Here is a 56,366-nt window from a genome sequence, read left to right on the forward strand (position 1 = left end):
AATAGTTAGGAATCTCTTATCCTTTATGCCCATATTCCACATTATTTCAACAAGTTTATTATGGTTAATATGGTCAAAGAAACTTTTGATGTCACCTTCGATGGCTACGTACGTTTTTGACCTAGAAATGGTATTCAAGATTCTGCCTATCGCATAGTGACATGAACGATAGGGACGAAAACCATAACTATGGTTGAAAAACTTCGCCTCCGCTATGGGTTCTAACACCATTCTTGCTGTTTCTTGGATTATCCTATCTATCATGGCTGGGATTCCTAGAGGACGCTTTTTACCATTGCCCTTGTCAATGTAATGCCTTCGAACGGGTTTAGGTTTGTAGTTGTCTATGTGTTCCCAAATGAGTTTGATAAGCTGTTCCGTTTCCATTTGTAGGTAGTAGTTCACGTCTTTCTTGTCAATCCCGACCGTTTTACTCCCACGATTGCTTTTAATGTTGTGAATTGCCGTTTTAATAGCCTGCTTGTTTTTCATTAGTTCTATCATGCCATGAAAAGAAGAGTTATCTTCTTTGGCCTTTTTGTATATTAGGTCTAACTTATCTTGGAGCTGTGCTTCATTATCTATCAAATGTCCTTTAATCCTCATTACATCTCCCCATTATTCAAGCGATTGTAACGATGTGCTGTTTAATTCCCACTCTAGAAGAGGTTCATATAGACATTTGAAATATCCATTGTTATTCTGAATCGACTGGTCCCCTTCGCTCCACGGACATTACTCCGCTTCCTCACTACTACGAGACCGCTGCCACTTGCATTGTTTCAAGCAGGATCACACTCCCTATGGCAATGCAAGCTTCCCAAGTTCCATTTGTTCTATCCCTTATTTTACATTCCTTTAGGTGCCCACTTTACGCCGACGGTACTCACCAGTCTTGAGTAGCTCTAACATACTGGTTCAGCATAAACGGTAATTACGAAACCGATTATGTGCAAGGATTAGAATTTCGAACCTCTCCTTGTTCCCGTTATTCCTTCCGATTGCTCACGTTAAGAAGGGATTCCCTCACGACGCTTCAAGACATGGATTCCTTTCGTCACCATTGGGATGTTTTTAAAGACCACCGCACCATATAGGCATTAGTGAGTTGTGCCATCAGGTTACGACCTTACCTAACTTCAGACCCTAACTCGTGTGTAAGTTAGCGCATGTAGGGGTATCATGGCTAGGATTAATGAGCTATTATCCTAGAATGGGAGTTTCACCCATAAAATTCGAACAAATAGTTAGGCTGTGTAAGAGTCAGCCCCTCCATTTCACGCCGCTACGTTTATAGGAGAACTTGGCGTACCAAAATGGGGGAACTCTTCGTCTCGATGTTCACCCTACTTCAAAGCCAAATTCTTGGGCAGACGATCACGTTAATGTATCTGGTTTATATGGTATTTCTTTTGATGAAAATGAATCTAGTATTTTAGAGAGCCGCTATTTAATTCGAGAATGGGAAATGCCTGAGAATATCGTACTTTTATCTGGTGATGGACATACATGGATTGCATTAGACTATCGAAATGTAGCTGAAAATCCTCCAGTTATATTTATCGATAATGAGTTTGAGGAAATTATTGAATTAGCACCTAACTTTGAAAGTTTCTTACAAAACTTAACTACTTATGAATATGACGAAGAATAAGCCTGGCTCTAAAAAGGAGCAAGATTTTATTACAAATTTACACGCCACTTTAAAACCACTCGGCTTTAAGAAAAAAAGACATACATTTTTCAAAGCTGAAAACGGATTTTATAAGCTCATTAACATACAAAAAAGCCAGTTTGGAGATGATTTTTATATAAATATAGGAGTTCACCCTATCGGTCTCCCGCAGCTTATTACGAACCAATTACAAATAAAAGAAAACATTTCAATATTCGCTTGCATTCTACAAACAAGAATAGAGCCTATACATATCAAACAGAACCAGCTATTGCACAATGTTTCACATGAAACTATCAACATTCCGAATTACCTTTCTACTATTTTCGACTGGTTTCAAACGTGGGCATCTTATGAAAATTCAGTGGAAATAAATATACATTCCATTACTCCGGTACTAGCTGTCGTTCCAATATTAGAAGAAAAAGCGTTTCTACTTCTTACCTGTTTTTCTTTCTACAAATTAAAACAGTACGAACAAGCTAATCGCTACTTACAGCAATATTTACATTGCACCGTGCATCTGAATACCGAGGAAAAAGAGCCCATATTCTTTCACGAAGTTGATATGTATATGAAAAAACTAGTAGAAAGTACAATGTAATTTCACATTGTACTTTCTACTAGTGCTTTATATTCCTCTTGTAACTTTTTAAATCGTTCTTCATACTTTTGCATCTTCACAATATCCGTTTTTGAATTAAGGACTGGCCTTCTTCTCCCAGTCACCATTATATTTTTCCCATCTATTGCATCGTTCATATATACGTAAGGTTTAAAAGACTCGCATACCGTATATGGCAATGCTACAGAGAGTTTTGCATACTCTTCCACTTTAAATTGATTAGATAAGCTTAACTCCTTTAAATTTTTCAATTGCATTAACGGTTCTAATGAATCATCTTTAACCTTTAAATTCATCAAAGTAAGCTTTTGCAACTGCTGTAATTCAGCGAGTGGTTTTAAAGTTTGTACTTTCATCACTGTATTTATTCCACCACCCATATAGAAGGTATTGAGTTGTGTGCACTTACTTAAAGCACTTAAATCTTCTAACTTAGAAAAATCATCAATTAGTAAGGATTTGAGTTTTTTATTATAATCAATATCCCATAACGTCTTCGCTTTTGTATTCCAGCACATATACAACTGTTGTAAATTGGACAATTTCTGAAGGCTACTTAAATCCTCGACCCTCATTTTGTAAACGTATAATATATCGGGACAAACATACGTAAGAATATGATCAAACTGCTTTTGATTTACTGTGAACACCCATAATTTTTTAACTTTCAAAGATGCTAGTCGTTCTATATTTTTTTGTTTTCCCCTCAATCGCTACTTCTTCTAAATCACCAGCTATACTTGCTAAGTCTTTCATAATCTTCGGCTGATCACCAATCGGAAACATGTTATCCCCCCTACAACTCCCAAGTAATATTCATTTCTTCAAATGAGTCCTTACTAACTTCCAATCCTTCGCTATCTTCCGTTCCAATCATTGCTACTTCTTCTTTAGACAACTTAATTTCCTCATTTGGCCTTTGGATTTTTTTCTCATACACGAGTTGTAAAAGCTCTATTTGTTCCTCTGTCAGTTCATACTCTTCTTCTAGTCTTTCCATTGCTGATTCTGTATCAAGTAATGGAATTTCTAATAAGAATCCGCCGTGCTCTTCCATCTCTTCAAATGAATCAATTGAATACGCACCGCTATCCTCAATCCAAAATGCAGTTGTAATCAAAGGAACTGTTTCGCCTTCTACTTCTTCTAATACGTATTGAAGTGCTTCTTCTTTCGCAATATCTATTACTTCCGAAGGTGCCCCTTCAAAAAATTTTTTCGCATCAATCCACTCATCAATTCTCTCGCTATTCACATCTTGAAGACATACAATCGTGTAATTCGGATGAAACGTAATTGTCCCTTGTCCCCCTTGGCTATCTTGCATACTATAGTTAAATCCATCCCATGAACTTTCATGTGAGAAATCTGGACAATGCGCTACATTAATTGCATGGGCAATCGAATTTAAAACGCATCCTTTCCATAATTGTTCTCTATCTATATGTAATTTATATTTACTCATCATCTTCCCCCATGCGCATATTTTTTTCTATTATCTTTCCTCTACACAATACTTGTAAATACTTTTCTATCTACTACAAAATAAAAAAGACAATACCTCAACTGTATTGTCCATTTTCTTCCCTACCATTTCTCTCTACACGTCTCAATTAAATGCAATAAGTACCTCTTCGTCATATCTGCTCTTCTCCACCTTGAGAGCATTCGCTTTTCTTTTGGGTTCTGCCGTATTCTCGCTACTTCTTTTAATAAAAGCTCCCATTCTTCCGCTGAACGTTCTGACAAGTATTGCAATCCTCTATCTTTTGAAACGATTGTTTTATGATCTAGTGTATATAAAATACGTCCCATCGTAACGATAGCTGATTCTACCCACTCTTCTATAAAAAATAAATATGGCTTCTTCGCCTTTTCACTCCAGTACTGTTCTACGTTATATTTCATTGTATTTACTACATCATTCCATTTTATTTGCAGCGGAAGATCTTCTGCTTCTTTTCCGGTAACTGTAATGCCTTGATTTTTCAACGTCCACCATGTGACCGCATTAATGTCCCAATGACCAACATTAGCTTTACCATCTGCACAATACACGTACTCGTTCATTTCATCATTGTATTTCCCTAAGTCAGCAAGCGGAATATACATACCGTCCATTCTTTTACCTAGCGTATTATCACTAAGTTTATTATGTAGTTCCACAAGCTGCTGTTTTTCAGCTTCATTCACGGAATCATTTATCACTGTAACAAAATCAACATCGCTCGTTTCCTTATGAAATGCACCTAGTGCGATGGATCCGTAAATATATACCCCGACTATTTTTTCATCCAAAAAAATTTCTTTTAATTCTACTGTGTACCGCTCCATTAACTGTTGTACTTCCGTTGGTAACGCATGCTTCACTCCATTTTTCATATCTATCCCTCCAATAAAAAAGCCTTTGCAAATTCGCAAAGACTTCTTGTTTTATAAATATTTCTCGATTTCTTCATAAACATCCTTCAAACGAGGATTTCCTTCTCCAACAATTTCTCCATTTACAAGAACGACCGGATAAAATAAATCTTCTTCCACTACTCGCTTTGCGAATGCTTTTTTATCTTCATCTTCTTGTTCTTCTTGGAAATCAATATACTCGAAATTAAATTTATTTTCTTGTCCTTCATATTTACGACCAATTGCCGCTTGTAACCATTCAAACGTTTCTGTTGAAGATGGCATTCCGACGCAGCTCGCACAAATTACTTTCGTCCCATACACTTGCACATTAACCATTTCTTCTCCCCCACTTCTTGTTCCAACAGTATATTCAGATGTCTTATTACATAAGCACATCATTTTACAAACTTATTCCATACCCCTATACTGAAAAAACACGATACAATATTTCGACAATAAAACAAGAAGAGAAAAAATAGATTTTCCCCTCTATCTTGATTATAATAAAACTGATGAAAGGAGTCGATAAAAATGGAAAACCCACATATGCAAGAACAAGTATTAGAAGTATTAGATAAATTACGTCCATTCTTACTTCGCGATGGCGGAGACGTTGAATTAGTAGACATTGAAGAAGGTATCGTAAAATTACGCCTTATGGGTGCTTGCGGAAGCTGCCCAAGTTCTACAATCACACTAAAAGCTGGTATCGAGCGCGCGTTACTTGAAGAAGTACCAGGCGTTATCGAAGTAGAACAAGTATTTTAATTAAAAGCGGAAGCGGCTCGTTCAGAATCGCCTTCTAAAAGGAGACCAAATTTGGTCTCCTTTTTTTATTCAAATCACATTTATTCGTTAACATCATAAAACAAAATTGGAAATCCTTCTCAAAAAATGCGATAATTAATACTATATAGTGAATCGTTCACACATATACAGTAAAAAAACATAGGGGGACGACAGATGCCAAAAATGGGGAACACTTTTGTAACAATTCAAGAACTAGAAAAGAAAAAGGAGTATTTATTAGGCCTTTCATCCGTTATACCAACATGGAATACAAGCTATCAATTTTTATTTAAAGAAATCCAGCAAGAATTATTGGGTAAAGTAAATGAAAAGCTCGAAAGGCATCAATTCGTTTTAAATATATGTACAGATCAACAGGTAGGGGCATAATGTATTACATAAAATTGTGGTATATAAAAAAGAGACCTCACTCGGTCTCTTTTTTATATTTTTAAGATAACCAATCTAATTTTCTAATCCCGAGCTTATCTACCGGTAAACGAAGTGAGCCATAAAAATGCTTCATAAATTGCTCTGAGCGGTTCACATCGTGTAAAATGGCTTCTAAGCGATCTCTATATATGCTTTTTTGTTCTTCGTTTCCAGTTTGGTAATATCGTTCGACCGTTTCAAAATAGTGAAGCGGGAACAGGAGCCTTGCAAATAATAAGCGCCAACCAAATGAGGACAGCGAGTAATTTCGTTCATAATCTGTAACAAATTGAACGATTGTTTGATCCCAGTCTTTCTTTTTTTCAATCATCATATAGCGAATCCATTCTGCTATATCTCGAGTTGGGTGATCATACACCCAATCAAAAGGAAGTTTGAGACGCTTCGTTTGATGCCATAATAAAGGTGTGAATCGTTCTTGGCAAATTGTCGCTGCATCCGTTAGTTGCGGCGTATCATCCATTTCTGTATCAACAACATATTGAATGGCATTTTCTGCAACTCCTAAGTAATACGGGAAGGATTCAATAAACAATTGATCGAATACGTCTGTAGGGTGGTTCATCACTTGTGATTGCCAAAACTTTTCTAACTGATCGAGTCTCTTTTCCCATAACGCTTTCCATTCACCAATGCGGCTTAATTGCTCGATTTCTTCTGGAAAGAATGCACCTCGTTTATGGAATATAGAAAGTTCACTTCCTAATGACGTAGCATGTCGTTCTAACGCTCGCATACCTTTTAATAAGCAGTAATTTTGTTCTTCTATCTCACTTACATAGTAGCCGTGTATAGTTGGAACGAAAGTCGCTACAGTTATATCCCCTTGCTGGTTCATATAGTCACTGAGCTTTTTCATCTCTACAAGTACTTCTTCCTCCATTTCTCCAATTGGAACAAGTACATAAATTTTGTTGCGAATCCAAAAGCTTTTATAGGGGCCAAGGGGGATTAATTCTTTAACATGCATGTGATAATGCTCATAAATATGCTGAATCATCGCAGTCGCCACCTATGGTTTTTCTTTATATATATGAGCTTGTGCTCGCCTTTCATTCCTATGCACAGGATAAAGCAACGAAACGTATACAAATACTAAAAAGAAAAAAAGGTGATAAACATGAAAGAATCAAATCAACTACAAGAAAGAGCATTACAACTATTACAAGAACGTGGTGTAACAATTGACGATATTGCTGAACTTGTTCATTTTCTTCAAAAAAAATATCATCCAAATTTAGAGATGTCAGAATGCCGTTACAATGTAGAACGTGTACTATCAAAACGTGAAGTACAAAACGCACTGATTACTGGTATCGAACTTGATGTCCTTGCTGAAAAGGGAATGCTAAGTGAACCGTTACAAGATATTGTAAAACGTGATGAAGGCTTATACGGAATTGATGAAGTTATCGCACTTTCTATCGTAAACGTGTACGGCTCTATCGGTTTCACGAACTTTGGATATATTGATAAATTAAAACCTGGTATTTTAGAATACTTAAATGATAAATCAACTGGAAAAGTGCACACATTCCTTGACGATATCGTTGGCGGAATTGCTGCCGCAGCTTCAAGCCGTTTAGCGCACCGAGCTGAGCACTCAGAATAATAATGTTTTCTAGGCCGTCAGTTTCATGCTGACGGCCTTTCGTATTCCATAAGCATAAATTCTCTTCCGCGACTCAAAAAAATAGTCCCTTGTTTAAATCCGATATTTTTATATACCGTAATCGCTCTTGTATTAAATGTTGCTACGCTTAATCGAAACATTTTTGCATTAAACTCTTTCGTGGCAAACGCTATTCCAGCTTGGAAGAATTCTTTCCCTATTCCCTTCCCAGTTAACGCCGGCTTCATGCCAAGTCCGATATCAATCACATCTTCTCCACCATATAAATTAGCATCTCTTCCACCTGGCACTTGTGCATTTGCTCCAAAACAAAAATAACCGATGAGGTCTCCTTGATCGTCACAACAGCCATAATACGTTCCATCTAATAGCTCTTCTATTACTTCTTTCTCGCCTGAAAAACTATATAAACTATAAGGTTCCTCGTACGTCCAAGTATTTATCTCATTTGCTTCTTCCTCTGTTAACTTATGTATATCCACTTTCTCTTTCCCCCTATTATATTTCTATTAACAATATTCGATATTCATCTTATAATTCATCTTTCTCAATATATTTTTTAATTTCTCGCTTTATTTTTATGGAAGATTTTTCTTATTATGTTACGATTAAACAGAATCATTACAAATAAGGTGGTGACAATTTGAATTACTTTTCTTATCTCTCCTCGGAAGAACGGCAAAATTTTTTCTATAAAGAACCCCTTAGTTTTTCAAAAAATATAGGGAAAGAACAACTAGCTTACGCACTAGGTGCCACACTATATACTCCCGGCACGAAAGAAACGATTGCGGAAGATATAATTAGAAAGAAACATGTGGATGCTACCTCAATTATTCTTTGTCTAGAGGACGCTATCAGCGATGAGGAAGTAAAACTTGCAGAGCAAAACATCGTCGTTCAAATACAGCAAATCGCTAACTTAGTCAGTGCCAACATACTAAACCAAGCAGACATCCCACTTCTTTTTATTAGAGTTCGACAGCCAAGTCAAATGAAGACAATTGTTACTGAATTAGGTAGTGCTGTTCATTGTTTATGTGGTTTTGTCTTTCCAAAATTCACACCGATTAACGGAAAGACTTATATCGATCAGCTTGCATATATAAACGAGTTATACTCATTATCGCTATATGGCATGCCGATTTTAGAATCACCCGAAATTATGTATAAGGAAACACGGGCAGAATCATTATTACAAATAAAAAATTTACTAGATTCTTATCACGATTACATCTTAAATGTACGTATTGGTGCTACTGATTTTTCAAGTATATTTAGTATTCGGCGCAATAAATACACACCTATCTATCATATTACTGTTGTCCGTGATTGTATTTCAGACATTATTAACGTTTTCTCAAGGGCAACAAATGAATATATTATTTCAGGATGTGTATGGGAATATTTTTCTAATGATCATGAAGAAGGGCTTATTCAAGAGGTCTCACTTGACCATGCAAATGGCTTAATCGGAAAGAAAGTTATTCACCCATCTCATATTAAAGTTGTACAGGCAATGCACATTGTCACAATGGAAGATTATTTAGATGCGAGATCAATTTTACAAAATGCAGATACGTATAATGGAGTGCTAAAAAGCAGTTTTTCTAACAAAATGAATGAAGTAAAACCTCATTATAGCTGGGCTCGCAAAACCATTTTAAAATCTAATATTTACGGGGTGCTACATGAAAACAAACAATTCACCGATCTCCTTATTACAAACGCAAAGCAACACGTATAACGTTTTAAATAATATACAAGTCCATGTAGAAGTACGTGATAATCCATATAATTTAGCGCTAGACAATCTTTTTCAAATGGCTGCGAGAATAAATAAGAAACGTAGTTTTTTATTTGTGAGTACAATCCTTGGAAAGCATCTTCCTATTAAACCTGCAGTCTCTCTATCAAGTGGAGTTGCTCTCGCTGCAAGATATATGGAAATACTACATAATATTTCTCATCCATTTCGAAAAGAAATTTTAAATCTCATTTCATTAGAAATTGATGAAATCCCAGAGGAAGTATTTCGTTATCAATATCCTCTGCAAGAAGAAGTTTTGTTCATCGGATTCGCTGAAACAGCGACAGCACTTGGTCATTCTATGTTTCAATGCTTTCAAAATGCAAAGTATGTGCATACAACTAGGGAATCGATACCCCACCTAGAATCTGTCATTACATTTGAGGAAGAACATTCTCATGCAACATCGCACCGTTGTTATGTAGATGAAAGCTTTTTTCAAAACAACAACCCGATTGTTCTCGTAGATGATGAGATGACAACAGGAAAAACAGCATTAAATATTATTAGATCTATTCAAAATAAATTCCCACGAGAAGAATATATAATTGCTTCTTTATTAGACTGGCGTTCTCATACTAATAGAAAACAATTTAAACAATTAGAAGAAGAACTTCAAATTAAGGTTCATGTTATTTCTTTATTAGAAGGCAGTATTCATACAACTGGCCAACCATTAAATATTGCAAAAACAGATATTCAAATTGAAGAAACAAAACCTGATTTCAAAAAACATACCCTTACCTGCCTAAAATCACCCTATACATCAAATTATATAAAATATACTGGGCGATTTGGCATTTCAGCATATGAACAAAAGCACATTCATTCTTTCGCCCAAGAAGCAGGAAAAACTTTAAAAAGAGAAAGAATGGGAAAACGAACACTCTGTCTCGGAACGGGTGAATTTATGTATATCCCAATGAAAATTGCTGATGAAATGGGTGAAAATATTTTATATCAATCTACAACAAGAAGCCCTATCCATTCTGTTTCAAATGATGTGAACTACGCCATTCATAATCATTTCTCATATCCAAGTCCTGAAGATTCTACTATTACAAATTACTTTTATAATATTTCACCTCATGATTACGATGAAGTATTTGTTTTCATTGAGCGTGATTTAGGGGAAGAAGCCCTATCTCCTCTTCTACAGCAGTTACAAACAGTTATTCCTTTTATTCATATCGTCTCATTTTCAAATAGCATAGAAAAGGAAGGTTGATAATTATGGTAAAATTAAATTCTCATATTAGTAGTTACAATCCAAATGATGCTATTTTTCTATTAAAAGATATTAGTGATTTAATGAAAGAAAGTTCCACGGAAACTAGAGAACAAGCAATTCAAGCTGGCACACATTATTCCGAAATGTTACCAATGGAATATAAACCCTCTAAAGCGTATATGGATTTATTCTTTTCTTCCCTGCAACAATACAAACACAAACTAGCCATCGCTGTTGGAGTTGTCGCCGAACAGATTATACAAACTAAAGGAACTAACCTTGTCCTCGTTTCATTAGCTCGTGCTGGTACACCTATTGGCATTCTTATCAAACGCTACATACGCTATCAATACAACCTTGATGTACCTCACTATTGTATTTCTATTGTTCGCGGACGCGGTATTGATGAAAATGCACTCCATTATATTTTGGAACATCACCCTAAAGAAACAATTCAATTCATTGATGGGTGGACTGGAAAAGGTGCAATAAAAAAAGAATTAGAATATGCCGTACACACATTTAACGAACGAAATAATACACACATTTCTCATTGTATGGCTGTGCTTGCTGATCCCGGTTACTGTACTTCAATTTACGGTACACGTGAAGATTTTCTTATTCCTAGCGCTTGCTTAAATGCAACAGTCTCTGGACTCATTAGCCGCACTGTACTAAATGACACCTATATCGGTCCAAATGATTTTCATGGTGTTAAATATTATAAAGAGCTAGAACAAGAAGACTTATCAAATTTATTCATTGATGAGGTAACAGATTTATTCCCTTCTGTTCATTCTCATATAGATAATCAATTACGTTATATTACTTCAACTTACACTGATCCCTCTTGGCAAGGATTAAAAGATATACAGTCTATCCAAAATCACTTTGAAATTGACGATATTAACTTAATCAAACCAGGAGTGGGCGAAACAACTCGTGTATTACTCCGGAGAATACCATGGAAAATTTTAATACGGAAGCAAAACAATCCCGATTTAAAGCATATTTTACTTCTTGCTAAAGAAAAGAATGTCCCTATTGAAATCTATGAGAATATGGCTTATTCATGTTGCGGGCTCATTAAGCCTCTTAAGAGGGAAACGATATGATTTTCGCCAGTGATCTTGATCAGACGCTTATTTATTCCCGGAAATCGTTTCGTGCCCCTATAGAAGATGAATCAATTCAACTCATTGAAACTTTAGATGGGAAAGAAATTTCTTTCATATCACATAAAACCATTTCACTACTAAAAAAATTGCAACTGCACTCACATTTCATCCCAGTTACAACAAGAACTATTGAGCAGTTTCAGCGTATTTCTTTATTCCAAGACGAAATCATTCCCGAATACGCCATTACAAGTAACGGCGGTAATATCCTTCATAACGGTAAACAAGATGGTACTTGGAACAGGATAGTAAAAGAAAGACTATCGTTTGAATGTATAGAGGGAAACGACATACTAAAGGAATTTGGACAAATAGCTCATAAAGATTGGGTTATATCGCAAAAAACAGCTGATGATCTATTCCATTATTGCATTATTAAACGGGAGAACATTCCTTATGATGAATTATCATCCTTCACTTCCTGGTTAGACAAACAAGGATGGAATCATTCACTTCAAGGTAGAAAGCTATACTTTGTACCAAAACCAATTAATAAATGGGACGCCGTGCAATATATAAAAGAAATTTTGCAAATAGATACGATTATTACAGCTGGGGATTCTTTACTTGATTTATGCATGCTTGAAAAGGCGAACCATGCCTTCGCACCACTTCATGGTGAGTTAGGGGCAATGCATGATAGCTTACAACCCCATATTTTAAAAACAGACGCAATCGGCATATATGCCGCAGAAGAAATCGTAAATAAATCACTTCAAATTATTCACAGTTCATTACCTACCTCATGATCATCATATGCACAATTGCATACGCACCGCGGTTAAACAGATGGTACAATTTATTTGAATCGCTGTTGCTACACTTCTTGATTAGAGAAAAGGCGTTAACACGGAAATTAGCGTCTTATCAACCTCAAGCAATTGGCACATTTTGTCATCTTAAAAGACACTCCAACGAGTGTCTTTTTTTCTATATCCAACAAGGACTTACTCATTTCAAAGTATAAATACATAAAATAATGTAAATCATGACACGCATGAATCACTTTCTAAAAGTTATAAAGTAGATTCAAAATAAAAAAGCACTCTTAACTAGAGTGCTTTTTACTTTCAAACAAGGAGGCTACATATATGGATAGTACTCTCGTATTTAACTTTGGCATTGGTATTGTTATCATTTTATTCGTCTTCTTTGTACTTTGTATGAGCGGGGTATAAAAAGGCGATTTTCGAGCGTCTTTTTATACATACATATGTATTACTTGACTTCTACAAAGGCAGTAACCATAATAGTTACAGAAATACAAATAGCTATTCACATATCCACAAATAGGAGGAAGAAAAATGAAACATGTAATCGTTTATGCACACCCGAATACAAAAAGCTTCAACCATGCGATTTTAGAAACGGTAAAAAGTGAATTAGAAGGAAAAGGTCACGAAGTACGCGTTCGCGATCTATACGAATTAAACTTTAATCCAGTATTAGGCGCTTCCGATTTCATCTCATTTTCTCAAGGAAATACACCAGAAGATATTAAAGAAGAACAAGAGCATATCTCTTGGGCTGATAGCATTACATTCATTTATCCAGTGTGGTGGGCGGGACTTCCTGCTATTTTAAAAGGATACGTTGACCGTGTATTTAGCCACGGATTCGCTTATGCTTACGGTGAAAACGGTATTGAAAAGTTATTAAGCGGTAAAAAAGGATTGTTATTATCTACAATGGGAAATACGAAAGAAGCATACACAGCAGGCGGCATGTTTGATGCAATGAAGAAAACAGCGGATGTTGGTATTTTTGAATTTACAGGCATTGAAACAATTGAGCATACATTCTATACAAGTGTTCCTTCTGTGGATGACAGTGTGCGTAAACAATATCTTGAAGAGGTTAAAGACGTTGTGAATCGTGCGTTCTAATAAAAAAACTCTGGCTTTAACAACCGGAGTTTTTTTATTTCACCATTAATTTCGGAATATATCTTTGAAGAATGCTTTCTAATTCATTCATATCTTCCTTTCTAATAAGTAAATTCACATTGTCATTCATTTTTTCTCTCCCGCGATATAAAAATATATTTTCTTTTGGATTTTCCCATGTTGATGTTTTATAGCCTTTCAATTCTTCATATGAATAAAAGTTTAATCCATCTATTACACCTTTTTCATATATTTGTACACTTTTAATAAGATGTATAGCTATTAAAGTCATAAAACAACTTGCTACAGCATGAATACCTATCTGAATAAAAAACTGTTCAACTGTATCAATATCGCCACTTACGTACTGAGCATATATATACATACATTGTCCAATGAAATATGTTGGTCCAAGTAATGCAATCCAACGTCTTTTCACCCGAGGATACATTGCAATAAGTTTTCCTGCGCTTTTTTTCATTTCATTTATTTTATATATTTTCCATAGAACAAAGAACAAAACGCATAATGTAAAAACAAGCATAATATATGACATCCAGTACATTCTTATTCCTCCCTTATATCAATACATTTAAATTTTACATTCCGTATACCTATAGTACATATGCAATTATGCATAAAAAACAGGTAACCTCTTCCGGCTACCTGCATTTCATTACATCTTCTCAATCCACTCCGTCAAGTTATGCACAACTTGCGTTGGTTGTACTTCGTATTCTGTTAACTTCTCCACAGTTGTGACTCCAGTGTGGACAAGAAGGGTATGCATACCAGCATTTATTCCTGCTAAAATGTCTGTATCGTAGTTATCCCCAACCATTAATGCTTCATTTTTTTCTATGCCAAGCACTTTTAAAGCTTGTTCCATAATGATTGATTCTGGTTTTCCGATAAAGATTGGATCCACACCTGTTGATACTGCTACAACTGATGTTAATGAGCCGTTACCTGGTAATAATCCTCGCTCAGTTGGGATGGCAATATCCCCATTTGTAGAAATAAACGTCGCGCCATTACGCACAGCAAGACACGCTTTTGCTAATTTTTCATATGTGATGTCACGATCTAAACCCACAACAACGAAATCAGGATTTTCATCCACAAGTTCAAATCCTTTTTCCACAAGTGCATCGTGTAAGCCTTCTTCACCAATCATATATACAGTTGCGTCTTGTTTACGTTCATAAATGAAGTTCGCAGTCGCCATACTCGTTGTGAATACTTGCTCCGCTTTCGCTGGAATATCGAAACGAACAAGCTTTTCTGCCACTTGTTCTGGTTTGCGAGTTGAGTTATTCGTAACGAATAAATATGGAATGCCGCGCTCTCCTAATGCTTTTACGAAGTCGCTTGCTTCTTCAATTTGTTCTTCTCCGCGATACATCGTACCGTCTAAGTCAATTAAGTAACCTTTATACATCGATTATGTCTCTCCTTCTATGCTAACGTTCTCACCTTATCATACCACTCTTATATTACCCGCTTTTCCAAAAGAAAAAAACGCTTTACCTTAAAGCGCCCCATAACGTTCATTTTTTCTCTTTTATTTGGTAAGAACAACTACAATCGCCCTCGCACATATTTGCTAGCGTTTTCACTTCTGCGTTCGTAAATAAACGCTTATACATTTCTTTTTCATCTTCACACACTTGCGGGAATCTCTCGGCAATTTCCTTTAACGGACAGTTTTGTTTTTCAATTACGAAAGATTTCTCTCCATCTCTCTTTATTTGAACCATATAACCATTTTTCTCTTGCATAGCTGCTATCTCTTGCACTTTATATGCTAAATTCTTTTGATTACTCACTCTCTTTTGTAACTGTTCTTCCATTCGCTTCGTTCTCTCTTTTAAAACGTAACGAAGTATTTTTTCATCGCCCATTCGAGCTAAATCTTCTAGCATATCAATCGCAAATTGCTTATACTCTTTCGGGAATGTATCTTCTCCCTTTTCGCTTAATCCATACAAATAAGTTGGTCTTCCGACATGTTGCCTTACCATCTTAGAATAAATGAGTCCGTCTTTCTCAAGATTACTTAAATGTCTTCGAATCGCCATTTCTGTAATCTCTAAAACGTCAGCTAGTTCCGCTACCGTGTGCTCTCCCTTTACTTTCAACAATTGTACAATCTCGTCTTTCGTAGTACGTGCTTCCCCCATACTTCACCCTTCTCCCTTTTCTTTCTCACATACAATATAAGATCCCCAAAAGGCATTCTCTGGGGATCTTATAAGCATAATTATTCTGGTACAAATGCAGATACAGGTCCTAATTCCTTTTCTAAATAACTGCGAATATTTGCTGGGTATTTCTCTACCACTGCAATATGTTTTTGAATCGTCTTATATAATTCATCATGATTCATTTGAATATAATCTTGCGTAAGCATTTTTCGAAGAAGGATAATTTCTTTCATCCCTTGTCCATCTTCTTCACTTATCACTCGCTCATCCATTAAAATATCAATAATATCTTCATAGCTTCCTGGATCGCGCATAATAAATCCATCAATCATCGCATTCCCGACATCTAATACAGTATCAATAATAAGATGGGCTATGCGCTCTAATGCGTAAAATTCAAACTCGGTTTCATATATCTTTTTCTCTTGAAATGTACTTGTTGCTCGTTCTAAACATACTAGCATTTGTTCTATTTTCTTTCTGTCTACAAAATACATGAATGTCACCTACCTGGAAATTAAAGCATTTACATTTTAATTGTAACGCTTTCTTCTGAAAAAATCGACAATTTTTCGAATTCACCTTTTCTCCGTTATTTGTTATAGTTATATTTGTATGATTTTTGAAATTGGAGGAATGGAATCTTGGAACGTGAACTCGCACTAGAAATTGTCCGTGTAACAGAAGCAGCAGCCTTAGCATCCGCACAGTGGATGGGCCGCGGAAAGAAAAATGAAGCAGATGATGCAGCAACTACAGCAATGCGTGATATGTTCGATTCAGTAAACATGGCAGGTACAGTTGTAATTGGTGAAGGAGAACTTGATGAAGCACCGATGTTGTATATTGGTGAAGAACTAGGAACAGGTAACGGTCCAGAAGTAGATATCGCCGTTGATCCATTAGAAGGTACAAACATCGTTGCAAAAGGTCTTGCAAATGCAATGGCAGTTATTGCAATCGCAGACAAAGGGAACCTTCTTCATGCTCCTGATATGTACATGGAAAAAATCGCGGTTGGTCCAAAAGCAGCTGGTAAAATTAGCTTAGATGATCCAATTGAAAAAACAATTGAAATTGTAGCAGAAGCTAACAATAAAAAGATTCGCGATCTAACAGTTATCGTTCAAGAACGTGAACGTCATCAAGATATTATTGACCGTGTTCGTGCAAAAGGTGCACGCGTAAAATTATTTGGTGACGGTGATGTTGGTGCGTCAATCGCAACAGCACTACCTGGAACGGGTATCGACTTATTCGTAGGTATTGGCGGAGCTCCAGAAGGTGTTATTTCTGCAGCAGCATTAAAATGCCTTGAAGGTGAAATGCAAGCTCGCTTAGTTCCAATGAACGAAGAAGAAGAAGCTCGTTGTCGTGAAATGGGATTAGAAGACCCTCGTCAACTTCTTATGTTAGATGACTTAGTATCCGGGGATGATGCAATCTTCTCAGCAACTGGTGTATCTGCTGGTGAGTTATTAGACGGTGTTAAATTCCTTGGCGGAGATTTAGCTGAAACATACTCTATCGTAATGCGTTACAAAACAAGAACAGTACGATTCATTAAAACGCATCACCATTTAGATCATAAACCACACTTAAACTTAGATATTTAATAAAGGAGCCATGTGTATGGAAGAACGTTTCTTTCTGTACGACGATACTGTCGCTACAAAAACTCGTTTCGTTAGCTTTATGGGAGAAAATGAGCGTCACGATTTAGCGCTTTTATACTCCGATCGTCATTACGGTAAAACAATTGTCCTTGATATGCAAAGTAATAAATTTGCAATCATCGGTCCTGACGATTTAAACGAACCAGGCTACTTAGAGCACGCATTTTCTATGACTGAAGAAATTGCAGAAGAATTACGCTCATTTTTATTTGAACTTATATAATTTATCGTATGCACCAGCTATTTTAGCTGGTGTTTTTTCATTATAAGAGTTTTGAATTTTCAATCTTCTATGTTATAATTAAGAATAAATCTATTTGGATAGAAAGGACGTTATCTACGTATGCCGACATTTACTTTGTAATGGACCAGCAATTGGATAGCATTACTCTCAAAAAAGCTCCGTGCTTTTTACAAGGGAGTAGTCTGCCCATTCCCATTACAAAGGAGCGTAACGCATCTGTAGTATGATGTTTACGGAGCTTCCTAAGGGAAGCTCCTTTTATTTTTGTCTTTTTATCATGTCTTCATACTACAAGACATCCAAATAGCTGTATTACGTTCCTTTACCACTACTATAAGAGGTGAAGGAAAATGCAGAAAGTACAACTTTCTTGGAGTTTATATGAAAATGAGCAAAACACAATCGAAAAGTATTGTAAAAATTGCAGACGTACTACCCTATTTACCGATACAAATATTCGCAGGCATAACGCTAATGGAAAAAATATATATCGCTTTGCTATTTATAAATGTCCGAGAGATCATACGTGGAATCAAAAACTACGTATTTACAAAGCATTTACTGATCATGTAGAAACAATCGATATGACGCAGGAAGACCAAACAGAAACAAGTACTACTATTTCCATTACACAGCATAAAGAAAGTGGCATAGCCGAAATCACGGTTGTATTAGACATCGTTTTCGGTTCCCACCGAATGGATAAAGCATTATCCACATATATCTCTGATTGGAGCCGTACACGCATTGTGGATAAAATTAAAAATGGGGATATTCAATTGAACGGACGACAAATGAAACCAAATACAATACTTTCTGAAGGCGATTCTATTTCAATTTGTTTATAAGGGGGAGTTTCATGCTAAATGTGAGAAAAGGTACGATGAATTTATTAGACGAATTAGATGCAATGTATACAGAATGTAAAAAAGCACTCTTACAAAAGAAAATTTATCAATGGGATGATTCATATCCGACTCGAGAACATATTTCCTATCACTTAGAACAAGGTGAACTCTATTGCCTATTTGAGCATGATTCGCTTGTTGGTGCTGTTGTATTGAACGAATGGCAATCTCCCGAATACGCGCTTATTGATTGGTCAGAAACAGATGGATGTTTTCTTATCGTCCACTCTTTCGTCATCCATCCTTTCGCCCAAGGAAAAGGATATAGCAAAGTACTTTTATCCTTTTGGGAAAATGAAGCAAAACGAAAAGACTATACGGGCATACGATTAGATGCTTTCACTGGCAATCCCGTTTCATTGCATTTGTATGAAAAGAATCATTATATTTGTCGAGGTGCTGTTTATTTTTCAAGTAAACAGCCTCCTCACAATTGGTATAACTGCTATGAAAAAATCCTCTTACAATTGTAAGAGGATTTTTTTATTTCTTCACTTTTCGTAATACAAAATGTGCGCAACCGAAGTTACAGTACTCGTATAAATACTCCGTTAACGTACTAATTTTCGTATCATATGTCGCACGTTGGTTACTATCATCAAAGAATCCTCGCAATCTAAGTTGCTCATATCCCCAGTCCCCAACGATGTAATCATATTTATTTAAAATTTCTGCATAGCGCTCTTTAAATGCTTCTTCACTAAAACCGTCACGAAAGTTTTTAATTACTTCGTACTGAACATTATTAATGCTCACCGTAGCATGAATCTCTTGCTTTTGCTCCATCATTAACTTCCTCTCTAAGCATTCTTCTTTTTATCGTATCACAAAGCATAACAACCAACAATTTCAAATACAAAAAATTGCAAATTAGTACATGCTATGGAGAAGGAGGTGATACATCGTGAAAAAACAAATTTTACTTTCCCTTCTCACTCTTTCCTTATTTGCAGGCTGCCAATCAGCGAACAAAGCTGAAATGGAACGTGAAGAAGGAAGCCGTGTTCTTGTTTCCAATAAAAACGACATGTATCATACGGAAAATACAAATACAAGACTCACAAGAGTCGGTTATTCTTCTAAACAAAAGCATGAAGTATCTAACAAACAAGTAGGGGCCATTAATCGCGAGAAGGTCGCTGAAATGATTACAAGCATGACAGTCAAACTTCCTGACGTTACAAACGCTGCTACACTCGTTACTGATGATGAAGTGTTCGTTGTATACCGTGCAAACACAACGGATCCAAAACTCGTAGCGGATCAAGTATATAGAGCTGCTTTGTCCATCGTTCCTCGCTATTATAAAGCATATGTATCAACAGACCAAAAGTTGATTTCTCAAATTCAAGGGCTTCAATCTGGCGCATTAAATGATACAGAATATACACAAAGCCTCGATATGTTAAAACGAGAAATGAGTAAAAATCCTCATTTGAACAATACGGGAGATCAGACTTTGAATGATATGATTAAAAAGTAAAACAGGTGGAGAAAATCTCCACCTGTTTTACTTTTTATTTTTTATTACGATCCGCATAAACCTCCATCGCATCACACATAAACTGCGCTAATCCCTCACCAAACTTATCAATATTTTTCGTAAAACGCTCATCAGCGACGTACATTTGACCGAGTCCTTTAAAAGCATCTAACGAATATTCACCGAAGTTTTGCAAGTAATCGTACCATACTTTAATAGCTGCCTGCGCCTCTTTAGAATCTGGTGCATCGTGTCTAAGCGTTGCTAAATTTCTATAAATAGCATTAAACTCCTCTTGGTTCTCTTTTGACATACCTTTTGCATATTCGTTCGCTTTATCTACAGCTGCGTCTCCCCATTTTTCACGTGCTTCTTCTTCATATGGGTTATGGCTGAAATCGAATCCTTCAAATTTCTCTTTATTCGTCATTTCAATCTCTCCTTTTGTATGCTGAATTGTTTTATCAATCGTCGCAATCACCTTATCTAATCTGGCACGCTTTTCAAGAAGCATCTTCTTATGAAGCTGTAGTGCCTCTTCGCGATCAAATGATGGACTCATGATAATCTCTTTAATTTTCTTCAAAGGGAAGCCAAGCTCTTTAAAAAACAAAATTTGCTGCAATGTCTCTAAATTTTCATTGGAATACAGACGATATCCAGACTCTGTCGTCTCGTCTGGGGTTAACAACCCAATTTCATCGTAATGATGCAGTGTGCGCACACTAATTCCAACTAAATCAGCTACTTCTTTTACTCTCATTGTCATTTGTATCTCCCCCTTAGTACATACGATAAAGTATGACGCAACGTTAGAGTCAATAAGTAAATTCATTTTCTTTCTAAAAGTTTCATCTCTCCCCTATTTCATGCATAATAGATATGTACATATATTAGAAAGCGGTGAAAGTATGGTTTCAAATACTGTAATTGCCAGCATCATTTTTCAACTCATTGTCTCGATTCTGGTCCCAATTATCGTACTCGTTTATTTCCGTAAAAAATATAATATGAATTGGAAAGTGGTCGGCGTTGGTGTTCTTATCTTTATCGGATTCACCCAAATTCTTGAAACACCATTCCACCTATTTATGCGCGGTAATCCAACAATCGCTCCATTTTTAGAAAATCCGTTTGTCTTCGCAATTTATGGCGGATTGACTGCTGGTATTTTTGAAGAATTAGGACGCTTCGTTGCCTTCTTCTTCTTACTAAAAAAATATCTAGAATATAAAGATGGCTTCGCTTATGGAATTGGTCACGGCGGAATTGAATCTATTTTAATTGGCGGTTTTTCTGCATTACAAGCATTAATCTTTGCTAATTCTATTAACGATGGTAGCTTCGCTCGACTGATTGAACAAAAACCCGAACTTAGCATTTTACAGGACATGTTAATTCAGCAACCTGCCTACTTATACTTCCTTGGTAGCTTAGAAAGAATTATGGCACTCGTGCTTCAAATCGCCTTTACAATGCTTGTTTTATACGCAGTCAAACAGAAGAAATATATCTTCCTAGTATACGCTATACTATTCCACGCATTTGTAGACTTTTTCGCGGCACTTTACCAAACAAAAACAATCAATATCTTTGTTGCCGAAGGAATTACCCTTCTCTTCACAATTGGGGCTGTCGTTCTTATTCGCAAGATGAAAGCGAAATTAATGAGTGTGCCGGAGTAAAAAATAACCCACCGATTGGTGGGTTATTTTTTATGGATTGTCGCAATGGTGATAGCTTTTTCCTTCTTGCAGCTCCCTCTTTGTTTCTGCATCTATAACGATGTACTTATGGAACTCTTCTACTTCATTTTGAGTAAAAGAAGCGAAAAAATAAACTTGGCGATCATGGTGAACAAAAAAATCTTGAAGCACCACTCTACTTCGACAACCGACAGCTGTTTTTTGCAGGAAAGAAAATTCCTCATCAGCCACTTCTTTAAATGAAATTTTTTTACGAACACTATATGCTGCATTTTTGTACTCTTTATAGATTTTCTTATCTAACTGTTTATAAAAAACATCCTCACTCACAAATGACTTATTTTGATTGCTTGGATAATTTAGTTTTCGGTTGGATTCTGCATATGTTGTGGACAATTGCGCAAGAAAACAAATAATGAATACGATACATATCATTTTTTTCATCATTGCACCTCAAATGTTCATTATCCACATTACTTTTCCACATATTTAAATCAATATGCTGTTTCCAATAAAAAGGAATTATTTCTACATTTGTCGAAGTATATAGCGTCAACTTGAAAGATGGGGATGAATTATGAAGAAAATTATTGTAATACGACATTGTTCAGCAATTGGGCAAAAACGTGATGATGAATTAACGACCGATGGAAAAGACCAAGCAAACACCCTTGCTACATTCCTCTTAGAAAATCATCTACAAATCGATCATATTATTTCAAGCCCATTTGTCCGAGCTATCGATTCCATTCGGCCCTATGCGCTCCAAGCTAACTTATCTATCCAAGAAGATGAACGATTAACTGAACGCATATTGAGCAACATTCCAATGGATGATTGGATGCAAAAACTAGAATCTACTTTTACAAATATAGATATTGCCTTTTCAGGCGGAGAGTCAACAAAACAAGCAACAGACCGGGCCCTATCGCTTATTCAAGACGTTTTACAATTAAACCATACGACAACACTACTTGTTACACATGGCAATTTACTTACACTCATTTTAAAGCATTTTGATCATACGATTGGCTTTAATGAATGGAGAACTTTAACGAATCCTGATATTTACGAAATTACAATCGACGAACAATGTATCATAAAACGCTTATGGGAAGCATCGTCCAAGTAATATCCCTTTCCAAAACATTCAGTTGACGCCACGAGAAGAGACTGTTCTAACAATAGAAAGGGGTATCATTTCATATGTACGAAGACGTACTTGCTTTACTACATAAAACAAATGTTTCTTATGAAAAATTCGAACACGAACCAGTACTCGATTATGAGACCGATCGGATCGTACGTGAGAGACTTGGCTTACAAGGCACTCCAAGTAAAAGCTTATTTTTAAAATCAAAGTCTGGAGATTATTACGTATTTTTTACGTTAGAGGGCACAAGGCTCAACCGGGGCGAGATGAAAGAACTATCAGGAGAACGCTTATCTCTCTGTTCTCCTGATGAACTGCGAGACAAAACTGGTTGTACGCCGGGATGTGTGGCTCCTTTCGGATATTCACACGATGTAACAATTATTGTGGATAACGCTATTTATACGTACGATAAAATTTTAATTACACCTGGTGTTCCTGAATTTACAATTGAATTATCCACAGAAGAATTAAAAAAGATTTTATTAACATGTCCAAATACCGTTTTAGAGTACAAACAAAAAGAGAGCTAATCATTAGCTCTCTTTTTTTCATTATTTAGCTTCTGCTGTTTTTTCTTTTGCAGAACGTACTTGCTCGTCCGCATGGTAAGAAGAACGCACAAGTGGGCCAGCTTCACAGTGGCTAAATCCTTTGCTAAGTGCAATTTCTTTAAGCTCTGCAAATTCTGCTGGTGGGTAATATTTAAGAACTGGTAAATGCTTCTTAGATGGTTGTAGGTATTGCCCAAGAGTTAAAATATCCACATTGTTTGCACGTAAGTCATCCATTGCTTCAATTAAATCTTCTCTCGTTTCACCTAAGCCCACCATAATGCTCGATTTAGTTGGAATATCAGGCTGCATTTCTTTCGCTCGACGTAAAAACTCTAATGAACGTTCATATTTTGCTCTAGCGCGAACTCGGTCAGATAATCGACGTACTGTTTCAATGTTATGGTTTAAAATATCTGGTTTTGCATCCATTAACATTTTTAAGTTTTCTTCTACTCCACCCATATCAGATGGTAATACTTCGATAGACGTGAATGGGTTTTTACGACGTACTGCGCGTACTGTTTCAGCAAAAACAGCTGCTCCCCCGTCCTTTAAATCATCACGTGCAACCGCTGTTATAACAACGTGCTTTAAGCCCATTTGTACTACTGAATCTGCTACGCGTTCTGGTTCTTGTAAATCAAGCTCAGTTGGTAAGCCTGTTTTAACCGCACAAAAACGACAAGCACGTGTACAAACCGCACCTAAAATCATAAATGTTGCTGTTTTTCTTACAGCCCAGCATTCATGAATATTCGGACATTTTGCCTCTTCACAAACGGTATGAAGATTCTTAGAACGCATCATTTTCTTTAAGCCTGTATAGTTTTCATTCGTGTTTAACTTAATTTTCAACCATTCGGGCTTGCGCTTATATTCTGTTTGTTTTGTCATGGTTATCAACTCCGCACAATATGAAATAGTTTACCGTGTTCGCTTCTTTCAATGTAACATATCTATTCTAACGTATGAAAGCGATTTGCTCAAATGAAGATTCTAAGATTTTTTCCAATCGTTCCCTATAATGAAATACTCCGTATATCCCACACTAAAAAGAGTGATGTTGTGAAAGGAGTCTATTTCATGCTTCGAAAAATTTCTCTTTTGCTTTCTATTTGTTTTCTTCTCCACCAAAACATCGCTTACGGTGAAGATAATCAGCAAAGCATATACGAAAAGCGCATGGCACTATATAAAGAAACCGAGCAGTCTTCAGGCATTCCATGGTATTACTTAGCTGCAATGGATCAATATGAAAGAAATATACGGAGCGTAAGAAAAGATATTCCGAAAAAACCAGATGCCATCATTTCCCTTTATTTCAAACCAGAAATATGGGCTGGACCTATTAATAGTAACGATACTCTCCCCCATACAATTTCTCTATTTGGCGGAATAGGTTTAGATGGTGACAAAGATGGATTTGCAAATGCAAATAGCGACCGTGATCTTCTGCATACCGCAGCGACTATTTTAAGGAAACAAGGAACGTCAGAAGACCGTATTAAAATTATGCTCTGGGAATATTATAGGCGTGCAAAAACAGTTGATTTAATTAGCGAATATGCCCAAATTTATAAACATTATGGACGTATTAATTTAGAAGGAAATGCTTTTCCTCTTCCGATCCGTAGTGACCATAGCTACCGTAGTACTTTCGGCGCTGGAAGAAGTTTTGGGGGTAGAAGGATTCATGAAGGAACAGATATTTTCGCCGGATATGGCGTGCCAGTAAGATCGACTTGCTATGGCATTATTGAAACGAAAGGTTGGAACCGCCTTGGTGGATGGCGCATTGGTATTCGCGACCTTCATAACAATTACCATTATTACGCTCATTTAGGCGGGTTCTCAAAAGAAATACAGCTTGGACAAATTGTTGAGCCAGGGAAAGTAATCGGATTTGTTGGTAGCACTGGTTATGGACCTCCTGGTACAGCCGGAAAATTTCCGCCCCACTTACATTTTGGCATGTATAAAGACAATGGCTATACAGAATGGGCCTTCGATCCATACATGCATTTAAGCCTTTGGGAACGCAAAGAACGAGCAAATACAAAACGATAACCGTAGCTGCATTGCTACGGTTATTTTTTATCCATTAAAAGCCTGGCTGAGCCGGGTTTCACTTTATTTACAACTAACTATCTGTTTTCTTTTTATCAGGTACAGCAACACTTCCACTTCCATAATACGTAGGCACTTCCCCTTGAACGATACGCGTCGCAATCGGAACATTTTGTTTCACCGTTATCTCTTTCGTATGAAATGGAATAATTACTTGCAATGTTACTTCCATTTCCATAACAATTTGAATTGCTGTAGTATTAATCCCATGCGGCTCAATTTTTTGTTTAATATTTGTATTCACATGCCCAATTGGCGTGAAATGAATCGGAATATCCGGTCCTATATTACCAAGAAGTGCATTATCAGTTACACGCCCAAAAGGAACTGCCATAGTCGCCCCGTTTTTTTCAGAAATACCTAGCTCCTTCAACTTCCCTTGTTCTACTTGCTGCAAATATTTTTCTATGTACGTGGTCGTTGACGTTACGATTTCATTTACTTGCTTTGTATTTAAATTAATTGTAGATACTTTTCCGTTTTTATCATTCTGTACTTTCATTAATGAATCTACATCGAATCCTTCATTAATTCGATCCTTTACTGCCTTCGTCATAATTGCCGTCGCCATTTTATGCGTCTCTACTTCCCCATATTTAATTAAGGTCGGCTGAATATTATTATTCACAATCCACAACCCTTGCGTAAGTAATATAATAAAAAGAATAAACGACATAAGCAGTATATACCGAAAGGCAATAGGTCCCCTTCGAAACCGCGAGTTTTTCGAGCGAAATATACTCATAAAAAAACCTCCTTCTTATATCATTTCTATGCAAGAAGGAGGGACGATATATGCTTATCTCATTTTTAATAATGCTTCTTTTCCAATCGTTCCTGCTGGAATGCCTAATGCTTCAGCTCCAGTCGTTACCGATTCTAGCGGCGCTTCAAGAAGTTGTTCAATCGTTCTTACACCAACCGCACGGCCAGCAATAATTCCTCGATCACCTAACTTCTCATTTAAAAGACCTACATCTAATGCACCACACATAATATATCCTTTATCGCTCATTACAGCTAGCAAATTTGTCTTTGGAAGTTTCACGCTAACCGCAATAAACGTATAATTATCAATTATAATTGGCTCCACATTAACCATAGTTCACACTCCTCTCTTTCTTATCTGTATGACAAGAGAAAAATGAGTGTTACAAGTTAACTAGCCTATAGTTTAACGGAAGATGTATAAGTTATTAACATATCTGTTAACACATCTCTAAGTAGTTCTGGCATATAATATTGTTTGTCAGAAAGTGTGGATAGCTCTGGGTATAAGTAGCCAAATGTAAACATATCAATTGTTCCTACTGTATATATACGATCTAATTCCAGCGATTCCCCGTTAATTAATACATCTTCGAGTAAAATTTTATTCCCAGGAATCGTATCTGGAATTACTTCTACACCCGCGTAAATCATTTTCCCCATCACTTTCCCACGAAATCCGAATCCTTTCACCTCAAGATTCTCCATATTCGGCTTACGTGCTTTCAAAATAACTTCTCTTAATATCTTTCCTGGAACTTTCAAAGCACACGGATTAATTGGATGTGGACAAATTCTGTGAATATCTCCGCGCGTTACGACACCCTCTTCTAACCCTTCAAGAAGTACACCAGCATTCACCATGCCAATTTCTGCAACGCACCATGTTTTCAGCGCACTTGCTAACATATGAGAAAACGGCGTCTCATGAAACCAATCAACCTGTAATGACTCTTTTAAATGAACGACAGGCTCTGCCATTATATGCTTACTTTCTTCCTGCAGTATTTCAATTGTGGATAACGGCTCGCTATAAGCACCTAACCGTTCCGTCTTAATCGCTCTACCGTCCTTTTTCAACAGCTTCTTCGTCTCTTTATCCACAGTAAGCTGCACGTGCCCAACGTAACGTCCCCACTTTTCACAGCAACAAAGTAAAGTATTATTCATTAGAACACCACGCTCAAATAAATGATGCGTATGTGCCCCTAAAATAACATCTATATCATAATGCTCTGCCATATACTCATCCATACTTTTTCCAAGGTGAGAAAGGACAACTGTTATATGAGCCTCATCTCTCACTTCTTCTAAAATAGACTCTAAATGGATAAGCGGATCTTCAATATGCCAATCGAGCATTTGATAAAACTCTGGATACGCAACAGTTAACCCGATAAAAGCAATCGTAATCCCATCTGTCGTTGTATGTAATTTATAAGGCTTTGCCCATGATGGACGTACACCTTCTTTTTCAAATAAATTTGCAACAAGTACTTCAAATCCAGCATCATCATAGAGCCGATTTAAATGCTCTTTCGCTAACGTAATTCCTTCATTATTTCCGATCGTTACATAATCATATAACGCCTCATTTAAAAGCTTCGTATTCCCAAGCCCATTTGTCGCTTCCGAAATACTATGAAAACGATCCACATGATCGCCGATATCAATCGTCAAAACAGTCTCTCCCGCTTCCTGTCTTCGCTTTTTCTCCCCTAGAACAAACCGAGAAATTTGCGGCCAATTTTCAAAATGACTATGTATATCGTTTGTATGATAAAGGTGGATGATTGTTTCTTTATTTGTATTCAGAGAAAAAACCTCCTCTCAGTTCCTTACTGCCATTTACGCTATGCGCACACAATAATTCTGTAAATACTTTTCGTCTTTTCTTGCTATTTTACATTGTACTCGCATTGTGAGAAAAAGCAAAAGATTGTCCTTTTTATATGAGAAACTTTTGCTAATGCAGGAAAGAATTCCAGATAGTGGAGGGAGGGGTGGATTTGTCAAAAAGTTTAATAGAGAATTCAGTGGGTGGTTGTTCAAGTGGATTTGTCAGTATCTTTGTCTTAAAGCTAGTCGTTCTCTGTTCTTATAAAATGTTTGGGGTATGTGAGGATTTTCTTTTGTCTTATCTTGTCGACAAATCGATATTCCTTGTCGAAACGTTGATATATTCCCGTTTATGATCGATATATTTGAAAAATCGTTGATATATTTAGCTGAACACCCACCCGGGTATCCTCTCCCGAGCCGAGCCAAGCCAAATCCGCAAAACAAAAAAGCGCCCTGCACAGCAGGACGCTTTCTTCATACATATATTATCCAGTTCCAGCGGCTAGAATAAGCCGCTGCCACTTTTAAATATTGTCCAGCTTCGCCTCCTAGACCTTCATGTCTAAGAACCTTCCGCACGAGAAGATAAAAAGCATCTTCTGTGCGAAAGAACCTTAGCCAACGGGTCTGAACAATCGGCTCCGCATTTCTATTTAACCAATAGAACCTTCCATCTCAAACTTGATTAGGCGGTTCATTTCAACTGCGTATTCCATTGGAAGTTCGCGAGTGAATGGCTCGATGAAGCCCATTACGATCATTTCTGTGGCTTCTTGCTCAGAAATACCGCGGCTCATTAGGTAGAATAATTGTTCTTCTGATACTTTCGATACTTTCGCTTCGTGCTCAAGTGAAACGTAATCGTTTTTGATTTCGTTGTAAGGAATTGTATCAGATGTAGATTGGTTATCCATGATTAACGTGTCACACTCGATGTTAGAGCGAGAGTTTTTCGCTTTTGGTCCGAAGTGTACGATACCACGGTAAGTTACTTTACCACCATGCTTCGCAATCGATTTAGAAACGATTGTTGAAGACGTGTTTGGTGCTAAGTGAATCATTTTCGCACCAGCATCTTGGTGTTGGCCTTTACCAGCAATCGCGATAGATAATGTTAAACCACGAGCGCCTTCGCCTTTTAAGATAACTGCTGGGTATTTCATCGTTAATTTAGATCCGATGTTACCGTCAATCCATTCCATCGTTGCGTTTTCTTCACAAACCGCACGTTTTGTAACTAGGTTGTATACGTTGTTCGCCCAGTTTTGGATTGTTGTATAACGGCAATATGCATCTTTCTTAATGATGATTTCTACTACCGCACTGTGAAGTGAGTTAGTCGTGTAAACAGGTGCTGTACAACCTTCTACGTAGTGTACGTGTGCGCCTTCGTCTACGATGATAAGCGTACGCTCGAATTGTCCCATATTTTCAGAGTTAATACGGAAATACGCTTGAAGTGGTGTATCAACTTTAACACCTTTTGGAACGTAGATGAATGATCCACCAGACCAAACTGCAGAGTTTAATGCAGAGAATTTGTTGTCTGTTGGTGGGATTACTTTTCCGAAATGCTCACGGAAAATATCTTCGTTCTCTTTTAATGCGCTATCTGTATCTTTGAAGACGATTCCTAGAGCTTCTAGGTCTTCTTTCATGTTGTGGTATACAACTTCAGATTCGTACTGTGCAGATACACCAGCTAAATATTTTTGCTCAGCTTCTGGAATACCTAATTTATCAAATGTTGCTTTAATTTCATCAGGTACTTCATCCCAAGACTTCTCAGATTTCTCAGATGGTTTTACGTAGTACGTAATTTCATCGAAATCTAAGTCGTTTAAGTCGCCGCCCCATTGTGGCATTAGCATTTCGTAGAACTTATCCAGTGATTTTAAACGGAAGTCTAACATCCACTGTGGTTCTTCTTTCATACGTGAAATTTCTTCAACGATCTCTTTTGTTAAACCGCGTCCAGCACGGAAAATCGAAACGTCTTTGTCTTTGAAACCATATTTATAATCGCCGATATCTGGCAGTTGCTTCGCCATGTTGGTGTGTCCCTCCTTAGATAACCTCGTTTTTAGGAACCTTTAACATTACTTATCTTCGTTTAAGCCCTTTTCTAACGCTTTCCACGCTAATGTTGCACATTTAATACGTGCAGGGAACTTGCATACGCCTTGTAATGCTTCAATATCTCCTAAATCGATGCTGTCATCGTACTCTTTTCCTAGCATCATGTCAGAGAAAATTTTCGAAAGCTGAAGTGCTTCTTCAATTTTCTTACCTTTTACTGCTTGTGTCATCATTGAAGCTGAAGACATTGAGATTGAACATCCTTCACCTTCAAACTTCGCCTCTTGCACAATACCTTCTTCTACTTTCATCGTAAGTTGAATACGATCGCCGCAAGTTGGATTGTTCAAGTTAACGGTAACACTATCTTCTAACACGCCATGGTTACGAGGATTTTTGTAATGATCCATAATAACTTGACGATATAACGTATCTAAATTATTAAATGACATTTGTGAAATACTCCTTTGTCTTGATTAGCGATTCAACAAATGTATCAATTTCTTCTTTTGTATTATATAAATAGAAGCTCGCACGTGCTGTTGAAGAAGCTTTTAGCCACTTCATAAGCGGTTGTGCACAGTGATGTCCTGCGCGAACTGCAATGCCTTCTACATCTAATACAGTCGCTACATCGTGAGGATGTACGTCTTCAATATTAAATGTAACAAGACCAGCGCGATGCTTTGGACCATAAATTGTAACGCCATCTACTTCTGATAGTCTTTCTAAAGCGTATCGCGCTAATTCATGCTCATGCTTTTCAATATTATCAAGACCGATTTCTTCTAGGAAATCAATTGCCGCACCAAGTCCGATTGCATTACCGATAATCGGTGTACCTGCTTCAAACTTCCACGGAAGCTCTTTCCACGTAGATTCTTGTAAATCTACGAAATCAATCATTTCACCGCCAAATTCAATTGGCTCCATATTGTTCAGCAATTCTTTTTTACCATATAATACGCCGATACCTGTAGGTCCGCACATCTTATGAGCAGATAATGCGTAGAAATCACAGTTTAAATCTTGTACATCCACTTTCATGTGAGGTGTACTTTGTGCACCATCAACGACCATAATTGCGCCATTTTCGTGTGCGATTGCTCCGATTTCTTTTACAGGGTTAATCGTTCCAAGTACGTTTGATACTTGCATAATAGAAACGATTTTTGTATTCGGTGTAACTGTTTGACGAACATCTTCTAAAGAAATTGTACCGTCTGGTTGAAGCGGAAGATATTTTAAAGTTGCACCAGTTTTCTTCGCAACTTGTTGCCACGGAATGATATTACTATGGTGCTCCATGTAAGAAATAACGATTTCATCGCCCTCTTTTACATTTTCAAGACCATAGCTAGCTGCTACTGTATTTAATGCAGTTGTCGTTCCGCGTGTGAAAATAATCTCTTCCATTGATTTCGCGTTAATAAACTTGCGAACTTTCTCACGTGCACCTTCATACGCGTCGGTAGCTTTCGTACCGAGCGTATGAACACCGCGATGCACGTTAGAATTATATTCTTTATAGTAACGTTCTAACGTTTCAATGACTTGAATTGGTTTTTGAGAAGTTGCTGCACTATCGAAATAAACAAGTTGTTTGCCGTTCACTTTTTGATCAAGAATTGGAAACTGTTTGCGTATTTCATGAATATTCATTAGCGAACTTTCCTTTCAATTACCTCAACAAGCTGTGCCTTTACTCCTTCAATTGGAAGCTCATTAACTACAGGTGCTAAGAATCCATGGATGACTAAACGTTCTGCTTCGCGTTTTGGAATACCACGACTCATCAAGTAGTATAGTTGGACTGGATCTACGCGACCTACTGAAGCTGCGTGACCTGCCATTACATCATCTTCGTCGATTAAAAGAATTGGGTTTGCATCACCGCGTGCTTTTTCATCTAACATAAGAACGCGAGAAGATTGTTGTGCATTTGATTTAGATGCACCGTGTTCAATCTTACCAATTCCGTTAAAGATAGATGTTGCACTATCTTTTTGTACACCGTGTTTTAAAATCCAACCTTCAGAGTGTTTACCGAAGTGAACAACTTTAGTTGTAAAGTTTTGTGTTTGGTTACCACGGCCAATTGTTACTGTTTTCGTATCAGCATATGAACCGTCGCCCATTAAGTTCGTAACATTCTCTGAAATTGTGTTTCCGTCATTCATAAGGCCTAGAGCCCAATCAATACGGCCGTCGCGTCCTACAACGCCGCGGCGGTTAACGTAAGTTGTTACGTCTTTTGCTAATAGATCAACCGCACCGAATTTCACTTGTGCGCCTTGTTCCACGATTACTTCTGCTACGATATTTGCAATACCTTTAGCATTTTCATTTGCAACGTAGTTTTCTACATAAGTTGCAGTACTGTTCGCATCAGCTACGAATAATACGTGGTTATATACGTTAGCTTCTTCGCCGTCTACTAAGAATACAGCTTGAAGTGGAGTTTCAAGAACAACGTTTTTCGGAACATATACGAATGCACCGCCGTTGATTAATGCAGCATGAAGTGCAGTTAGACGATGCTCGTCTACTTTCACGCCGTCTTTCATTAAGTACTTTTGTACTAGTTCAGCGTGCTCAGTTGCTGCTGTTACGATGTCTGTAAAAATAACACCTTTTTCTTTTGCTTCGTCTGCTAAAGAAACGAATGCAGTTGTACCAGTACGTTGCACTAATACGCTGTTATTTTCATCGATTAAGTTTTTCACTGCTTCTGGAAGTTCAGTTAAAGAACTTACAGGCTCTTGCTTAGCAGCGTCGCCTTTTCCGATAAAGTCCCATTTGTCAATTTTCGTTTTATCAGGCGTTGGCATTGGAAGTTCAGTTGCTTGTGCAAGAGCTTGTAAGCGGAACTCAGTCAACCAAGCTGCTTCGTTTACTTCGCTTGCGCGTTGACGGATTGTTTCTTGATCGAAAGGTAATGTACCGATTGTCATGTTTATGCTCCTCTCTTACGCTTCTTGCTCTGTTGTTTCGTCTTCAATACCTAATTCTTTTTTAATCCAGTCGTAACCTTCAGCTTCTAGACGTTGTGCAAGCTCAGGGCCACCAGATTTAACGATACGACCGTTCATCATAACGTGAACGAAGTCTGGAGTGATGTAGTTTAATAAACGTTGGTAATGCGTAATCATTAGGCAACCGAACTCTTCGCCGCGCATTTCGTTAATACCTTTAGATACAACTTTTAATGCATCGATATCAAGACCTGAGTCAATTTCATCTAAGATTGCGATTTTTGGCTCAATCATCATTAATTGAAGAATTTCGTTACGTTTTTTCTCTCCACCAGAGAAACCTTCGTTTAAGTAACGTTGTGCCATTTCTGGATCCATTTCTAGGAATTCCATGTTTTTATCTAATGTACGGATAAATTTCATAAGAGAAATTTCATCGCCTTCTTCACGACGTGCATTAATTGCAGAACGTAAGAAGTCAGCGTTTGTTACTCCGCTAATTTCACTTGGATATTGCATTGCTAGGAATAGACCCGCTTGTGCGCGCTCGTCTACTTCCATTTCTAATACATCTTCACCGTCGATGATGATGCTACCTTCTGTTACTTCATACTTTGGGTGACCCATAATTGCAGAAGATAAAGTTGATTTACCTGTTCCGTTAGGTCCCATAATTGCGTGGATTTCTCCACCTTTTACTTCAAGGTTTACACCCTTTAAAATTTCTTTGCCATCAATTGATACGTGTAAGTCTTTAACCGTTAATGTAGAACCAGCCATCTCAATACCTCCATTAATCCTATATATACATTTTAAAAATTCCTAAAACGTTCATATTCTCATTTTATTCTCATTCTAATTTTATATCAAATAAAATGATATCGCAAACGACGAAAAAAAGTAACCGTTTTTTCACAAATGTATATAAGTATTTCCTTCACATCTTTCTATGATACACCTTTCTTCTTATTTATATAAAGAAAAAAGGACTGGTAATTTTCCAGCCCTTTCCTTATATTTATTCACTTACCGGAAGTACAGCACCTTTATATTCTTTATTAATAAAATCTTGAATTTCTTTTGAATGTAGCACTTCTACTAGCTCTTTAATTTCTTTTTTCTTCTCATCACCTTTACGAACTGCAATGATGTTTGCATACGGAGAGTCTGATCCTTCAATCGCAATTGCATCCTTTGTTGGATTTAATTTTGCATCAATTGCATAGTTTGAATTAATAAATAAAGCATCTCCCTCATTATTTTCATACAATTTCGGTGAAAGTCCAGGTTCAACATCTGTTTTAAATTTTAAGTTTTTCGGGTTTTCTACAACATCTTTTACTGTTGCTTTAACAACATCTACTCCGTCTTTTAATTTAATAACGCCGCCTTTTTGTAACAGCGCTAGCATGCGGCCACGCTCCGCTACGTTATTACTCATAATCACTGTCCCGCCATCTGGTAAGTCTTTTAAGCTTTTATATTTCTTAGAATAAATACCCATTGGCTCTAAATGGATTTTTCCTGCGTTTACAATTTTATATCCCTTTTCTTGAATTTCTTTATCTAAGTAAGGAATATGCTGGAAGTAGTTCGCATCAATTTCTTTATCCGCTAACGCTTTATTTGGCAGTACATAATCCTGGAACTTTTTAATCTCTAACTTAATGCCTTTTTTCTCTAATATCGGCTGTGCCTTTTCTAAAATAACAGCGTGTGGCACGTTAGAAGCTCCCACAACAAGCTTATTCTCCTCTTTGCTCCCGCAAGCAGCTAATGTAAATACAGACAACGCTGTAACAACTGACAGTAGAACCTTTTTCATATGATTTCCCCTTCTCCCCAATGGTTATGTAGTTATAAAAAGAGCCGGCATACACCAGCCCTTTTCAGCAATTATTCTTTTACAGGAACAACTGCCCCTTTATATTCTTTATTAATGAAGTCTTCAATTTCTTTAGAATGCAATACTTCTACAAGAGCTTTAATCTCTTTCTTATCTTTATCGCCTTTACGAACAGCTACTATGTTTGCGTATGGTGAATCATTTCCTTCAATTGCAATTGCATCTTTTTCCGGATTTAACTTTGCATCAATTGCATAGTTAGAGTTAATTAAAACAGCGTCGCCTTCTTTATTGTTATACACTTGTGGCAATAAACCAGGCTCGATATCCGTTTTGAATTTTAGATTTTTCGGATTATCTGCAATATCTTTTGTAGTTGCTTTAACTGGATCTATTCCGTCTTTAATTTTTAAAATACCTTCTTTTTGTAAAATTGCTAAACCACGTCCGTGGTCAGCAACTGAATTACTCATAATAATTGTCGCACCATCTGGAAGCTCTTTTAAACTCTTATACTTTTGAGAGTACACACCAATTGGTTCTAAATGAATCTTTCCTGCTACTTCAAAGTCATACTTTTTATCTTTAATTTCTTTTTCTAAATACGGAATATGCTGGAAGTAGTTTGCATCTAATTCCTTATCCGCTAACGATTTATTTGGTAATACGTAGTCTTGGAATTTTTTAATTTCTAATTCAATTCCTTTTTTCTCAAGTAACGGTTTTGCCTTTTCTAAAATAACAGCGTGCGGTACGTTAGAAGCACCAACAACAAGTTTCTTTTCATCTTTATCTTTCCCGCCACAAGCAGCTAATCCAAAAATTGAAGTTGAAATAAGTGCCGTAAGTAATAATTTTTTCATTTGAAACATCCTCCCGTTTTTCATTATCGTTTATCTATTCGAGTCGTTAAACTATCACCAATCCACTGAATGAAAAATACAACTAGTAATACACAAATTGTCGCAACGATTGTTACATCGTTATTCCCTCTTTGGAATCCTTCTAAGTAAGCAAGTGTTCCAAGGCCACCAGCACCAACAACTCCTGCCATTGCTGTATAGCCTACTAAAGCAATTGTCGTAACCGTAATACCAGATACTAATGCTGGTAACGATTCTGGAATTAACACTTTCAAAATAATTGTGCTTGTTTTTGCTCCCATTGCTTTTGAAGCTTCAATTACACCTTTATCAATTTCGCGAAGTGCGATTTCAACCATTCTCGCGTAGAATGGTGCCGCTCCAATAATTAAAGCCGGCAAAGCTGCACTTGCTCCAAGAATTGTTCCAAGAAGAATCTTTGTGAATGGGATTAATAAAATAATTAAAATGATGAATGGTATAGAACGGAATATATTTACGAATGCTCCAATCACCGTATTAATTGATTTGTTTTCCCGTAAATTATCTTTTGCTGTCATGAAGAGTAACAATCCTAAAATGAGTCCTAAAACAAATGTCGCAAGAGCTGCGATTGCCGTCATATATAACGTTTCACCAGTTGCTTCTAACATTTGATTCCAATCAACATTTGTGAGTAACTTATCCATGTGCAATCACCTCCAGCTCTACTTGATCTTGATGAATTCCTTCTATTGCTTGCAGGATCGCTGTTTCCTCACCATTTAAATGAACAACTAAACTACCGTAAGAACCGTTATTCGTTTGTGCGATATTTCCTTGCAAAATGCTAACTTCTATGTCACTGCGTTGCATCAATCGTTGAAGCACTGGTCTTTCTACAGCCTCACCGATAAACTGCAAACGAATTACTTTTCCATCTGGATATTTTTCAATTAAACTTTCAATCGTTTCATTTGTATCTTCAGAATCCGTTAACTGCTGTACAAATCGTTTCGTAATATCTTGCTTCGGATTACGGAATACATCAAGTACTGGACCTGTTTCTACAATCTTTCCTTTCTCCATTACCGCAACACGATTACAAATCTTTCGAATTACGTGCATCTCATGTGTAATGAGTACAATTGTTAAACCAAGGCGCTTATTAATGTCTAATAGTAAATCCAAAATTTGATCTGTCGTTTCCGGATCAAGAGCTGACGTTGCTTCGTCACATAAAAGCACTTGTGGATTGTTAGCTAATGCTCTTGCAATCCCAACGCGTTGCTTTTGTCCCCCGCTCAGCTGAGATGGGTACGCGTCTCCTCTTCCTTCTAATCCAACAAGATGAATTAATTCATCAACACGTTTTCTTCTCTTCGCTTTATCAACACCTGCAATTTCAAGTGGAAACTCTTTATTTTCACGTACAGTTCGTGACCAAAGTAAGTTGAAGTGCTGAAAAATCATTCCGATTTCTTGCCTTGCCTTACGAAGTTCGCTTCCTGTAATTGCTGAAATGACACGATTTGCAATTGTAATTTGGCCAGAAGTTGGTTTCTCCAACTGATTGAACAATCTAATTAAAGAACTTTTTCCAGCGCCACTATATCCGATAACACCAAATATTTCACCTTTATCTATTTTTAAATTGGCATTATCTACAGCAGTGACATCACCGCTTTTCGCCTTATATATTTTCTTTACGTTCTCTAATAGAATCATGATGTTCACCCCTTTTTTGTTTAGGTCGACTCCGCAATTTTTTATTTTTAATGCGTGTAGTCCACTGTTATCATTACTTTTATTATTTGAATGTCCTTCACATTCAAACAATAAAAAACCTTTCTGCTTTAGAGAAGCAGAAAGGTTTATATGCGTATATAACAACATTATCCCTCTCTCTCATCTCTCAAAGCATTCGCTTTGCAGGAATTGGCACCATTTCAACATAAGTTGACGGTTGCCGGGCTTCACAGGGCACAGTCCCTCCACCTCTCTTGATAAGAGAAATCAGATTCAATTTTCGTCTGATTTGAAATTTATGAAATTGTCTATATTTTATGACTTGAATTGTATCAATATACACTTACCATGTCAACAAAAATTTTCGTAAAAAATGAAACTTCAGAATTTTAAGCACCTACTGACATCGGTTTACATATATGAAACATCGATTCTACTAATAACATCGTTTGGTACGTTCCCGAATATTGTACACGCCCATCGTTCATTAACATTTGCAATCGTACATTTCCATTCACCAATTGCTCTATATCTTTTTCATCTAAGCAAATGATTTGTTCCGTTCCTCTTTCCTCTTGTAGCAGCTCTATATAATCTCTTGAAATTTGTAACGAACAACTTTCATCTCTAAAGCGGAAATTAACAGTTTTCTCCTCTCGTCTTAAAAGCGGCTCTAAATGATATTGACCATTAGCGTAATTTACAAATGATTGAAGCAAAGAATATAATTTCACCCTAAATCACATCCTTCATATCACTTTCTATTACATACCATTCCCTCTCACTAAAGAGCAATCCTGTTATTTTCGCTCGACAAATACTGTATCCACCCTGCATCTCGACATATTTCCCAAGAAATATGTCGAGGCGGCAAAAATTTTGCCGCCTACTTTAATTCCGTATATAAATATTCAACCGAATGAAATGCGTATATCTTCTTCATCAGTGTCCCATTTTCAAAAACAAGTAAACAAGGTACACTTTCAATCCCATACCCTTTCGCTAAATGCGGAGCATAATTTAAATCTAACATCCCAATTTTGAGGCCTTCAATTGTCATCTCAACGACTGTTAACATCTTTTTTGCTAATTGGCATGTTCCACACATTGGAGTATATACATATAATACTGTTTTTTCTTCGTTCTCTATTAGGGCTGTAGCTTCGGCTCCTGTCCAATCAATCACTTCTATCATTCCTTACCGTAAATATTCTGTATAAACATCAATGTCGGCTCCCCATAATACATTTGCTAAGTGTGTAGATGGCGCAGTTGCCACTTCTCGGTACGAGCGATCAATATAGATATGCTCGGCTTGCGGGAATTCTTTTCGAAATTGTTTCCTTAACTTTTCTCCAGCATCATCAGCATCCACTAGCACATACACTTCCTTATCAAAAAACTGATCAACGAGCTCATCCATTTTCGACAAACCAATTGTACCATTTGTACAAACAATTTCCACCGGTTCACGAATAATAGATTCAATCTTTCTTCTATCTGATGTACCTTCTACAATAATGACTTTTTCTACATAAATCATATGTCATCACCCGATCACCATATACTATATAACCTTGAACTTAGTATATAGTATATTCGTTATTTTCATGTTGTTTCCTGTTTATTTTTGCAAAAGAAAAGCGAAACCGACTGTTTAGCCCTGTTGGCTAAGGTTCTTCCGTACAGAAGACGCTTTTTGTCTTCTCGTGCGGAAGGCTCTTAGACATGAAGGGCTAGGAGGTGGAGCTAGACAATGAAAAGCGCAAGCGGCTCATTCAGATTGTGAAGACTTATGAAACCTTACCACAAAACAGTTTTTCTCATAATAGCTTATTTATTTACATATAACTTGAATTTCATTATTTCACAAAAAATAAAAAAGGACAGCACAAAGGCTGTCCTTTAGTCGACTATAATTAGTCTTGGTTTGTCATTTCTGCATATTTTTCTGCAGTTAATAACTTCTCAACTTGGCTTGCATCAGAAAGTTCAACTTTAACCATCCATGCACCCTCGTATGGAGATTCGTTAACAAGTTCTGGTTGGTCACTTAATTCTTCGTTTACTGCTACAACTTTACCGCTTACAGGTGCGTATAACTCAGAAACTGTTTTAACAGATTCTACGCTTCCGAATGGCTCGTTAGCTTCGATTGTTGCACCTACTTCAGGAAGTTCAACGAATACGATATCGCCTAGCTCACCTTGTGCAAAGTGAGTGATACCGATAACAACTTCATTACCTTCAGTTTTTACCCATTCGTGTTCTTCAGAGTAACGTAAATTATTTGGAATGCTCATGACTGTACCTCCAGTGAATGTATTAATTATGTAAAAATACCTTATTGGTACTTTTTCCACACACTTTCAAACTGCTCTTCGTTAAAACCAAGTGTTACATTCGTTCCATCTGTTACAATTGGACGTTTAATCAACATGCCATCAGATGCTAAAAGCTCATACATTTCGTCTTCGCTTGCATCTTTCAACTTATCTTTTAGACCAAGTTCACGGTAACGCATTCCACTTGTATTAAAGAATTTTTTTAATGGTAATTCACTTTTTTCATGTAAATTACGTAAATCTTCTTTTGATGGTGGATTTTCAACAATATGAATCATCTCATATGCTACATCGTTTGCCTCAAACCATTTCTTTGCCTTTTGACATGTGCCACACTTTGGATATGAATAAAATGTTACTGTCATAAATTCACCTACTTTTTTACTAACCTTTACCTTTATCATATAGAAAACGTTTTATTATTTCAAACCATTATTCGCTAAACTTTTACTTATTTCGTGATAATTTTTAATAATCCTGCGAATTTTTCTTATTTTTCCGCCATTTGTTAAGAAAAAAATAAATATATAAATTTTTTAGATTCTGCACCAAACATATATCTTAAACAAGCGTTTGATTAATTCTCCATTTTCTTTCTTAACCTTTGAACTACAGGAGTTTCTTTCTACCGAACATACAGCTTAAACAAACGTTTGATTAATTCTCTATTTTTCTTTGTCAACCCTTGAGTTACATCGGTTTCTTCCTACCGAACATACAGCTTAAACAAACGTTTGATTAAAAAAATAAGAAGCCTCTTTTGCAGGCTCCTTCATTATCTATTTAAATAATCTGCAATTGTTTGAAATACGACGATATACATATTATGAATACTTTCTTCTGTATTTCCACCATTCGATAAACCAATTGCCCATTGTTGTCCTTCACCACTTCCGATATTCGCAAACCCTTGCGTATACATAGCATTTACATCTTTTCGGGCACTGTTATACTCTATCCCTTTTGTAATAAAAATCGAATATGATTTATCTTGTAAACCGATAAAAAACACTGGTTTCTTTAGTGATGAAAATACATTTTTATATTGCTCTGTTGAGGCTTCTTGAAAGTGATCTTTCATTATTAGAAAACCATCTACTTCCTTAGATTTCTTTTCCAGTTCCTCTAACTTCATTTCCTCAAACTTTATATTCCTAAACGTATCTTTCGGTTTTTCTCCAACAACTCCAATTACGAGTGCTCTTCCGTTATATTCTAATTTCTCTCCTTCTTTATCCTTTGCACACCCAGCACCGACTAGGCATATCAATATAAAAAATAAGAAATACGATAAACGCTTCATTTAGCACCCTCCCCTTCTTTTTAGTCAAGTGACAAAAACGTAAGGTTAATTCAAGAAAATGTAAGTAAAATCGATAGCCCAATTCACGTTTCTATATTATAATCAATTGAATTTACTTACATTACTAAACATAGGAGATCAACATGAAGAAATTTAAACTTTCATCTTTTCTTCCGTTAAGTTATATACTTCTACTCGTGCTCGTAAGTCCCCTTTACGACGTATTAAATAAATCGACTGTTCACGCAGTAGACGTTACAACTGTAGTGGATGATTGGATTCCATTTGTAAAAGCATTTATTATTCCTTATTTACTTTGGTTTCCATACTTATACGGCGCACTTATTTATTACTGCTTTGCTGACCGAAAGCAATATTATGTTACTTTAAGTAGTGTTATTTTTGGAAAGCTTGCTTGTTTTTCTATTTATTATTTTTGGCAAACAACTGTACCACGTCCGACTGTCGTTGGAACAGATGTATTTTCTGAACTAGTTCGCTATATTTATAGTATCGACCAGCCAGTAAACTGTTTCCCTAGCATTCACGTTCTTACTACATTTGTAATTATGTTAGCTGCCTTTAAGCGTAGAGAACAGCATGTTTTTGAATATTACATCCTTACTTTCTTCGGTACACTTATTATTTTATCAACGCTATTTACGAAGCAGCATGCCTTTGTAGATGCCGTTTCTGGAATGACGCTTGCAAGCATACTTTACTTCGGCGTTCAGCTCTTATTGGCCAAAGAACCAATAAGAGTTCCAGTAAAACAAAATCATAGAATGTAGCATGACAAAAAAGCAGACTGTGGCTTCAGTCTGCTTTTATCTATTATTAAGGAGATTTTCAATTTAAGATTGCGGTACAGTCATATCACCAGAATGAATACGACCTGCTTTTTTAAGAGCAATGTAAAGTATATAAGAAACAGCTACTGGAATGACGATATAAGTAATTACCATCGCCGGGAGAACTTCCCATCCTTGGCTGGAAATTAAATTAATTGGTGCGATAAGAGAACTTAATCCAAGACCTGCAATTTCCTTTCCTGCTTCCAGTTGGAAAATTAATGCTGATACTGGACCGACTATAGCACTGGCGACGACAGTTGGGACGAGAATCATTGGATTTTTAGTGATATTTGGCAATTGTACTTTCGGAGTACAAAGTGCTTGAGCTAATATGCCACCTAAATTGTTTTCTTTCGCTGAGATGACAGAGAATCCGATAAACTGAGCAACGCAGCCGGCAAGAGCAGCACCACCTGCAACACCGTCTAAGCTAAGTGCAATTGCTAACGCAGCTGATGAAGCTGGAGAGATAAGTAATAGTCCCCAAACTACTGCAATGACGATAGAAGCGATGAATGGGCTACCAGCTGAGCTATCTTTAATAAACGCTCCAACTGCATTTAAAACAGGAGTAATATTATGAGATAACCAAATGCCTACTAAACCAGAACCTAATATGGCCGCAAATGGAACGAGCATCATATCTAACGCAGTTTTTCCACTTAAACGTTTACCAATATATACAGCTAAAGTTGCTGTTAATAATGCACCGATTGGCTCACCTGTTTTAATAATTAGACCAGCTTCAGTAATTGAAATGGATCCGGCACCAATCGCTCCGGCTACCATCGCCGAGAAGATTACAAGACCGTTTGCACCGAGCATAAAAGCAATGCCGGCACCAATTGCCGGTGCCATTAGTGATTTTGCAACAACTCCGATTGTAATAAGTAATGGTATATCAACAATTCTTCCTATATTTTCGATCAGTAAACCAATTCCGAGGGATACGAAAATACCTTGTGCGATTCCAGCAGATGCTTTAAATACACGAGACATTATATATTCCTTCATTTGTTTCACCTTCTCCTATAAGTTAGTAACCAATTGTTTTCATATAATCACGTAAAATATCGTTTGATTTTGCGAATCGAGATTCTTCATCCTCTGTTAAATTGAGTTCTACAACTTCTCTTATACCGTCTCTAGTAATAATAGCTGGTACTCCTGTACAAATATCATATTCACCATACTCACCATCTAAAATGGCTGATACAGCAATGACACGGTGATCATCATTAAAGATTGAACTCGCAATATATGCTAGAGAATTTCCAATCCCGTAATAAGTAGTTCCTTTACGTTTATAAATTTCCCAGCCAGCTTTTGCAGTCTTCTCAACAATTTCATCTAAATCTATTTCACCAAATCGTTCTTTTTGTTCTTCTAAAATTTGCAGAATTGGCTTTCCACCAACAGTTACATGAGACCAAGCAACCATTTGAGAATCACCATGTTCTCCTAATGAATACCCATGAATACTACGAGGATCTACATGTAGCATTTCAGATAAAATTGTTCTTAAGCGAGAAGAATCTAGTGATGTACCAGTACCGATTACGCGATTTCTAGGTAATCCAGATAATTTCCACACTTGATATGTAATAATATCAACTGGGTTCGATGCAAGTAAGAAAATACCATCAAATCCACTTGCCATTACACCACCAACAACACTTTCCATAATCTTCGCACTCGCTCCTAAAGTATCTAAGCGACTTTGTCCAGGTTTTGGTGCTGGCCCTGCTGTAATAATAACAATGTCCATATCTTTGCAGTCTTCATAGCTTCCTGCATATACTTTTGTTCTTGTATTTGTAAAGTTAATGCAATGTGATAAATCCATTGCTTCCCCAACTGCACGTTCATGATTTATATCAATTAATAATAGCTCTTCGCAAATACCTTGATTCACAATAGAATACGCACAACTTGATCCAACTAATCCAGTACCGATAATTGCAATTTTTCTTGTATGTCTTTTCATAGCAATCTCTCCTAATTGATCATATAATCTATTTCTTTTGTTCTTTACAATCCTAATTATAGAGGTTCTCACGATAGAAACCATGGATACTTTGTGAAATATTGAACAAAGTTTTTGTCCTTTTTGTGAATTGTCATATTCCATTTTCGTCATATTTGTTACAACTGGAAAAATATTTATTATGTATTTATTGACATATACAAAAAGAAAACGAGCGAATAAATTCGCTCGTCTTCTTTTTCCTGTTATTCCGCACTTAATTGACTTTTTAATTGCTGTACAATCATTGGATTAGCAGGTGCTGCCGGTTTGTAATAACTCTTTTGCTTTGCATACTCATACATATTACGTTGGCGCGCCTCGTCTTGATTACGAATTTGAATTAACGTTTGATGTAACTGTTCATTATCAGACTGAGCAATATAATTTGCATAGCTTGTTAAACTTGCATTTAATCCTGCTAAATAATCATTTACCATATCTTTTTCATTCATTTTCCGCTTCCTCCTATCCTAGGAAAGTCATTAATTGCTGTTTCGTATTTCGTGCATCTTGCGCATCTTTTTGTAGCATTTGTTTCAGTTGTGGATCTGTACACGTCTGTGCATACTGCTCCAACTTGTTAATAATTGTTGCGTGTCCACCAATTAAATGACGTAAATTTTCTACTTCAAGCTCTGTTAAGTTTTGCATATAACATACCCGCCTTTCTTTGTTCATTCATCATTAGTATTTGGTTCTTTTTGGATTGTATTCATCAACTTTTCCCACATATAAACAAAATAAAAGATGAATAGCTAGGCCATTCATCTTTTATGCTAAATATTCATTCAATTTTATAAAGAAACAATCATACTTATACTCACAAGTAGGTTCCATACAATATGTAAAATGATGCTAGGTAAAATAGATTGTGTTTTCTTATATAACATAGCAAATACAATCCCCATAATCATTGCCGTAACTGGAAAACCACCATGAAGAATCCCAAAGATAAAGGAAGAAATAATGATACCAACTAGAAAACTATATTTCTTTTCAAAAAATCGATACAAAATACCTCTATATAAAATTTCTTCTTTAATTGGTGTAATTATAGCAACACTTAACACATATATAATACTTTGTAGACTATTTTGAAGTCCTAAGCTCCCTAATTGATCTCGTTGCTGCTCTGCACTTTCAAAGCTAAACAACTCTAACATTACATACTGAGTTAATGCAATGATGATAAAACCTATTAATAAATACAAGTAGGTTTTCCCATTTTTTAAAATAGATACATCCCATATGTTCTTAATAAAATGAAGCACTGGTTTATACGCAAATAAAACAATAGTAACAACAGCTGCATCAAATAGAAGTAAATAATATCCCTCTAAATTAGCACGTAATACCTCTTCTCCAAAAATTCCAAGGGCTAAAGCAAGGAATAATCCCCCTAAGAGTGAGAACCCTAGAATGCTTGCAATCGTTACAACTAGATTTTTATATGTTATGTTATCTACTTCTCTTTCTGCATTATACGCGTCTAATACTGTTTTTCTCATACTATTCCTCCATTTGTTTTCATTACCTTAACAAAAACCCTTTAATACAAATATATAGATAATATAACAAATTTTTCAAAAAGAATAATATGCAATTTTACATATCATGAAAGCTTTGTATTATATAGTTTTTGGAATTAGATTACTATAGAATAATTATTAGATGAAATTCCAAAAATTTCTTATCTATCCACCATAACCCTCGCATCATATAAATTTTATTAGTTAAAGGAGCAATGAACATGAAAACACATGACTTCCTTACAGAAATCCAGAAGGGCTCTGAGCCTAGTCCATATCAAGATCCTACCGTATTCAGTTTCGTTTGCTTTTTCTTAGCCATATACACATTTTTCAAACCTGCTAAATAATATCATGTAATGAGAAAAAGCCTACCGCTCTTTTCGAATTATATGCACTAAAAAACCTTAGAATCACTTCTAAGGTTTTTGTTTGCCTCGCTTCTTATTCACGTAACCCTTTAATAAACGTTTCCAACAATACATGTAAACTTATATCTAAATCTAACGGCAAACCAAATCCGCCCTGTTGTTCAATCGAAGCAAATCCATGACAAATACTTCTAAATCCGCGTGTCGCATGAAGTGCATTCTCTCCTTCTAAGCCATACTGTTGTAAAACTCGAAGACAAAGCTTTACAATTCCGTCACCTGCTTTTCTTACTTCTTCATCTCGTAAAAAAGTTGCTTCATATAGTCCAGGATGTTTTCGGACAAATGCTACATATGCTTCTCCTAATGCATGAATTGCTTCATCCATACGTTTATCCTCGGCTGCTTCTTCCAGTTTGTTATGCAGCTGTTTTATTCCGTAAATACCAAGATGTTTCCGTACATCTTGTAACCCTTTTACATGATTATATAGTGAGGGCGAACGTATCCCTAATCTTTGCGCTAATGAAGCTAACGTTACTTCTTGTATTCCATTTGTATCTGCAATTTCTGCAGCTGTTTCTACAATTTTCTGTAATGTAAGTCCGATTCTCGGTGACATAAATTAACCCTCTTTCTTACTTTCTATATTCCGCTTCGCTTCTTTAATAGCAAGCTCTATGACAGCCCCTGGATCCTTTATCATTTTTCCGTGCCCTGCTGCAAGCAAGGAAGGCTCATATTCGCTTAGCTTCTGTGCACTTTGTAATGATATTTCTTTGCTCCACGTTGCCATCGCCGGAAACGGAAACCAAAGTTTTATTTGTCCCGAAACGGCCATACCTCCTCTTGTTTGGAATGCATCCCCAACAATAAGAGCTTTATTTCTTACATCAAGAAACGACATGGAGCCCGGCGTATGTCCCTGTGTCATAATCGCAAAAAGCGATCCAACTCGGTCGCCATCTTCCAATAAAACATCAGGTACCGTTTTTAATTTTTTAGGTACACCGCCTTTTATCGGTATATTCGGTTCATCCTTTTGTAACGTCGTATCTCCTTCTAACAGCTTTGCGTCCCGCTTAGAAATATAGACTGGAACATGAGGAAGTACTTCCTTTAATGCGTCTAATGCACCAATGTGATCATCATGCGCATGTGTTAATACAATTTTAGTAATTGGTTTTCCTATTTTCTCAGCCGCCTGTAAAATACCTTTTGCGCTATATGGCAAAGCCGCATCAATTAAAGTTAAACCATCTTCTTCCTCTACAAAGTAACAATTTACAGGAAACGCTCTTGGCAAAAATGACAATTGATATAACGTTTTTTCATGTATCATCCTCATAGTCCCATCTCCCTTTTCATGAAAACTAATACCATTAGTTTTATTATACTAATGGTATTAGTTTTATTATACTAATGGTATTAGTTTTATGTCACTAAAAAGTTCTTTTTTTCAAAAAAAAGAACAGTAGCCGTATAAAAGACTACTGTTCTTTAAAGATATTAAACTGTGTAACGCTCATCTTCTAAAATTTTCGCAGCGATTTCACGTTTCTTCGGAATTACGTTAAGTGGTGTGTGGCGAGTTAATTTACGTAATGATGATAACATCATGCGCAGCATGTCGCCGTTTTCAACTGCGATAAGTGTTTCTTTCGCATCTGCTTCGATTTCGTTAAATGCTTCTTGGCAGAATACTTCAGTGTATAACACTTTTTGTTTATTCTTTTCAAGACCAGTTGTTTTGATTGCTTTTTCTGTACGAAGAACAGCTGATTCCATTGCGTATAGATTGCTTACGATGTCAGCGATATTTACCAGAATTTCTTGCTCTTTATCTAATGCTTTACCGTATTTTTGAGCCGCTAATCCAGCTACCATTAAGCCGATTTTCTTCGCATTAGTTACTAAATACTTTTGAAGTGCTAATGGCTCATCGCCTACTTCTTCTGGCATCATCATCATTAACTCTTCTTGTAATTTTTGTGCTTTTTGAAGAAGTGGTAATTCACCTTTCATCGCTTTACGTAAGAACGTACCTGGTACGATTAGGCGGTTAATTTCGTTCGTTCCTTCGAAAATACGGTTAATACGAGAATCACGGTACATTCTTTCAATCTCGTACTCTGCCATAAATCCGTAACCACCGTGAATTTGAACACCTTCATCTACTGTATAGTCTAATACTTCAGAACCGAATACTTTGTTTAAAGAGCACTCGATTGCATATTCAGCGATAGAAGCTGCTACTGCTTTACCATCTTTTACTTCTTCTTCAGATAATGTGCTCATGCGGCTTTCGAATAAACCTACTGTACGATATACAGAGCTTTCAGCTGCATATGTTTTTGCTGCCATATTCGCAAGTTTCTCTTGAATTAATGGGAAGCGAGCGATTGGTTGTTTGAACTGTTGACGTTGGTTTGCATATTGTGCTGAAATTTCTACTGCACGTTTCGCAGATCCAACTGTACCAACACCTAATTTATAACGACCGATATTTAAAATGTTGAATGCGATAATATGACCTTTACCGATTTCACCAAGTAAGTTTTCTTTCGGTACTAACGCATCTTCTAAAATTAACGTACGAGTTGAAGAACATTTAATACCCATTTTCTTTTCTTCTGGGCTTGTAGATACGCCAGCGTAGTCTTTCTCTACGATAAATGCTGAGAAGTGCTCTCCATCGATTTTTGCATATACAATAAATACGTCAGCGAATGCAGAGTTTGTAATCCACTGTTTTTCACCGTTTAATACGTAATGTGTACCTTCTGCATTTAAACGTGCAGTTGTTTTTGCACCTAATGCGTCAGATCCTGAACCTGGCTCTGTTAATGCGTATGCAGCTAATTTTTCACCAGTTGCAAGTAATGGTAAATACTTTTTCTTTTGCTCTTCGTTACCGAATAATACGATTGGTAAAGATCCGATACCTACGTGAGCACCGTGAGTAATTGCAAAGCCACCAGCGCGAGAGAATTTCTCTGCGATTAACGCTGAGCTTACTTTATCAAGACCAATTCCGCCGTACTCTTCTGGAACGTCAGCGCCTAATAAACCAAGTTCCCCAGCTTCTTTTAAAAGACGAACTGAACGATCAAACTCATGTTGCTCTAAATATTCAAGCTCTGGAAGAACTTCATTTACAATAAAGTCCTCTGTCGTTTTTGCAATCATTTTATGCTCAGATGAAAAATCTTCTGGCGTAAACACTTGATCAATCGTAATCTCATCTACTAAAAAGCTACCGCCTTTAACCGCATTTCCTACTGTTTTTTCCATGAAAATTTCCTCCTTCATATTTTCATGAGCCGCTTCTCTCTTTTTGAAAGAAGCTGGCTCTCCCTTTTTTTATAAACCTTTGTTGCTTCCATTCTTTGCTTTAGCGTCGTCTCGTTCTGAGCGAACCGCTTCCACTTTTTTTATAATCCAGTTCCAGTGGCTAAAACAGTCGGTCGTTTCACCCCTTCCTGTGAGGCAAAAAGCGCCTCTTCGTCAGGGCTTCCAACGCCCTCCTGTTCTAAACGAGCCACCTGCACTTTTTATCTAATCCAGTTCCAGCGGCTAGAATGTTCGGTGGCTTCGCTTCTTCCTGCGAGGCAAAGAACGCCTCTACGTCTGAAGCTCCATCCCCCTCTCATTCTGAGCGAGCCGCTTCCACTTTTTTTAAAGTAATTCAAATACTCCCGCTGCTCCCATTCCGCCGCCGATACACATTGTTACGATACCGAATTGTTCGTTGCGGCGTTTCATTTCGTGAATAAGAGATAGTGTTAGTTTTGCTCCTGTACAGCCAAGTGGATGTCCAAGTGCGATTGCACCACCGTTTACGTTTACTTTTTCTTCATCTAAACCAAGTTCACGAATAACTTGAATTGATTGAGAAGCGAATGCTTCATTTAGTTCAAATAAGCCAATATCAGATAGCTCTAAGCCAGCTAGTTTTAGCGCTTTTGGAATTGCAGCGATTGGGCCGATTCCCATTACTTCTGGTGGTACGCCAGCTACTGCAAATGAACGGAATTTCGCAAGTGGCTTCATGCCATCGCTCACTGCTTTTTCGCGATCCATTAATAGTACAGATGCTGCACCGTCACTCATTTGTGAAGAGTTACCAGCTGTTACAGAACCGCGAACGTTAAATGCTGGACGTAATTTCCCTAAAATGTCTAGCGTCGTCTCTGCTCTTACACCTTCGTCTTGTGCGAAAGTGATTGTTTCTTCTTGCAGTTTATTGTTTGATCCAACCGAGCGTAACGTCACATCTACAGGTACTGTTTCATCAGCAAAGTTTCCTGCAGCTAATGCTTTCGCAGCACGTTGATGACTTCTTACTGCAAATGCATCTTGCTCTTCACGAGAAATTCCATATTTCACAGCAACTTGCTCTGCTGTATGTCCCATACCCATATAATATTCTGGAGCCGCTTCTACAAGGCGACTATTCGGACGAACAACGTGTCCCATCATTGGAACTAAACTCATTGATTCTGCTCCGCCTGATAATACAGCTTCAGAGTGACCAAGCATAATACGCTCTGCTCCGTAAGCGATACTTTGTAAACCTGAAGAACAGTAACGGTTAATCGTAATAGCTGGAACATCGTAAGAAAGTCCTGCTAATCCGCCGATATTACGAGCCATATTTAAACCTTGCTCTGCTTCTGGCATCGCACAACCGAAAATTAAATCATCGATTGGTCCTTCATAATTCGCACGCTTTAACGTTTCCTTTACTACTAACGCCCCTAGATCGTCAGGACGAACTGTTTTTAATGAACCCCTCTTTGCCTTTCCAATTGGTGTTCTTGCTCCCGCAACAATGACAGCTTCTCTCATGAACGATATCTCCCCTCGTTATTAGTTACGTAATGGCTTTCCTTTTACAAGCATGTGCTGCATTCTTGCTTGTGATTTCATCTCACTTACTAAGCTAATAAATGCTTCACGTTCTACATCTAATAAATATTGCTCATCAACTTCTGTTCCGTACGGTACTTTTCCGCCCGCAATGACATATGCAAGTTTCTTCGCAATGTGAAGGTCATACTCTGAAATGTAACCAGATAAATGCATTGCTTCTGCACCAAGTGCAAGAGTTGCATATCCTGTTTCCCCAACAACTGGTATCTTTTTGCGGATTGGCGCTTTGTAACCAGCTTCATATAAAGCAAGTGCTTTCTGTTTCGCATCGTATAGTAAGTGATCACCATTCACACTAATACCATCTTTATCACCTAAGAAGTTATGAGAAACTGCTTCTTGTCCTGAAGTTGAAACTTTCGCCATTGCGACTGTTTCGAACACTTTATTTGCAACTTTTTGCAGATCAAACTCTACACCGTTTGCCATTTTGTTTAAGTGTTTAATGTATAGCTCTTTATTACCGCCTCCGCCAGGGATTAAGCCAACACCAACTTCTACTAAGCCCATATACGTTTCACTAGAAGCTTGAATGCTCGCTGCTGGTAAGCAAACTTCTGTACCTCCGCCAAGCGTCATACCATATGGTGCTGCTACAACTGGCTTAGAAGAGTACTTAATTTTCGTCATTGCATCTTGGAAGTTTTTCACAACCCACTCAATTTCAAAGTAGTTGTCGTCTTGTGCTTCCATTAAGATCATTGCTAGGTTCGCACCAACGCAGAAGTTCTTCGATTGGTTACCGATAACAAGACCTTTATAATTCTTTTCTACTTCATCAACAGCGTAGTTAATCATTTGCGTAATATCCATACCGATTGCATTGCTCTTCGAATGGAACTCTAAGCAAAGGATGCCGTCGCCTAAATCAATTAAGCTCGCTCCGCTATTTTTCTTTAATACACCATTTTTCGCTTTTAATTGCTTAAGAGAAATTGCTTTTTTATTACGCTCAATTAGCTTATATTCGCCATTATCGTAATAGTAGCTATCGCCGTTATCATGTTTATAGAAAGTAGTGAAACCTTTCTCTAACATTTCTTTCACCCAAGTAGGAACAACTACGCCGTTTTCTTCCATCTTTTGAACAGATTTTTCAACGCCGATTGCATCCCACACTTCAAATGGTCCTTGCTCCCAGCCGAAGCCCCACTTCATCGCTTGATCAATTGCAACGATATCGTCAGCAATTTCTTTATGAAGTTTTGCAGAGTATAAAAGAGTTGGTGTAATGATGTTCCATAATAACTCTCCTGCACGGTCTTTCGCGTATACAAGCGCTTTCAATTTATTCGCTAATCCTTTTTCTTGTTTACTTAACTCTACGGATGCAGCTTTTAATTTTTTACGCGCTTCGTATTCCATCGTTTCAGGATTTAATTCTAAAATTTCTTTTCCTTGTTTTAAGAAGAAGCCTTGACCCGTTTTACTTCCAAGCCATTTTTTCTCAAGCATGTCATGCATGAAAGCTGGTACTTTAAATACATCACGCTCTTCTTCTTGCACATTTTCATATACGTTATTTGCAACGTGTACGAATGTATCTAAACCGACAACATCTAATGTGCGGAACGTTGCGCTCTTCGGACGACCAATAAGTGGGCCTGTTACAGAATCAACTTCCCCAATGCTATAGCCGCGTTTTACCATCTCTTGAAGAGTAACAAGTAAACCGTACGTACCGATGCGGTTTCCAATAAAGTTTGGTGTATCTTTTGCGATAACAACGCCTTTTCCAAGAACGTCTTCGCCAAATAGTTTCATGAAGCTTAATACTTGTGGATCTGTTTCTTTCGTCGGTATTACCTCTAGAAGTTTTAAATATCGTGGTGGGTTAAAAAAGTGTGTGCCTAAGAAGTGTTTCTGGAAGTCGTCTGAACGACCTTCTGCCATTTTTTCAACTGAAATACCTGACGTATTCGAGCTTACGATAGAACCCGGTTTACGAACCGCATCTACTTTTTCAAATAGTTTCTTTTTAATATCTAAGTTTTCAACTACTACTTCAATAATCCAATCTACATCAGCTAGACGCTCAAGGTCATCTTCTAAGTTACCTGCTTCAATCAGTGCTAAATTTCCTTTCACTGTCAGAGGAGCTGGTTTTTGCTTTAATAGTTTTTGCACAGCCGTATTACTAAAACGATTTCTCACACTTTTATGTTCTAATGTAAGTCCCTTCGCTTCTTCTTCTTTCGTAAGCGCAGGTGGTACAATATCAAGCAATAATGTCGGAATACCAATATTAGCTAAGTGTGCCGCAATTCCCGAACCCATTACGCCTGAACCTAGAACAGCAGCCTTTTTAATTTGGAACATCCAATTCTCCCCCTATTCTTGAATGAATGCTCATTCAATTTTTCGACATAAGTCGCAATCAATGAGTGAGCCTCTACTAATAAATATATGATACTGTTTAAATTTTCGCAATATATTTATTGATAAAATTTTCTGAAATAAATATTTTTCTTTTATTTGCCCATGCTATATATGTATTTTCTTCACTAAAATACACTTTCCCTTTTTATAATCTGACGAAACTGGAGGAATATATATGGCAAAACTTAAGAAGAACCCTTCAAAGGCTGGAATTAGTGCAGCTAGTGTAACTGGAAACGCAGGTCCGCATAACCACGGCGTGGAAAAAGGACGTCAAGGTAATAACCAACAATATAAAAAGCATAATATGGGCGAAAAATAACGCTATATTTTTGGGCAGAGAACGTGGCATAATGATTAATGGCTGCTTTTTCTGCCCAATTTATTTGTAACAAATGAGGGAATTATAATGAAACGAACAATAGTTATGATTGTAATGATTGCCACACTATTTACAGGGATGATTTTCTTCTCTTATGCACAAAGGCAACAAGCTGTAAGAGCTGATCAACCTAATATTACTGGGCAATATGGAGTTACAATCGATGCAGACACAGGTGAAGTTTTGTATGGAAAACGCGAAGACGAACGCTCTTATCCGGCTAGTATAGCCAAAATGATGACAACCCTTCTTTTACTAGAGAATGTAAAAGAGGATGAAGAAATTACAGTTACAGAAAACGCAATTAAAACAGAAAGTCAAAGTAAGAAAATTAAACTTCGTGCTGGAGAAAAATTAAAGCGTGATGAGGCATTAAAACTTATGCTTATCATTAGTGCAGATCCAATAGCTGAATCAATTGCAGAACATATTGCAGGATCAAAAAATGAATTTGTAAAAATGATGAATGCTAGAGCGAAGGAACTCGGTACAAAGCATGCGACTTTCAAGAACGCAAGTGGTGCTGATGCACTTGGAAATAAAGTATCGCCATATGACATTGCTATTATTACGAAAGAAGCATTAAAGTATCCAGTTGTTTTAGAATATATGAATTCAACACGTACAACTCTACATACTTCAGAACGCTCTCCAAACATCGCAAACTACGGACGAGAAGAACTATATGACGATCCATATGCGATTGGAAGTAAAAGCGGTCTATCAGCACTCGGAAAATATACAGTCGTAACAGTGGATGAAAAAGACGGTAAACGCGTCATTAACGTCGTATTATCTTCTACTCGCGCGCAACTATATCCTGATACGAAAAAAATGGCACATTACGCATTTCAGCAATTAAAATAACCAAGGAGTATTTTCTCCTTGGTTATTTTTTAACCATACCTTTTAATACGAACGCAACGTTTGCTGGACGCTCTGCTAGACGACGCATGAAATATCCATACCAGTCGTTTCCATAAGGTACGTAAACACGCATTTTGTAGCCTTCTTTTACTAGCTCAAGTTGACGCTCATTACGAATACCATATAACATTTGGAATTCAAATTGATCCCTTGGAATATTATGTTCTTCAGCAAGTTTTTTTGTATATTCAATAATCGCTTCGTCATGTGAAGCAATTGCAGTATAATTTCCATTTAATAAGTGCATTTTAATAATCTTTTTATAATTGTCATCTACATCTTTCTTGTCCGGGAACGCCACTTCTTCAGGTTCTTTATAAGCTCCTTTTACAAGACGTAAATTAGGTTTATAAGCATTTAAATCCTCAATATCTTTTTCTGTACGATATAGGTAAGCTTGAATAACAGTACCAATATTATCGTACTCAGATTTTAACTGTTTAAAGATATCAATTGTCTTTCCGCAGCGTGTATAATCTTCCATATCAATTGTAACGAACACACCATTTTCTTTTGCAGCTTCTAAAATACGGCGCATATTGTTCATTACGATTTCATCAGAGATATCTAATCCCATAGAAGTCATCTTTAAAGAAAGCTGCGAATCAAGACCTTCTCTTCCAATTGCACGGATCGCTTCAATCGATTGGTTAGCCATTTCATTTGCTTCCGCTTCATTATCAACGAATTCACCTAAATAATCGATTGTTACACAAAGACCTTGCTTATTTAATTGTTGAATGGCAGCTGTCGCTAATTCAATCGTCTCCCCTGCGACGAAGCGACCTGCACCAAAGCGTAAACCGTACTTTTTAGCCAGTTTTGTTAGCGCTTTATTTTTAGATAAGAAAAGAAACGAATTTCGCATTAATTGTTCCATGTAATTCACCCCTATGACTGTAATTTATCTGTTTTTTACCCCTCTTCAAAATTATATCATTGTTTAAAATTATTGGATACAAATAATTATTTAGATAATTTATAAAATACTATAAAAACATTTAAAAACCTATATTTCTGCTTATAAATATACCTGAAATATTTTTCGACATTTAGAAAAATGGAGTTTAATAGGCATAAAATAGGCATGTCGAAAATATTCGACATGCCTATAAAATCCTTTATATTCTATGTAAATTATATAAGGATATTAATACAGAAAACTTGCGATTATATTTACCTCAAGTTTTTTTATTGCTCATTTCGCTTCTCTTCATTCAGCCTTTTAATATCTGTAATTAACTGTACCATCTCTTCTTTCGCATCTGGATAAGTTTCATTCCAATGCTTTACTAAAGCTGGCATCGTCTTAGCTATGTAAGAATACAGTGCCCACTTCTGTACCTGTTCTTTTCTCTCTTCATTGCTCTCTCCAAGTAATAATTCCGTGTATTTCTCTAACAACCCGTCAAATTGTTCATTAAACTTTTCACTCATCTTATTTACCTCCTATATGAAAAAAGC

The 56,366-nt window shown here is 36.8% G+C and carries 65 protein-coding genes, 2 pseudogenes and 1 riboswitch; of the genes and pseudogenes, 22 read left to right on the top strand and 45 right to left on the bottom strand.

Annotated features, from left to right (window positions below; genetic code table 11):
• Positions 1 to 606 (bottom strand): reverse transcriptase domain-containing protein (locus tag MR168_RS07470; protein ID WP_242291222.1); only part of this gene is annotated, 606 nt, incomplete at its 3' end.
• A gap of 697 nt (positions 607 to 1,303) precedes the next feature.
• Here MR168_RS07470 and MR168_RS07475 point away from each other — a divergent pair.
• Both MR168_RS07475 and MR168_RS07480 read left to right on the top strand, forming a co-directional pair.
• Positions 1,304 to 1,654: pseudogene (locus MR168_RS07475) on the top strand (SMI1/KNR4 family protein); the annotation flags it as partial.
• Positions 1,641 to 2,279, top strand: coding sequence for a DUF4304 domain-containing protein (locus tag MR168_RS07480; protein ID WP_069604585.1), 639 nt, complete (start codon positions 1,641 to 1,643; stop codon positions 2,277 to 2,279). The pseudogene MR168_RS07475 and the gene MR168_RS07480, both read left to right, overlap by 14 nt.
• 2 nt (positions 2,280 to 2,281) lie before the next feature.
• On the opposite strand, the pseudogene MR168_RS07485 reads toward MR168_RS07480, so the two are convergent.
• The 4 genes and pseudogenes from MR168_RS07485 to MR168_RS07500 all read right to left on the bottom strand — a co-directional run bounded on the left by MR168_RS07485 (position 2,282) and on the right by MR168_RS07500 (position 5,042).
• Positions 2,282 to 3,086, bottom strand: a pseudogene (locus MR168_RS07485) (leucine-rich repeat domain-containing protein).
• A gap of 10 nt (positions 3,087 to 3,096) precedes the next feature.
• On the bottom strand, positions 3,097 to 3,765 hold the full coding sequence (locus MR168_RS07490; protein WP_076876496.1) for a hypothetical protein: 669 nt from the start codon (positions 3,763 to 3,765) through the stop codon (positions 3,097 to 3,099).
• 122 nt (positions 3,766 to 3,887) lie between these two features.
• The gene (locus MR168_RS07495) at positions 3,888 to 4,682 is read right to left on the bottom strand and encodes a nucleotidyltransferase domain-containing protein (RefSeq protein WP_086411331.1); all 795 of its coding nucleotides are present in this window, start codon (positions 4,680 to 4,682) and stop codon (positions 3,888 to 3,890) included.
• 51 nt (positions 4,683 to 4,733) lie between these two features.
• On the bottom strand, positions 4,734 to 5,042 hold the full coding sequence (locus tag MR168_RS07500) for a YuzD family protein (RefSeq protein ID WP_086411332.1): 309 nt from the start codon (positions 5,040 to 5,042) through the stop codon (positions 4,734 to 4,736).
• Between the two features lie 195 nt (positions 5,043 to 5,237).
• Between MR168_RS07500 and MR168_RS07505 the strand changes: the two genes are divergently transcribed.
• Positions 5,238 to 5,474 (top strand): NifU family protein, encoded by a 237-nt coding sequence (locus tag MR168_RS07505; protein ID WP_000431159.1) that lies wholly within the window; start codon positions 5,238 to 5,240, stop codon positions 5,472 to 5,474.
• Between the two features lie 195 nt (positions 5,475 to 5,669).
• Positions 5,670 to 5,885 carry a hypothetical protein gene (locus tag MR168_RS07510; protein ID WP_001125507.1) on the top strand — a complete coding sequence of 72 codons (216 nt, stop codon included), beginning with the start codon at positions 5,670 to 5,672 and terminating at the stop codon, positions 5,883 to 5,885.
• Positions 5,886 to 5,946: 61 nt separating this feature from the next.
• Here the strand turns inward: MR168_RS07510 and yutH are convergent, their stop codons facing one another.
• Positions 5,947 to 6,948: a spore coat putative kinase YutH gene (gene yutH / locus MR168_RS07515; RefSeq protein ID WP_000614215.1), complete on the bottom strand. Its 1,002-nt coding sequence runs from the start codon at positions 6,946 to 6,948 to the stop codon at positions 5,947 to 5,949.
• A gap of 120 nt (positions 6,949 to 7,068) precedes the next feature.
• On the opposite strand from yutH, the gene MR168_RS07520 reads away from it, so the two are divergent.
• Positions 7,069 to 7,560, top strand: a complete 492-nt coding sequence (locus MR168_RS07520) for a phosphatidylglycerophosphatase A family protein (protein WP_000665103.1) — start codon at positions 7,069 to 7,071, stop codon at positions 7,558 to 7,560.
• A 23-nt stretch (positions 7,561 to 7,583) separates the two neighbouring features.
• Here MR168_RS07520 and MR168_RS07525 read toward each other — a convergent pair whose 3' ends face one another.
• Entirely contained in the window at positions 7,584 to 8,063 is a 480-nt protein-coding gene (locus MR168_RS07525; protein ID WP_006918864.1) for a GNAT family N-acetyltransferase, read from the bottom strand.
• Between the two features lie 161 nt (positions 8,064 to 8,224).
• Between MR168_RS07525 and MR168_RS07530 the strand changes: the two genes are divergently transcribed.
• The 5 genes from MR168_RS07530 to MR168_RS07550 all read left to right on the top strand — a co-directional run bounded on the left by MR168_RS07530 (position 8,225) and on the right by MR168_RS07550 (position 13,686).
• Positions 8,225 to 9,328, top strand: coding sequence for an HpcH/HpaI aldolase/citrate lyase family protein (locus MR168_RS07530; RefSeq protein ID WP_086411334.1), 1,104 nt, complete (start codon positions 8,225 to 8,227; stop codon positions 9,326 to 9,328).
• Positions 9,273 to 10,619 carry a phosphoribosyltransferase family protein gene (locus tag MR168_RS07535; RefSeq protein WP_086411335.1) on the top strand — a complete coding sequence of 449 codons (1,347 nt, stop codon included), beginning with the start codon at positions 9,273 to 9,275 and terminating at the stop codon, positions 10,617 to 10,619. Before MR168_RS07530 ends, MR168_RS07535 begins: the two co-directional genes overlap by 56 nt.
• Before the next feature lie 5 nt (positions 10,620 to 10,624).
• Positions 10,625 to 11,737, top strand: a complete 1,113-nt coding sequence (locus tag MR168_RS07540; protein WP_000239908.1) for a cysteine protease StiP family protein — start codon at positions 10,625 to 10,627, stop codon at positions 11,735 to 11,737.
• A complete protein-coding gene (locus MR168_RS07545) occupies positions 11,734 to 12,549 on the top strand; it encodes an HAD family hydrolase (RefSeq protein ID WP_000575384.1) in 816 nt (271 codons plus the stop codon). Before MR168_RS07540 ends, MR168_RS07545 begins: the two co-directional genes overlap by 4 nt.
• A gap of 555 nt (positions 12,550 to 13,104) precedes the next feature.
• Positions 13,105 to 13,686, top strand: a complete 582-nt coding sequence (locus tag MR168_RS07550; RefSeq protein WP_086411336.1) for an NAD(P)H-dependent oxidoreductase — start codon at positions 13,105 to 13,107, stop codon at positions 13,684 to 13,686.
• A gap of 34 nt (positions 13,687 to 13,720) precedes the next feature.
• Here MR168_RS07550 and MR168_RS07555 read toward each other — a convergent pair whose 3' ends face one another.
• The 4 genes from MR168_RS07555 to MR168_RS07570 all read right to left on the bottom strand — a co-directional run bounded on the left by MR168_RS07555 (position 13,721) and on the right by MR168_RS07570 (position 16,390).
• A complete protein-coding gene (locus MR168_RS07555; RefSeq protein ID WP_086411337.1) occupies positions 13,721 to 14,251 on the bottom strand; it encodes an iron ABC transporter substrate-binding protein in 531 nt (176 codons plus the stop codon).
• Between the two features lie 111 nt (positions 14,252 to 14,362).
• A complete protein-coding gene (locus MR168_RS07560) occupies positions 14,363 to 15,127 on the bottom strand; it encodes a TIGR01457 family HAD-type hydrolase (protein WP_000276467.1) in 765 nt (254 codons plus the stop codon).
• A 109-nt stretch (positions 15,128 to 15,236) separates the two neighbouring features.
• Complete coding sequence (locus MR168_RS07565) at positions 15,237 to 15,869, bottom strand: helix-turn-helix transcriptional regulator (RefSeq protein WP_000503345.1); 633 nt, start codon at positions 15,867 to 15,869, stop codon at positions 15,237 to 15,239.
• A gap of 80 nt (positions 15,870 to 15,949) precedes the next feature.
• Entirely contained in the window at positions 15,950 to 16,390 is a 441-nt protein-coding gene (locus MR168_RS07570) for a DUF86 domain-containing protein (RefSeq protein WP_000274010.1), read from the bottom strand.
• A 147-nt stretch (positions 16,391 to 16,537) separates the two neighbouring features.
• On the opposite strand from MR168_RS07570, the gene glpX reads away from it, so the two are divergent.
• From glpX to MR168_RS07590, 4 genes are all read left to right on the top strand, one after another.
• Complete coding sequence (gene glpX / locus MR168_RS07575; protein WP_000439090.1) at positions 16,538 to 17,509, top strand: class II fructose-bisphosphatase; 972 nt, start codon at positions 16,538 to 16,540, stop codon at positions 17,507 to 17,509.
• Between the two features lie 16 nt (positions 17,510 to 17,525).
• A complete protein-coding gene (locus tag MR168_RS07580) occupies positions 17,526 to 17,792 on the top strand; it encodes a DUF3055 domain-containing protein (RefSeq protein ID WP_000392613.1) in 267 nt (88 codons plus the stop codon).
• 371 nt (positions 17,793 to 18,163) lie between these two features.
• Entirely contained in the window at positions 18,164 to 18,661 is a 498-nt protein-coding gene (locus MR168_RS07585; RefSeq protein WP_086388940.1) for a DUF1062 domain-containing protein, read from the top strand.
• A gap of 11 nt (positions 18,662 to 18,672) precedes the next feature.
• A complete protein-coding gene (locus tag MR168_RS07590) occupies positions 18,673 to 19,194 on the top strand; it encodes a GNAT family N-acetyltransferase (protein WP_086411338.1) in 522 nt (173 codons plus the stop codon).
• A 10-nt stretch (positions 19,195 to 19,204) separates the two neighbouring features.
• Here MR168_RS07590 and MR168_RS07595 read toward each other — a convergent pair whose 3' ends face one another.
• Positions 19,205 to 19,507, bottom strand: coding sequence for a YutD family protein (locus tag MR168_RS07595; RefSeq protein WP_000435943.1), 303 nt, complete (start codon positions 19,505 to 19,507; stop codon positions 19,205 to 19,207).
• Between the two features lie 118 nt (positions 19,508 to 19,625).
• On the opposite strand from MR168_RS07595, the gene MR168_RS07600 reads away from it, so the two are divergent.
• Positions 19,626 to 20,204 carry a YhcN/YlaJ family sporulation lipoprotein gene (locus MR168_RS07600; RefSeq protein ID WP_000744132.1) on the top strand — a complete coding sequence of 193 codons (579 nt, stop codon included), beginning with the start codon at positions 19,626 to 19,628 and terminating at the stop codon, positions 20,202 to 20,204.
• 34 nt (positions 20,205 to 20,238) lie between these two features.
• Here MR168_RS07600 and MR168_RS07605 read toward each other — a convergent pair whose 3' ends face one another.
• Positions 20,239 to 20,973 (bottom strand): MerR family transcriptional regulator, encoded by a 735-nt coding sequence (locus MR168_RS07605; RefSeq protein WP_000178775.1) that lies wholly within the window; start codon positions 20,971 to 20,973, stop codon positions 20,239 to 20,241.
• 100 nt (positions 20,974 to 21,073) lie between these two features.
• Here MR168_RS07605 and MR168_RS07610 point away from each other — a divergent pair, with 100 nt between their 5' ends.
• Positions 21,074 to 21,889, top strand: coding sequence for a YhfC family intramembrane metalloprotease (locus MR168_RS07610; RefSeq protein ID WP_002164635.1), 816 nt, complete (start codon positions 21,074 to 21,076; stop codon positions 21,887 to 21,889).
• A 30-nt stretch (positions 21,890 to 21,919) separates the two neighbouring features.
• Here the strand turns inward: MR168_RS07610 and MR168_RS07615 are convergent, their stop codons facing one another.
• On the bottom strand, positions 21,920 to 22,354 hold the full coding sequence (locus MR168_RS07615) for a hypothetical protein (RefSeq protein WP_242291223.1): 435 nt from the start codon (positions 22,352 to 22,354) through the stop codon (positions 21,920 to 21,922).
• Between the two features lie 133 nt (positions 22,355 to 22,487).
• On the opposite strand from MR168_RS07615, the gene MR168_RS07620 reads away from it, so the two are divergent.
• Positions 22,488 to 23,042, top strand: a complete 555-nt coding sequence (locus MR168_RS07620) for a histidine phosphatase family protein (RefSeq protein WP_000721022.1) — start codon at positions 22,488 to 22,490, stop codon at positions 23,040 to 23,042.
• Between the two features lie 74 nt (positions 23,043 to 23,116).
• Positions 23,117 to 23,596, top strand: a complete 480-nt coding sequence (locus tag MR168_RS07625; RefSeq protein ID WP_000272746.1) for a YbaK/EbsC family protein — start codon at positions 23,117 to 23,119, stop codon at positions 23,594 to 23,596.
• Between the two features lie 21 nt (positions 23,597 to 23,617).
• On the opposite strand, the gene lipA is transcribed toward MR168_RS07625, so the two are convergent.
• Entirely contained in the window at positions 23,618 to 24,514 is an 897-nt protein-coding gene (gene lipA / locus MR168_RS07630; RefSeq protein WP_000166372.1) for a lipoyl synthase, read from the bottom strand.
• A gap of 189 nt (positions 24,515 to 24,703) precedes the next feature.
• On the opposite strand from lipA, the gene MR168_RS07635 reads away from it, so the two are divergent.
• Positions 24,704 to 25,687: a M23 family metallopeptidase gene (locus tag MR168_RS07635; RefSeq protein ID WP_000944665.1), complete on the top strand. Its 984-nt coding sequence runs from the start codon at positions 24,704 to 24,706 to the stop codon at positions 25,685 to 25,687.
• Positions 25,688 to 25,760: 73 nt separating this feature from the next.
• Here MR168_RS07635 and yunB read toward each other — a convergent pair whose 3' ends face one another.
• From yunB to MR168_RS07725, 18 genes are all read right to left on the bottom strand, one after another.
• A complete protein-coding gene (gene yunB, locus MR168_RS07640; protein ID WP_012593364.1) occupies positions 25,761 to 26,492 on the bottom strand; it encodes a sporulation protein YunB in 732 nt (243 codons plus the stop codon).
• Positions 26,493 to 26,546: 54 nt separating this feature from the next.
• Positions 26,547 to 26,849 carry a YunC family protein gene (locus MR168_RS07645; RefSeq protein ID WP_000248466.1) on the bottom strand — a complete coding sequence of 101 codons (303 nt, stop codon included), beginning with the start codon at positions 26,847 to 26,849 and terminating at the stop codon, positions 26,547 to 26,549.
• A gap of 65 nt (positions 26,850 to 26,914) precedes the next feature.
• Positions 26,915 to 28,330, bottom strand: coding sequence for a bifunctional metallophosphatase/5'-nucleotidase (locus MR168_RS07650; RefSeq protein WP_153578980.1), 1,416 nt, complete (start codon positions 28,328 to 28,330; stop codon positions 26,915 to 26,917).
• A 680-nt stretch (positions 28,331 to 29,010) separates the two neighbouring features.
• Positions 29,011 to 30,408 (bottom strand): Fe-S cluster assembly protein SufB, encoded by a 1,398-nt coding sequence (gene sufB / locus MR168_RS07655; protein ID WP_242291224.1) that lies wholly within the window; start codon positions 30,406 to 30,408, stop codon positions 29,011 to 29,013.
• A gap of 48 nt (positions 30,409 to 30,456) precedes the next feature.
• Positions 30,457 to 30,888, bottom strand: a complete 432-nt coding sequence (sufU, locus tag MR168_RS07660) for a Fe-S cluster assembly sulfur transfer protein SufU (protein ID WP_000009523.1) — start codon at positions 30,886 to 30,888, stop codon at positions 30,457 to 30,459.
• The gene (sufS, locus tag MR168_RS07665) at positions 30,878 to 32,098 is read right to left on the bottom strand and encodes a cysteine desulfurase SufS (protein ID WP_086411340.1); all 1,221 of its coding nucleotides are present in this window, start codon (positions 32,096 to 32,098) and stop codon (positions 30,878 to 30,880) included. Before sufS ends, sufU begins: the two co-directional genes overlap by 11 nt.
• Positions 32,098 to 33,390, bottom strand: coding sequence for a Fe-S cluster assembly protein SufD (gene sufD, locus MR168_RS07670; protein ID WP_000152167.1), 1,293 nt, complete (start codon positions 33,388 to 33,390; stop codon positions 32,098 to 32,100). The genes sufS and sufD overlap by 1 nt, the downstream gene beginning before the upstream one ends.
• Before the next feature lie 15 nt (positions 33,391 to 33,405).
• Positions 33,406 to 34,191, bottom strand: coding sequence for a Fe-S cluster assembly ATPase SufC (gene sufC, locus MR168_RS07675; protein WP_000929160.1), 786 nt, complete (start codon positions 34,189 to 34,191; stop codon positions 33,406 to 33,408).
• A gap of 238 nt (positions 34,192 to 34,429) precedes the next feature.
• Entirely contained in the window at positions 34,430 to 35,236 is an 807-nt protein-coding gene (metQ, locus tag MR168_RS07680; protein WP_006918828.1) for a methionine ABC transporter substrate-binding lipoprotein MetQ, read from the bottom strand.
• A gap of 71 nt (positions 35,237 to 35,307) precedes the next feature.
• Complete coding sequence (metQ, locus tag MR168_RS07685) at positions 35,308 to 36,120, bottom strand: methionine ABC transporter substrate-binding lipoprotein MetQ (RefSeq protein WP_000735102.1); 813 nt, start codon at positions 36,118 to 36,120, stop codon at positions 35,308 to 35,310.
• A 23-nt stretch (positions 36,121 to 36,143) separates the two neighbouring features.
• Positions 36,144 to 36,809, bottom strand: a complete 666-nt coding sequence (locus tag MR168_RS07690) for a methionine ABC transporter permease (protein WP_140159322.1) — start codon at positions 36,807 to 36,809, stop codon at positions 36,144 to 36,146.
• On the bottom strand, positions 36,802 to 37,827 hold the full coding sequence (locus MR168_RS07695; RefSeq protein WP_242291225.1) for a methionine ABC transporter ATP-binding protein: 1,026 nt from the start codon (positions 37,825 to 37,827) through the stop codon (positions 36,802 to 36,804). Before MR168_RS07695 ends, MR168_RS07690 begins: the two co-directional genes overlap by 8 nt.
• 177 nt (positions 37,828 to 38,004) lie before the next feature.
• A riboswitch (SAM riboswitch) is annotated at positions 38,005 to 38,112 on the bottom strand.
• A 125-nt stretch (positions 38,113 to 38,237) separates the two neighbouring features.
• Positions 38,238 to 38,582: a hypothetical protein gene (locus MR168_RS07700; RefSeq protein WP_000781229.1), complete on the bottom strand. Its 345-nt coding sequence runs from the start codon at positions 38,580 to 38,582 to the stop codon at positions 38,238 to 38,240.
• A gap of 152 nt (positions 38,583 to 38,734) precedes the next feature.
• Entirely contained in the window at positions 38,735 to 39,043 is a 309-nt protein-coding gene (locus MR168_RS07705) for a thioredoxin family protein (RefSeq protein WP_086411342.1), read from the bottom strand.
• Positions 39,044 to 39,046: 3 nt separating this feature from the next.
• Positions 39,047 to 39,391: a toprim domain-containing protein gene (locus tag MR168_RS07710; protein WP_000640870.1), complete on the bottom strand. Its 345-nt coding sequence runs from the start codon at positions 39,389 to 39,391 to the stop codon at positions 39,047 to 39,049.
• A gap of 376 nt (positions 39,392 to 39,767) precedes the next feature.
• Positions 39,768 to 40,151, bottom strand: coding sequence for a glycine cleavage system protein GcvH (gene gcvH, locus MR168_RS07715; RefSeq protein ID WP_000026897.1), 384 nt, complete (start codon positions 40,149 to 40,151; stop codon positions 39,768 to 39,770).
• A gap of 41 nt (positions 40,152 to 40,192) precedes the next feature.
• Complete coding sequence (locus MR168_RS07720) at positions 40,193 to 40,558, bottom strand: arsenate reductase family protein (RefSeq protein WP_000218968.1); 366 nt, start codon at positions 40,556 to 40,558, stop codon at positions 40,193 to 40,195.
• A gap of 410 nt (positions 40,559 to 40,968) precedes the next feature.
• On the bottom strand, positions 40,969 to 41,496 hold the full coding sequence (locus tag MR168_RS07725) for a hypothetical protein (protein ID WP_000826873.1): 528 nt from the start codon (positions 41,494 to 41,496) through the stop codon (positions 40,969 to 40,971).
• Between the two features lie 143 nt (positions 41,497 to 41,639).
• Here MR168_RS07725 and MR168_RS07730 point away from each other — a divergent pair, with 143 nt between their 5' ends.
• Positions 41,640 to 42,287, top strand: a complete 648-nt coding sequence (locus MR168_RS07730; RefSeq protein WP_000713775.1) for a phosphatase PAP2 family protein — start codon at positions 41,640 to 41,642, stop codon at positions 42,285 to 42,287.
• Positions 42,288 to 42,350: 63 nt separating this feature from the next.
• Here the strand turns inward: MR168_RS07730 and MR168_RS07735 are convergent, their stop codons facing one another.
• The 10 genes from MR168_RS07735 to MR168_RS07780 all read right to left on the bottom strand — a co-directional run bounded on the left by MR168_RS07735 (position 42,351) and on the right by MR168_RS07780 (position 53,533).
• On the bottom strand, positions 42,351 to 43,364 hold the full coding sequence (locus tag MR168_RS07735) for a PTS sugar transporter subunit IIC (RefSeq protein ID WP_000666172.1): 1,014 nt from the start codon (positions 43,362 to 43,364) through the stop codon (positions 42,351 to 42,353).
• Positions 43,365 to 43,386: 22 nt separating this feature from the next.
• Positions 43,387 to 44,337 (bottom strand): L-lactate dehydrogenase, encoded by a 951-nt coding sequence (locus MR168_RS07740; RefSeq protein WP_000820649.1) that lies wholly within the window; start codon positions 44,335 to 44,337, stop codon positions 43,387 to 43,389.
• Between the two features lie 245 nt (positions 44,338 to 44,582).
• Complete coding sequence (locus MR168_RS07745) at positions 44,583 to 44,831, bottom strand: spore coat protein (protein WP_001002981.1); 249 nt, start codon at positions 44,829 to 44,831, stop codon at positions 44,583 to 44,585.
• 13 nt (positions 44,832 to 44,844) lie between these two features.
• Positions 44,845 to 45,030 carry a hypothetical protein gene (locus MR168_RS07750; RefSeq protein ID WP_001180555.1) on the bottom strand — a complete coding sequence of 62 codons (186 nt, stop codon included), beginning with the start codon at positions 45,028 to 45,030 and terminating at the stop codon, positions 44,845 to 44,847.
• 143 nt (positions 45,031 to 45,173) lie between these two features.
• On the bottom strand, positions 45,174 to 45,887 hold the full coding sequence (locus MR168_RS07755) for a CPBP family intramembrane glutamic endopeptidase (protein ID WP_001232991.1): 714 nt from the start codon (positions 45,885 to 45,887) through the stop codon (positions 45,174 to 45,176).
• Positions 45,888 to 46,352: 465 nt separating this feature from the next.
• Positions 46,353 to 46,901, bottom strand: a complete 549-nt coding sequence (locus tag MR168_RS07760) for a TetR/AcrR family transcriptional regulator (protein WP_000074934.1) — start codon at positions 46,899 to 46,901, stop codon at positions 46,353 to 46,355.
• 3 nt (positions 46,902 to 46,904) lie between these two features.
• Positions 46,905 to 47,627, bottom strand: a complete 723-nt coding sequence (locus MR168_RS07765) for an MBL fold metallo-hydrolase (protein ID WP_086411343.1) — start codon at positions 47,625 to 47,627, stop codon at positions 46,905 to 46,907.
• Positions 47,628 to 47,788: 161 nt separating this feature from the next.
• Complete coding sequence (locus MR168_RS07770) at positions 47,789 to 49,573, bottom strand: acyl-CoA dehydrogenase family protein (protein WP_000416282.1); 1,785 nt, start codon at positions 49,571 to 49,573, stop codon at positions 47,789 to 47,791.
• A gap of 384 nt (positions 49,574 to 49,957) precedes the next feature.
• On the bottom strand, positions 49,958 to 51,130 hold the full coding sequence (locus tag MR168_RS07775) for an acetyl-CoA C-acetyltransferase (protein ID WP_001206324.1): 1,173 nt from the start codon (positions 51,128 to 51,130) through the stop codon (positions 49,958 to 49,960).
• A 21-nt stretch (positions 51,131 to 51,151) separates the two neighbouring features.
• A complete protein-coding gene (locus MR168_RS07780) occupies positions 51,152 to 53,533 on the bottom strand; it encodes a 3-hydroxyacyl-CoA dehydrogenase/enoyl-CoA hydratase family protein (RefSeq protein WP_000486378.1) in 2,382 nt (793 codons plus the stop codon).
• Between the two features lie 235 nt (positions 53,534 to 53,768).
• On the opposite strand from MR168_RS07780, the gene MR168_RS07785 reads away from it, so the two are divergent.
• Complete coding sequence (locus MR168_RS07785) at positions 53,769 to 53,915, top strand: YuzL family protein (RefSeq protein ID WP_001096344.1); 147 nt, start codon at positions 53,769 to 53,771, stop codon at positions 53,913 to 53,915.
• 87 nt (positions 53,916 to 54,002) lie between these two features.
• Positions 54,003 to 54,842, top strand: coding sequence for a D-alanyl-D-alanine carboxypeptidase family protein (locus tag MR168_RS07790; RefSeq protein WP_000831462.1), 840 nt, complete (start codon positions 54,003 to 54,005; stop codon positions 54,840 to 54,842).
• Positions 54,843 to 54,864: 22 nt separating this feature from the next.
• On the opposite strand, the gene MR168_RS07795 is transcribed toward MR168_RS07790, so the two are convergent.
• Together MR168_RS07795 and MR168_RS07800 are read right to left on the bottom strand one after the other, a co-directional pair.
• Positions 54,865 to 55,782: a proline dehydrogenase family protein gene (locus tag MR168_RS07795; protein ID WP_000436783.1), complete on the bottom strand. Its 918-nt coding sequence runs from the start codon at positions 55,780 to 55,782 to the stop codon at positions 54,865 to 54,867.
• Between the two features lie 311 nt (positions 55,783 to 56,093).
• Positions 56,094 to 56,339 (bottom strand): YusU family protein, encoded by a 246-nt coding sequence (locus tag MR168_RS07800; RefSeq protein WP_001290594.1) that lies wholly within the window; start codon positions 56,337 to 56,339, stop codon positions 56,094 to 56,096.
• Between the last annotated feature and the right edge of the window lie 27 nt (positions 56,340 to 56,366).

The sequence above is a fragment of the Bacillus cereus group sp. BfR-BA-01356 genome (genome assembly GCF_022663635.1).
GTDB classification, from domain to species: Bacteria; Bacillota; Bacilli; order Bacillales; family Bacillaceae_G; genus Bacillus_A; species Bacillus_A cereus.

Bases quoted from the DNA above. Each gene is read 5' to 3' on its own strand.
- MR168_RS07495 (WP_086411331.1), bottom strand. From the start codon at position 4,682: ATGAAAAATGGAGTGAAGCATGCGTTACCAACGGAAGTACAACAGTTA.
- MR168_RS07505 (WP_000431159.1), top strand. From the start codon at position 5,238: ATGGAAAACCCACATATGCAAGAACAAGTATTAGAAGTATTAGATAAA.
- MR168_RS07635 (WP_000944665.1), top strand. From the start codon at position 24,704: ATGCTTCGAAAAATTTCTCTTTTGCTTTCTATTTGTTTTCTTCTCCAC.
- MR168_RS07770 (WP_000416282.1), bottom strand. From the start codon at position 49,573: ATGGAAAAAACAGTAGGAAATGCGGTTAAAGGCGGTAGCTTTTTAGTA.
- MR168_RS07625 (WP_000272746.1), top strand. From the start codon at position 23,117: ATGTACGAAGACGTACTTGCTTTACTACATAAAACAAATGTTTCTTAT.
- MR168_RS07595 (WP_000435943.1), bottom strand. From the start codon at position 19,507: ATGGAGCAAAAGCAAGAGATTCATGCTACGGTGAGCATTAATAATGTT.
- MR168_RS07620 (WP_000721022.1), top strand. From the start codon at position 22,488: ATGAAGAAAATTATTGTAATACGACATTGTTCAGCAATTGGGCAAAAA.
- MR168_RS07520 (WP_000665103.1), top strand. From the start codon at position 7,069: ATGAAAGAATCAAATCAACTACAAGAAAGAGCATTACAACTATTACAA.
- MR168_RS07765 (WP_086411343.1), bottom strand. From the start codon at position 47,627: ATGAGGATGATACATGAAAAAACGTTATATCAATTGTCATTTTTGCCA.
- MR168_RS07800 (WP_001290594.1), bottom strand. From the start codon at position 56,339: ATGAGTGAAAAGTTTAATGAACAATTTGACGGGTTGTTAGAGAAATAC.
- MR168_RS07555 (WP_086411337.1), bottom strand. From the start codon at position 14,251: ATGTACTGGATGTCATATATTATGCTTGTTTTTACATTATGCGTTTTG.
- MR168_RS07480 (WP_069604585.1), top strand. From the start codon at position 1,641: ATGACGAAGAATAAGCCTGGCTCTAAAAAGGAGCAAGATTTTATTACA.
- MR168_RS07535 (WP_086411335.1), top strand. From the start codon at position 9,273: ATGAAAACAAACAATTCACCGATCTCCTTATTACAAACGCAAAGCAAC.
- sufC (WP_000929160.1), bottom strand. From the start codon at position 34,191: ATGGCTGGTTCTACATTAACGGTTAAAGACTTACACGTATCAATTGAT.
- sufU (WP_000009523.1), bottom strand. From the start codon at position 30,888: ATGTCATTTAATAATTTAGATACGTTATATCGTCAAGTTATTATGGAT.
- MR168_RS07580 (WP_000392613.1), top strand. From the start codon at position 17,526: ATGGAAGAACGTTTCTTTCTGTACGACGATACTGTCGCTACAAAAACT.
- MR168_RS07540 (WP_000239908.1), top strand. From the start codon at position 10,625: ATGGTAAAATTAAATTCTCATATTAGTAGTTACAATCCAAATGATGCT.
- MR168_RS07775 (WP_001206324.1), bottom strand. From the start codon at position 51,130: ATGAGAGAAGCTGTCATTGTTGCGGGAGCAAGAACACCAATTGGAAAG.
- MR168_RS07695 (WP_242291225.1), bottom strand. From the start codon at position 37,827: ATGATTCTATTAGAGAACGTAAAGAAAATATATAAGGCGAAAAGCGGT.
- sufS (WP_086411340.1), bottom strand. From the start codon at position 32,098: ATGAATATTCATGAAATACGCAAACAGTTTCCAATTCTTGATCAAAAA.
- MR168_RS07610 (WP_002164635.1), top strand. From the start codon at position 21,074: ATGCATAATAGATATGTACATATATTAGAAAGCGGTGAAAGTATGGTT.
- MR168_RS07565 (WP_000503345.1), bottom strand. From the start codon at position 15,869: ATGGGGGAAGCACGTACTACGAAAGACGAGATTGTACAATTGTTGAAA.
- MR168_RS07570 (WP_000274010.1), bottom strand. From the start codon at position 16,390: ATGTATTTTGTAGACAGAAAGAAAATAGAACAAATGCTAGTATGTTTA.
- lipA (WP_000166372.1), bottom strand. From the start codon at position 24,514: ATGACAAAACAAACAGAATATAAGCGCAAGCCCGAATGGTTGAAAATT.
- MR168_RS07730 (WP_000713775.1), top strand. From the start codon at position 41,640: ATGAAGAAATTTAAACTTTCATCTTTTCTTCCGTTAAGTTATATACTT.
- MR168_RS07705 (WP_086411342.1), bottom strand. From the start codon at position 39,043: ATGATAGAAGTGATTGATTGGACAGGAGCCGAAGCTACAGCCCTAATA.
- MR168_RS07795 (WP_000436783.1), bottom strand. From the start codon at position 55,782: ATGGAACAATTAATGCGAAATTCGTTTCTTTTCTTATCTAAAAATAAA.
- gcvH (WP_000026897.1), bottom strand. From the start codon at position 40,151: ATGAGCATTCCAAATAATTTACGTTACTCTGAAGAACACGAATGGGTA.
- yutH (WP_000614215.1), bottom strand. From the start codon at position 6,948: ATGATTCAGCATATTTATGAGCATTATCACATGCATGTTAAAGAATTA.
- MR168_RS07745 (WP_001002981.1), bottom strand. From the start codon at position 44,831: ATGAATGAAAAAGATATGGTAAATGATTATTTAGCAGGATTAAATGCA.
- MR168_RS07645 (WP_000248466.1), bottom strand. From the start codon at position 26,849: ATGGTTAATGTGGAGCCAATTATAATTGATAATTATACGTTTATTGCG.
- MR168_RS07490 (WP_076876496.1), bottom strand. From the start codon at position 3,765: ATGAGTAAATATAAATTACATATAGATAGAGAACAATTATGGAAAGGA.
- MR168_RS07550 (WP_086411336.1), top strand. From the start codon at position 13,105: ATGAAACATGTAATCGTTTATGCACACCCGAATACAAAAAGCTTCAAC.
- MR168_RS07740 (WP_000820649.1), bottom strand. From the start codon at position 44,337: ATGAAAAGACATACAAGAAAAATTGCAATTATCGGTACTGGATTAGTT.
- MR168_RS07590 (WP_086411338.1), top strand. From the start codon at position 18,673: ATGCTAAATGTGAGAAAAGGTACGATGAATTTATTAGACGAATTAGAT.
- MR168_RS07710 (WP_000640870.1), bottom strand. From the start codon at position 39,391: ATGATTTATGTAGAAAAAGTCATTATTGTAGAAGGTACATCAGATAGA.
- MR168_RS07510 (WP_001125507.1), top strand. From the start codon at position 5,670: ATGCCAAAAATGGGGAACACTTTTGTAACAATTCAAGAACTAGAAAAG.
- MR168_RS07615 (WP_242291223.1), bottom strand. From the start codon at position 22,354: ATGAAAAAAATGATATGTATCGTATTCATTATTTGTTTTCTTGCGCAA.
- MR168_RS07780 (WP_000486378.1), bottom strand. From the start codon at position 53,533: ATGTTCCAAATTAAAAAGGCTGCTGTTCTAGGTTCAGGCGTAATGGGT.
- metQ (WP_000735102.1), bottom strand. From the start codon at position 36,120: ATGAAAAAATTATTACTTACGGCACTTATTTCAACTTCAATTTTTGGA.
- sufB (WP_242291224.1), bottom strand. From the start codon at position 30,408: ATGGCGAAGCAACTGCCAGATATCGGCGATTATAAATATGGTTTCAAA.
- MR168_RS07755 (WP_001232991.1), bottom strand. From the start codon at position 45,887: ATGAGAAAAACAGTATTAGACGCGTATAATGCAGAAAGAGAAGTAGAT.
- MR168_RS07720 (WP_000218968.1), bottom strand. From the start codon at position 40,558: ATGACAGTAACATTTTATTCATATCCAAAGTGTGGCACATGTCAAAAG.
- MR168_RS07760 (WP_000074934.1), bottom strand. From the start codon at position 46,901: ATGTCACCGAGAATCGGACTTACATTACAGAAAATTGTAGAAACAGCT.
- MR168_RS07750 (WP_001180555.1), bottom strand. From the start codon at position 45,030: ATGCAAAACTTAACAGAGCTTGAAGTAGAAAATTTACGTCATTTAATT.
- MR168_RS07690 (WP_140159322.1), bottom strand. From the start codon at position 36,809: ATGGATAAGTTACTCACAAATGTTGATTGGAATCAAATGTTAGAAGCA.
- MR168_RS07560 (WP_000276467.1), bottom strand. From the start codon at position 15,127: ATGTATAAAGGTTACTTAATTGACTTAGACGGTACGATGTATCGCGGA.
- MR168_RS07545 (WP_000575384.1), top strand. From the start codon at position 11,734: ATGATTTTCGCCAGTGATCTTGATCAGACGCTTATTTATTCCCGGAAA.
- MR168_RS07785 (WP_001096344.1), top strand. From the start codon at position 53,769: ATGGCAAAACTTAAGAAGAACCCTTCAAAGGCTGGAATTAGTGCAGCT.
- yunB (WP_012593364.1), bottom strand. From the start codon at position 26,492: ATGAGTATATTTCGCTCGAAAAACTCGCGGTTTCGAAGGGGACCTATT.
- MR168_RS07500 (WP_086411332.1), bottom strand. From the start codon at position 5,042: ATGGTTAATGTGCAAGTGTATGGGACGAAAGTAATTTGTGCGAGCTGC.
- MR168_RS07790 (WP_000831462.1), top strand. From the start codon at position 54,003: ATGAAACGAACAATAGTTATGATTGTAATGATTGCCACACTATTTACA.
- MR168_RS07725 (WP_000826873.1), bottom strand. From the start codon at position 41,496: ATGAAGCGTTTATCGTATTTCTTATTTTTTATATTGATATGCCTAGTC.
- MR168_RS07735 (WP_000666172.1), bottom strand. From the start codon at position 43,364: ATGAAGGAATATATAATGTCTCGTGTATTTAAAGCATCTGCTGGAATC.
- metQ (WP_006918828.1), bottom strand. From the start codon at position 35,236: ATGAAAAAGGTTCTACTGTCAGTTGTTACAGCGTTGTCTGTATTTACA.
- sufD (WP_000152167.1), bottom strand. From the start codon at position 33,390: ATGACAATCGGTACATTACCTTTCGATCAAGAAACAATCCGTCAACGC.
- MR168_RS07585 (WP_086388940.1), top strand. From the start codon at position 18,164: ATGCAGAAAGTACAACTTTCTTGGAGTTTATATGAAAATGAGCAAAAC.
- MR168_RS07605 (WP_000178775.1), bottom strand. From the start codon at position 20,973: ATGACAATGAGAGTAAAAGAAGTAGCTGATTTAGTTGGAATTAGTGTG.